The organism is Allobosea sp. FBZP-16, from assembly GCF_002831785.1.
Lineage (GTDB): Bacteria > Pseudomonadota > Alphaproteobacteria > Rhizobiales > Beijerinckiaceae > Allobosea > Allobosea lupini.
Genome location: NZ_LNCQ01000009.1, coordinates 1 through 55,376 on the forward strand (window position 1 = coordinate 1; position 55,376 = coordinate 55,376).

At 67.3% G+C, this 55,376-nt stretch carries 55 protein-coding genes and 2 riboswitches (1 of these 57 running past the window's edge); of the genes, 33 read left to right on the top strand and 22 right to left on the bottom strand.

Annotated features, from left to right (window positions below; all coding sequences use genetic code 11):
* Positions 1-311: DUF1236 domain-containing protein (locus CXY91_RS02150; protein ID WP_100959124.1), on the top strand; the 311-nt coding region annotated here is incomplete at its 5' end.
* 121 nt (positions 312-432) lie between these two features.
* On the opposite strand, the gene upp is transcribed toward CXY91_RS02150, so the two are convergent.
* From upp to CXY91_RS02175, 6 genes are all read right to left on the bottom strand, one after another.
* Entirely contained in the window at positions 433-1,074 is a 642-nt protein-coding gene (gene upp, locus CXY91_RS02155) for a uracil phosphoribosyltransferase (protein ID WP_100959125.1), read from the bottom strand.
* Between the two features lie 34 nt (positions 1,075-1,108).
* Positions 1,109-2,326 carry a URC4/urg3 family protein gene (locus CXY91_RS02160; RefSeq protein ID WP_091831749.1) on the bottom strand — a complete coding sequence of 406 codons (1,218 nt, stop codon included), beginning with the start codon at positions 2,324-2,326 and terminating at the stop codon, positions 1,109-1,111.
* An 8-nt stretch (positions 2,327-2,334) separates the two neighbouring features.
* Positions 2,335-3,597: a GTP cyclohydrolase II gene (locus tag CXY91_RS02165; protein ID WP_100959126.1), complete on the bottom strand. Its 1,263-nt coding sequence runs from the start codon at positions 3,595-3,597 to the stop codon at positions 2,335-2,337.
* 229 nt (positions 3,598-3,826) lie between these two features.
* Positions 3,827-3,988 (bottom strand): Thivi_2564 family membrane protein, encoded by a 162-nt coding sequence (locus CXY91_RS30500; RefSeq protein WP_091831753.1) that lies wholly within the window; start codon positions 3,986-3,988, stop codon positions 3,827-3,829.
* 308 nt (positions 3,989-4,296) lie between these two features.
* On the bottom strand, positions 4,297-6,435 hold the full coding sequence (glyS, locus tag CXY91_RS02170) for a glycine--tRNA ligase subunit beta (RefSeq protein ID WP_100959127.1): 2,139 nt from the start codon (positions 6,433-6,435) through the stop codon (positions 4,297-4,299).
* The gene (locus CXY91_RS02175; protein WP_100959173.1) at positions 6,435-7,436 is read right to left on the bottom strand and encodes a glycine--tRNA ligase subunit alpha; all 1,002 of its coding nucleotides are present in this window, start codon (positions 7,434-7,436) and stop codon (positions 6,435-6,437) included. The genes glyS and CXY91_RS02175 overlap by 1 nt, the downstream gene beginning before the upstream one ends.
* 305 nt (positions 7,437-7,741) lie before the next feature.
* Between CXY91_RS02175 and CXY91_RS02180 the strand changes: the two genes are divergently transcribed.
* The 3 genes from CXY91_RS02180 to CXY91_RS02190 all read left to right on the top strand — a co-directional run bounded on the left by CXY91_RS02180 (position 7,742) and on the right by CXY91_RS02190 (position 8,934).
* A complete protein-coding gene (locus CXY91_RS02180) occupies positions 7,742-8,017 on the top strand; it encodes a hypothetical protein (RefSeq protein ID WP_199777337.1) in 276 nt (91 codons plus the stop codon).
* 120 nt (positions 8,018-8,137) lie between these two features.
* Positions 8,138-8,446, top strand: a complete 309-nt coding sequence (locus CXY91_RS02185; RefSeq protein WP_091831762.1) for a hypothetical protein — start codon at positions 8,138-8,140, stop codon at positions 8,444-8,446.
* A 134-nt stretch (positions 8,447-8,580) separates the two neighbouring features.
* A complete protein-coding gene (locus CXY91_RS02190; protein WP_100959128.1) occupies positions 8,581-8,934 on the top strand; it encodes a hypothetical protein in 354 nt (117 codons plus the stop codon).
* Between the two features lie 6 nt (positions 8,935-8,940).
* Here CXY91_RS02190 and CXY91_RS02195 read toward each other — a convergent pair whose 3' ends face one another.
* A complete protein-coding gene (locus CXY91_RS02195; protein ID WP_100959129.1) occupies positions 8,941-9,708 on the bottom strand; it encodes a tRNA1(Val) (adenine(37)-N6)-methyltransferase in 768 nt (255 codons plus the stop codon).
* An 11-nt stretch (positions 9,709-9,719) separates the two neighbouring features.
* Positions 9,720-10,034, bottom strand: coding sequence for a putative signal transducing protein (locus CXY91_RS02200; RefSeq protein WP_425285415.1), 315 nt, complete (start codon positions 10,032-10,034; stop codon positions 9,720-9,722).
* Between the two features lie 101 nt (positions 10,035-10,135).
* On the opposite strand from CXY91_RS02200, the gene CXY91_RS02205 reads away from it, so the two are divergent.
* Complete coding sequence (locus CXY91_RS02205) at positions 10,136-11,152, top strand: polyprenyl synthetase family protein (RefSeq protein ID WP_465246833.1); 1,017 nt, start codon at positions 10,136-10,138, stop codon at positions 11,150-11,152.
* Positions 11,153-11,161: 9 nt separating this feature from the next.
* Here CXY91_RS02205 and CXY91_RS02210 read toward each other — a convergent pair whose 3' ends face one another.
* From CXY91_RS02210 to CXY91_RS02220, 4 genes are all read right to left on the bottom strand, one after another.
* Positions 11,162-12,040 (bottom strand): 4-(cytidine 5'-diphospho)-2-C-methyl-D-erythritol kinase, encoded by an 879-nt coding sequence (locus CXY91_RS02210; protein WP_100959130.1) that lies wholly within the window; start codon positions 12,038-12,040, stop codon positions 11,162-11,164.
* Between the two features lie 3 nt (positions 12,041-12,043).
* Positions 12,044-13,804, bottom strand: a complete 1,761-nt coding sequence (locus CXY91_RS02215; RefSeq protein ID WP_244543747.1) for a tetratricopeptide repeat protein — start codon at positions 13,802-13,804, stop codon at positions 12,044-12,046.
* A gap of 71 nt (positions 13,805-13,875) precedes the next feature.
* Positions 13,876-14,262, bottom strand: a complete 387-nt coding sequence (locus CXY91_RS29995) for a hypothetical protein (protein WP_158673234.1) — start codon at positions 14,260-14,262, stop codon at positions 13,876-13,878.
* A 4-nt stretch (positions 14,263-14,266) separates the two neighbouring features.
* The gene (locus CXY91_RS02220; RefSeq protein ID WP_248307318.1) at positions 14,267-15,946 is read right to left on the bottom strand and encodes an electron transfer flavoprotein-ubiquinone oxidoreductase; all 1,680 of its coding nucleotides are present in this window, start codon (positions 15,944-15,946) and stop codon (positions 14,267-14,269) included.
* A gap of 171 nt (positions 15,947-16,117) precedes the next feature.
* Here CXY91_RS02220 and CXY91_RS02225 point away from each other — a divergent pair, with 171 nt between their 5' ends.
* From CXY91_RS02225 to ypfJ, 3 genes are all read left to right on the top strand, one after another.
* Positions 16,118-16,918: a uracil-DNA glycosylase gene (locus CXY91_RS02225; RefSeq protein ID WP_100959131.1), complete on the top strand. Its 801-nt coding sequence runs from the start codon at positions 16,118-16,120 to the stop codon at positions 16,916-16,918.
* Positions 16,919-16,954: 36 nt separating this feature from the next.
* Positions 16,955-18,211 carry a M20/M25/M40 family metallo-hydrolase gene (locus CXY91_RS02230; RefSeq protein WP_100959176.1) on the top strand — a complete coding sequence of 419 codons (1,257 nt, stop codon included), beginning with the start codon at positions 16,955-16,957 and terminating at the stop codon, positions 18,209-18,211.
* Between the two features lie 85 nt (positions 18,212-18,296).
* Positions 18,297-19,184, top strand: coding sequence for a KPN_02809 family neutral zinc metallopeptidase (gene ypfJ / locus CXY91_RS02235; protein WP_091831779.1), 888 nt, complete (start codon positions 18,297-18,299; stop codon positions 19,182-19,184).
* Positions 19,185-19,187: 3 nt separating this feature from the next.
* Here ypfJ and CXY91_RS02240 read toward each other — a convergent pair whose 3' ends face one another.
* Positions 19,188-19,676 (bottom strand): glycosyltransferase family A protein, encoded by a 489-nt coding sequence (locus tag CXY91_RS02240; RefSeq protein ID WP_100959132.1) that lies wholly within the window; start codon positions 19,674-19,676, stop codon positions 19,188-19,190.
* Between the two features lie 117 nt (positions 19,677-19,793).
* Here CXY91_RS02240 and CXY91_RS02245 point away from each other — a divergent pair, with 117 nt between their 5' ends.
* The 4 genes from CXY91_RS02245 to CXY91_RS02260 all read left to right on the top strand — a co-directional run bounded on the left by CXY91_RS02245 (position 19,794) and on the right by CXY91_RS02260 (position 24,040).
* Entirely contained in the window at positions 19,794-20,981 is a 1,188-nt protein-coding gene (locus CXY91_RS02245) for a PA0069 family radical SAM protein (RefSeq protein WP_100959133.1), read from the top strand.
* A gap of 204 nt (positions 20,982-21,185) precedes the next feature.
* The gene (locus tag CXY91_RS02250; protein ID WP_100959134.1) at positions 21,186-21,806 is read left to right on the top strand and encodes a ribonuclease HII; all 621 of its coding nucleotides are present in this window, start codon (positions 21,186-21,188) and stop codon (positions 21,804-21,806) included.
* Positions 21,807-21,822: 16 nt separating this feature from the next.
* Entirely contained in the window at positions 21,823-22,614 is a 792-nt protein-coding gene (locus tag CXY91_RS02255; RefSeq protein WP_100959135.1) for a PhzF family phenazine biosynthesis protein, read from the top strand.
* A 220-nt stretch (positions 22,615-22,834) separates the two neighbouring features.
* Complete coding sequence (locus tag CXY91_RS02260; RefSeq protein ID WP_100959136.1) at positions 22,835-24,040, top strand: site-specific DNA-methyltransferase; 1,206 nt, start codon at positions 22,835-22,837, stop codon at positions 24,038-24,040.
* A 53-nt stretch (positions 24,041-24,093) separates the two neighbouring features.
* Here the strand turns inward: CXY91_RS02260 and mutY are convergent, their stop codons facing one another.
* The gene (mutY, locus tag CXY91_RS02265; protein WP_100959137.1) at positions 24,094-25,170 is read right to left on the bottom strand and encodes an A/G-specific adenine glycosylase; all 1,077 of its coding nucleotides are present in this window, start codon (positions 25,168-25,170) and stop codon (positions 24,094-24,096) included.
* A gap of 96 nt (positions 25,171-25,266) precedes the next feature.
* On the opposite strand from mutY, the gene CXY91_RS02270 reads away from it, so the two are divergent.
* The 8 genes from CXY91_RS02270 to CXY91_RS02305 all read left to right on the top strand — a co-directional run bounded on the left by CXY91_RS02270 (position 25,267) and on the right by CXY91_RS02305 (position 32,899).
* On the top strand, positions 25,267-25,764 hold the full coding sequence (locus tag CXY91_RS02270; protein ID WP_100959138.1) for a DUF721 domain-containing protein: 498 nt from the start codon (positions 25,267-25,269) through the stop codon (positions 25,762-25,764).
* Between the two features lie 82 nt (positions 25,765-25,846).
* Positions 25,847-26,467, top strand: coding sequence for a DsbA family protein (locus CXY91_RS02275; protein WP_091831793.1), 621 nt, complete (start codon positions 25,847-25,849; stop codon positions 26,465-26,467).
* Between the two features lie 27 nt (positions 26,468-26,494).
* Positions 26,495-29,950 (top strand): chromosome segregation protein SMC, encoded by a 3,456-nt coding sequence (smc, locus tag CXY91_RS02280; RefSeq protein WP_100959139.1) that lies wholly within the window; start codon positions 26,495-26,497, stop codon positions 29,948-29,950.
* A 181-nt stretch (positions 29,951-30,131) separates the two neighbouring features.
* A complete protein-coding gene (locus CXY91_RS02285) occupies positions 30,132-30,641 on the top strand; it encodes an AtpZ/AtpI family protein (RefSeq protein ID WP_248307320.1) in 510 nt (169 codons plus the stop codon).
* 48 nt (positions 30,642-30,689) lie between these two features.
* Positions 30,690-31,436 carry a F0F1 ATP synthase subunit A gene (locus tag CXY91_RS02290; protein WP_091831799.1) on the top strand — a complete coding sequence of 249 codons (747 nt, stop codon included), beginning with the start codon at positions 30,690-30,692 and terminating at the stop codon, positions 31,434-31,436.
* 62 nt (positions 31,437-31,498) lie between these two features.
* Positions 31,499-31,726, top strand: coding sequence for a F0F1 ATP synthase subunit C (locus tag CXY91_RS02295; protein WP_091831801.1), 228 nt, complete (start codon positions 31,499-31,501; stop codon positions 31,724-31,726).
* A gap of 127 nt (positions 31,727-31,853) precedes the next feature.
* A complete protein-coding gene (locus CXY91_RS02300; RefSeq protein ID WP_091831803.1) occupies positions 31,854-32,408 on the top strand; it encodes a F0F1 ATP synthase subunit B in 555 nt (184 codons plus the stop codon).
* Between the two features lie 8 nt (positions 32,409-32,416).
* Positions 32,417-32,899 (top strand): F0F1 ATP synthase subunit B family protein, encoded by a 483-nt coding sequence (locus tag CXY91_RS02305; protein ID WP_425285424.1) that lies wholly within the window; start codon positions 32,417-32,419, stop codon positions 32,897-32,899.
* Between the two features lie 96 nt (positions 32,900-32,995).
* Here the strand turns inward: CXY91_RS02305 and CXY91_RS02310 are convergent, their stop codons facing one another.
* The 7 genes from CXY91_RS02310 to CXY91_RS02340 form a co-directional block, all read right to left on the bottom strand.
* Positions 32,996-34,264 carry a L,D-transpeptidase family protein gene (locus CXY91_RS02310; RefSeq protein WP_100959140.1) on the bottom strand — a complete coding sequence of 423 codons (1,269 nt, stop codon included), beginning with the start codon at positions 34,262-34,264 and terminating at the stop codon, positions 32,996-32,998.
* A 130-nt stretch (positions 34,265-34,394) separates the two neighbouring features.
* On the bottom strand, positions 34,395-35,969 hold the full coding sequence (gene gcvPB, locus CXY91_RS02315) for an aminomethyl-transferring glycine dehydrogenase subunit GcvPB (protein ID WP_100959141.1): 1,575 nt from the start codon (positions 35,967-35,969) through the stop codon (positions 34,395-34,397).
* The gene (gene gcvPA, locus CXY91_RS02320) at positions 35,969-37,309 is read right to left on the bottom strand and encodes an aminomethyl-transferring glycine dehydrogenase subunit GcvPA (RefSeq protein WP_100959142.1); all 1,341 of its coding nucleotides are present in this window, start codon (positions 37,307-37,309) and stop codon (positions 35,969-35,971) included. The genes gcvPB and gcvPA overlap by 1 nt, the downstream gene beginning before the upstream one ends.
* 174 nt (positions 37,310-37,483) lie before the next feature.
* Positions 37,484-37,858: a glycine cleavage system protein GcvH gene (gene gcvH, locus CXY91_RS02325; protein WP_091831813.1), complete on the bottom strand. Its 375-nt coding sequence runs from the start codon at positions 37,856-37,858 to the stop codon at positions 37,484-37,486.
* Positions 37,859-37,884: 26 nt separating this feature from the next.
* On the bottom strand, positions 37,885-39,033 hold the full coding sequence (gene gcvT / locus CXY91_RS02330; RefSeq protein WP_091831815.1) for a glycine cleavage system aminomethyltransferase GcvT: 1,149 nt from the start codon (positions 39,031-39,033) through the stop codon (positions 37,885-37,887).
* A 57-nt stretch (positions 39,034-39,090) separates the two neighbouring features.
* Positions 39,091-39,189, bottom strand: a riboswitch (glycine riboswitch).
* Positions 39,190-39,193: 4 nt separating this feature from the next.
* Positions 39,194-39,293: riboswitch (glycine riboswitch) on the bottom strand.
* Between the two features lie 76 nt (positions 39,294-39,369).
* Positions 39,370-39,990, bottom strand: a complete 621-nt coding sequence (locus CXY91_RS02335; protein WP_091831818.1) for a hypothetical protein — start codon at positions 39,988-39,990, stop codon at positions 39,370-39,372.
* Complete coding sequence (locus CXY91_RS02340; protein ID WP_244543751.1) at positions 39,987-40,496, bottom strand: invasion associated locus B family protein; 510 nt, start codon at positions 40,494-40,496, stop codon at positions 39,987-39,989. Before CXY91_RS02340 ends, CXY91_RS02335 begins: the two co-directional genes overlap by 4 nt.
* Before the next feature lie 377 nt (positions 40,497-40,873).
* Here CXY91_RS02340 and coxB point away from each other — a divergent pair, with 377 nt between their 5' ends.
* The 12 genes from coxB to CXY91_RS02395 all read left to right on the top strand — a co-directional run bounded on the left by coxB (position 40,874) and on the right by CXY91_RS02395 (position 53,848).
* Positions 40,874-41,755 carry a cytochrome c oxidase subunit II gene (gene coxB, locus CXY91_RS02345; protein WP_091831822.1) on the top strand — a complete coding sequence of 294 codons (882 nt, stop codon included), beginning with the start codon at positions 40,874-40,876 and terminating at the stop codon, positions 41,753-41,755.
* Between the two features lie 57 nt (positions 41,756-41,812).
* Positions 41,813-43,447 carry a cytochrome c oxidase subunit I gene (gene ctaD / locus CXY91_RS02350; RefSeq protein ID WP_100959143.1) on the top strand — a complete coding sequence of 545 codons (1,635 nt, stop codon included), beginning with the start codon at positions 41,813-41,815 and terminating at the stop codon, positions 43,445-43,447.
* A gap of 135 nt (positions 43,448-43,582) precedes the next feature.
* The gene (locus tag CXY91_RS02355) at positions 43,583-44,539 is read left to right on the top strand and encodes a heme o synthase (RefSeq protein ID WP_100959144.1); all 957 of its coding nucleotides are present in this window, start codon (positions 43,583-43,585) and stop codon (positions 44,537-44,539) included.
* Positions 44,536-44,712, top strand: a complete 177-nt coding sequence (locus CXY91_RS30505; RefSeq protein ID WP_167561570.1) for a hypothetical protein — start codon at positions 44,536-44,538, stop codon at positions 44,710-44,712. The genes CXY91_RS02355 and CXY91_RS30505 overlap by 4 nt, the downstream gene beginning before the upstream one ends.
* Before the next feature lie 4 nt (positions 44,713-44,716).
* On the top strand, positions 44,717-45,295 hold the full coding sequence (locus CXY91_RS02360) for a cytochrome c oxidase assembly protein (protein WP_091831828.1): 579 nt from the start codon (positions 44,717-44,719) through the stop codon (positions 45,293-45,295).
* A gap of 49 nt (positions 45,296-45,344) precedes the next feature.
* Positions 45,345-46,202, top strand: a complete 858-nt coding sequence (locus tag CXY91_RS02365) for a cytochrome c oxidase subunit 3 (protein WP_091831830.1) — start codon at positions 45,345-45,347, stop codon at positions 46,200-46,202.
* Positions 46,203-46,279: 77 nt separating this feature from the next.
* Complete coding sequence (locus tag CXY91_RS02370; protein ID WP_100959145.1) at positions 46,280-46,654, top strand: DUF983 domain-containing protein; 375 nt, start codon at positions 46,280-46,282, stop codon at positions 46,652-46,654.
* Positions 46,651-47,415, top strand: a complete 765-nt coding sequence (locus tag CXY91_RS02375) for an SURF1 family protein (protein ID WP_100959146.1) — start codon at positions 46,651-46,653, stop codon at positions 47,413-47,415. Before CXY91_RS02370 ends, CXY91_RS02375 begins: the two co-directional genes overlap by 4 nt.
* A 70-nt stretch (positions 47,416-47,485) precedes the next feature.
* A complete protein-coding gene (gene thrC, locus CXY91_RS02380; RefSeq protein WP_100959147.1) occupies positions 47,486-48,901 on the top strand; it encodes a threonine synthase in 1,416 nt (471 codons plus the stop codon).
* A complete protein-coding gene (locus CXY91_RS02385; protein WP_091831839.1) occupies positions 48,898-50,241 on the top strand; it encodes a M16 family metallopeptidase in 1,344 nt (447 codons plus the stop codon). Before thrC ends, CXY91_RS02385 begins: the two co-directional genes overlap by 4 nt.
* 5 nt (positions 50,242-50,246) lie before the next feature.
* Entirely contained in the window at positions 50,247-50,858 is a 612-nt protein-coding gene (locus tag CXY91_RS02390) for a GNAT family N-acetyltransferase (RefSeq protein ID WP_100959148.1), read from the top strand.
* Positions 50,859-50,995: 137 nt separating this feature from the next.
* Positions 50,996-53,848 carry an EAL domain-containing protein gene (locus tag CXY91_RS02395; protein ID WP_091831843.1) on the top strand — a complete coding sequence of 951 codons (2,853 nt, stop codon included), beginning with the start codon at positions 50,996-50,998 and terminating at the stop codon, positions 53,846-53,848.
* 119 nt (positions 53,849-53,967) lie between these two features.
* On the opposite strand, the gene CXY91_RS02400 is transcribed toward CXY91_RS02395, so the two are convergent.
* Positions 53,968-54,579, bottom strand: coding sequence for a YqgE/AlgH family protein (locus tag CXY91_RS02400; RefSeq protein ID WP_091831845.1), 612 nt, complete (start codon positions 54,577-54,579; stop codon positions 53,968-53,970).
* A 218-nt stretch (positions 54,580-54,797) separates the two neighbouring features.
* On the opposite strand from CXY91_RS02400, the gene CXY91_RS02405 reads away from it, so the two are divergent.
* Positions 54,798-55,376, top strand: the 5' portion of a protein-coding gene (locus CXY91_RS02405; protein WP_100959149.1) for a protein-disulfide reductase DsbD domain-containing protein. It continues 261 nt past the right edge of the window; 579 of the gene's 840 nt are visible here — the first part of the coding sequence; the start codon lies at positions 54,798-54,800; its stop codon lies beyond the right edge, outside the window.

Here is a 55,376-nt window from a genome sequence, read left to right on the forward strand (position 1 = left end):
CGGTGGTCGCCGTCTCGTTCAAAACGGTGGTCGGCGGCGTCGGCGGCGCCGTGGTCGGTGGCTTCACCGGTGCGGTTATCGGCGACAACGCCCCGCGCTTCCGCACCTATGTGGTGGAGCAGCGCGTCCCGTCCTACACCTATGCCGAGCCGGTAACGGTCGGCACCGTTCTGCCGCAGCAGGGCGTGGTCTACCGCGAGGTGCCGGCCGAGTTCGGCGAGCGCGCCAGCGGCTATCGCTACACGGTGGTGAACAATCGCGCCGTGCTGGTCGAGCCGCAGACCCGCCGCGTTGTGCAGATCATCGAGTGATCTAGAGTGATCTAGATCGAGTGATCTAGGCAGATCCGCAGGTTGCTCGCGCCATCGCGGCCTGAGCAGCCATCCCGGATCGCGAGGCCCGCCCTGGCAACGGGGCGGGCTTTTTTTGATGTCAACGCGTGCCGAACATCCGATCGCCGGCGTCGCCAAGCCCCGGGACGATATAGCCGTGATCGTTGAGGCGCTCGTCGATCGCCGCCGTCCAGATGCGCACATCCGGATGGGAATCGCGCATGCGTGCGATGCCCTCGGGCGCCGCGAGCAGGCAGACGAAGCGCAGATCCTTGGCGCCGCGCTCCTTCAGCCGGTCGACCGCCGCCACCGCCGAGTTCGCCGTCGCCAGCATCGGGTCCATCACCACGATCATGCGGTCGGCGATATCGGAGGGCGCCTTGAAATAATACTCGACCGCCTGGAGCGTCTGCGGGTCGCGATAGAGGCCGATATGGGCGACGCGGGCGGCGGGAACGAGCTCCAGCATCCCGTCGAGGAAGCCGACGCCGGCGCGCAGGATCGGCGCGAAGACCAGCTTCTTGCCGGAGATGACAGGCTGCATCGACTTCTGCAGCGGCGTCTCGATCTCGATCATCTCGGTCGGCAGGTCGCGCGTGACCTCGTAGCAGAGCAGCATGCCGATCTCGTTGAGGAGCTGGCGGAAGCTCTTGGTCGAGCGGTCCTTCTCGCGCATCAGCGTCAGCTTGTGCTGCACCAGCGGGTGGTCGACGACGGTGACGCCGTTAGCGCTCGTGGCCATGCAGTCCTGATCCCCTTCGTCTTGTCGTTGTTCTCTAGAATACCGTGCCGTCGCTGACGATGGTCAAGGGCGGTCCGCCGCCTTCGCGCTTTTCGCGAGCAATGCGGCGGCCGGCGGCCCAGGTCCCGCCCTCCAGCACCTTGGCGAGCGGCAACTGCTCGGCGCTCAGGCCGAGTTCGGCGCGCACCAGTTCGCCAATCCGGTCGAGCAGCGCAACCGTCAGCGCCCGCCACTCCACCACGAGCTGCGAGCCGACCTCATGGCCCCGCACCGCGTCGGCAGGGTCCTTCAGTTCGAGCACGCCGAGATCAAGCAGGAGCCCGCCATTGCGGTATTCGGGCAGGCCAGTCAGATCGTCGATGCCGACGACCTGGATGCCGGCCCATTGCAATGGCTCGATCAGCGAATAGCTCAGCCATTGCGAAAGCTTGTGGAACGGCACGATGCCGGCGGTGATCTCGCCCGGCGCGATCAGCGGGTGCTTCCAGCTGTCGCCGAGAGCGATGCCGGCATAGCTCAGGCGCGAGGGCCAGATACCGCCGAGCACCTCCAGCACCTGCGAGAGGATGTAGGCGGCGCGGATCGAGCGACCTTCGGCTGCCTCGACCAGCCGGTCGAACAGATCGCCTGGACGGGCTAGCCCCTGCTTCTCCAGCTCCTCTCCGAGGCGGTTGAGCAGCGCGGCGCGACCTCCCAGCCCTATCAGCGGATTGCCGTCCGAGACCTGGAAGCCGGCCGCCAGCGCTTCGGCGTCGAGATGTTCGAGTGCAGCGACATCCACCCGCAGCGGCTGCGCCGGATCGCCGGAAAAGGCTCCGGCGGCGAACATGTCGAGCGAGGCCAAGGCCAGCCCTTCCGAGCGGCCGATGCTCTGGCCCGTCACCGCATCGCGATAACGCCAGTCGGCGCCGGCGCCGGCATCGAGCAGGACGCTGACGACAGCCAGATCATAGGCGGCGCGGCCCCTCGCCCGGGCATCGGGGAAATGCGCCTTAGCATCGAGCAGCTGCCAGCGATCCATTCCGGCGATGATGAAATGGCGCCAGCGGGCATGGAAGGGAATGTCGAGCGCCGGATAGTTCTGGCGGATCGTCTCCAGCACATAGGCGGCGCAGGCCGGCAGCCGCTCGGGATGGACGCTGAAATGCGCCAGCCGGCCTTCGAGGCCGAGCCGCAGCATCTCCTGCGCGCGCTCTCGCACGGCGGCCGGCTTGAGCAGCTGGCGGACGGCTTCGGGATTGGTGTCAGGCATAGGCGGGATCAGAACTTTTCAAGATCGCGGCCGACGGTGGCCTTGAGTGCGTTGTCGCCGGGCGCCCCATCCGGCGAATAGTAGCCCGCCGCCTTCTTGGCCTCGATCTCGACCGAGGCGTCCGGCGGGATCAAATCGGGCGGAATGGCGACGCGCTCGCCGATCTCGATGCCGCTTTCGACCATGGCGTCGTATTTCATGTTCGACATCGACATCAGCCGGTCGATCCGCTTCACGCCGAGCCAGTGCAGCACGTCCGGCATCAATTGCTGGAAGCGGGCATCCTGCACGCCGGCGACGCATTCGGTGCGCTCGAAATAGGTCGCGGCGGAATCGCCGCCCTCCTGGCGCTTGCGGGCATTGTAGACGAGGAACTTGGTGACCTCGCCGAGCGCCCTGCCCTCCTTGCGGTTGTAGACGATCAGGCCGACGCCGCCGGCTTGAGCCTCCTTCACGGCTTCCTCGATGCCATGCACCAGATAGGGCCGGCAGGTGCAGATATCGGAGCCGAAGACGTCGGAGCCGTTGCACTCGTCATGGACGCGGCAGGCCAGCGTCTTCTTCGGATCGGAAATCGCCGAGACCTCGCCGATGACATAGGCCGTGATCGAGCCGATCGGCGGCAGGAAGACCTTGAGGTCGGGCCGTGTCACCAGTTCGGGATACATCCCGCCGGTCTGCTCGAACAGCGTGCGGCGCAATTCGTTCTCAGTCGTACCGAAGCGCTCGGCGATCCCCGGCAGATGCCAGACCGGGTCGACCGCGATCTTGGTGACGCTGATGTCGCCGGAGCCGTGCAGGATGCCGCCATCGGCCTGAAGGCGGTGGCCAGCCATGGCGGCGAGAATCTCGGGCAGATTGAGCCGCGCCTTGGTGACCGCGATGGTCGGGCGGATGTCGATGCCCTCGCCGATCCACTTGCCGAAATCCTGGGCGACGCGATGGCCGAACGGGTCGAGCGAGACGATCCGGCCGGGATCGAACCATTGCGGCTGCGGCAGGATGTCGGAGGTCGGGTGGGTGTTGGTCAGGTCCGGACGCTGCGCCGGGTTCATCGCTCGGGCCGAGATGGCGAGCGCCCGATAGACCGAATAGGAGCCGCCATGGGCGCCGATGACGTTGCGATCGGCCGGATTCGTCGTCGAGGCGATGACCGGTCCTCGCTCCTGCGGCGTCGCAGCGCCCCACTGGATCGGGAAGCGGGCGGCGGCACCGCCGGGCTCGGGATGCGAGGTCAGGCGGATATGCGAAGTACGGTTCTGCGAAGTCATCGCGGCGATCGCTCGGTCTCGAACAGGAAAGGGCCCCGGGACGGCTTGCGTCCGGGGCCCTCTGGACCGCTGGGATTCTGGATCAGCGCGGCATTTTCGTCAATTGCCGGTTGAAGACGTCACCACCGCCATGGCCGGGCCTCGTCCCGACCATCCATGTCCTCGCCGGTCACGGGCGATGTTCGCATGGACACCCGCCACGGGGCGGGCATGACGGCGGCCCCTTTGGCTAGAAGACCGCGAGATAGCGCAGCAACGAGATGATGCCGATGATGATGACGATGATCTGGATGATGTTCTTGATGTTGCCGTCGACCGGCAGCATCCGCACCAGGTAAAGCACGAGAGCGATCACCAGGATGGTGATCAAAAGCGAAATCAGAATGCTCATGGCTTAAATCCTCTTATCGCGGCCGAAAGCCGGCCCCCCGAGGTTGCTGGCTGCGACACGTTCGCAGGCAGCGGCCTCGGAAAAGAGAACGTCGAGCCCGGGGAAAAAGTTCCGGAGGGGGCTGGCTGGGGACGAGCTAACCTTGCGAACGAGGGTGCGGGGAACCCTTCTCCCGTGTGGGAGAAGGGCAGGGATGAGGGCCCGCCTTATCCGTAGAAGGCGCAACGGCGCCGCATCGCCTCAACAATCAGCGGCGGTCCCTCACCCCTGCCCCTCTCCCATCCGGGAGAGGGGTTCTGCGTCGCGCCCTACCCCGCGATCCGCGAAAAGTCCGCCACGGCGCGGGTCGCCTCGCGCAGCTGGTTGAGCAGCTTGAGGCGATTGGCGCGTAGGGCCGGATCGGGATCGTTGACCGTGACCTTGTCGAAGAAGGCGTCGACCGCCGGCCGGAGCTCGGCGAGCGCCGCCATGGCGCCCTCATAGTCCTCGGCAGCAATGGCGGCTTCCGCCTTCGGCGTCGCCTGGGCGAGCGCGACCGCGAGCGCCTTCTCCTCGATCAGCCCGGCATCGGCGATGAGCTGGAGATCGGCCGCGCCGGCGAAAGCACCCTCGCCATCCTTCTTCTCCTCGGCCTTGAGGATATTGGCGGCGCGCTTGTAGCCCGCAAGCAGGCTCTTGCCGTCCTCGGTCTCGAGGAAACGACCGAGCGCAGCGACGCGGCGGGTGATCAGCAGGAGGTCGTCATTGCCCGAGGCGCCCTCGCCCAGCACCGCGTCGACGAGATCATGCCGCGCGCCTTGGTCGCGCAGCATGACCTTCAGGCGATCGTGGAAGAAGGAGAGGAGATCATATTCCTTGGCGAACTTGGAAAGGTCCAGCCGCACCCCGTTCTCGACCACCAGCCGGATCACACCCAGGGCCGCTCTGCGCAGCGCATAGGGGTCCTTGCTGCCGGTCGGCTTTTCGTCGATTGCCCAGAAACCGACCAGTGTGTCGAGCTTGTCGGCGAGCGCAACGGCGACAGAGACCGGATCGGCCGGGACGCGGTCGGAGGGGCCGAGCGGCTTGTAGTGCTCCTCGATCGCGGCGGCGACCGAGGCGTTCTCGCCCTGCAGCTCCGCGTATTTGCGGCCCATCAGCCCCTGGAGTTCCGGGAACTCGCCGACCATCTCGGTCGGCAGATCGGCCTTGGCGAGCCTGGCGGCGCGCTCGGCCAGAGCCGGATCGGCGCCGACGATCGGCGCCAATTCCTTCGCCAGCGCGGCGATGCGCTGGACCCGCTCGCCCTGCGTGCCGAGCTTGGCGTGGAAGACGACGCCGAGCCTGTCGAGCTTGGCCATGCGCTGGTCGAGCGGCTTGGCGAGATCGAGCCCGAGCTTCTCCGCGCTGTCCTTCAGCGTATCGAGATCGGGCAGCGGGCCGCGATCGGTCTGCCAGAAATAGGCGGCATCGGAGAGGCGCGCGCGGACGACGCGGCCATTGCCGGCGGTGATCGCCAGGCCGCCATCGCTGGCGATCAGGTTCGAGACCGGGATGAAGCGGTTGGCGAGTTCTCCGCTATTGGGATCGCGCAGCACGAAGCATTTCTGGTTGGCGCGGATGGTGGCGCGGATCGCCTCGCCGGGAATCTCGAGGAAGCGCTCCTCGAAATCGCCCATCAGCACCACCGGCCATTCGACGAGGCCGGCGACCTCCTCCAGCAAACCCTCATCCTCGACCAGCTCGAGACCGGCGGCGAAGGCGAGATTTTTGGCGTCGGCAAGGATGATCTCCTTGCGGCGATCGGCGTCGAGCACGACCTTGGCCCGCTCCAGGCTCGGGACGTAGTCGTCGAAGCGCTTCACGGTGATCGGGCCGGGCGCGTGGAAGCGGTGGCCATAGGTGACGTTGCCGGACTGGATGCCGTCGATCTCGAAGGGCACCACCTCCGGATCCTCGGTCTCGGCGCCGAAGGTGCAGAGGATCGAATGCAGCGGGCGGACCCAGCGCAGCGAGCCGCTTTCTGCCGAAGCCTTGCCCCAGCGCATCGATTTCGGCCAGGGGAACGACCGGATCACCGCCGGCACGATCTCGGCGATGGCCGCGACCGTCTCCTGGCCGGGCCTCTCGATCACGGCGACATAAGAGTCGCCCTTCTTGGGATCGCTGACGATCGTCGCCTCAGCGAGCGAGGTCAGCCCCGCGGCCTTGAGGAAGCCCTGCACGGCGGCCTCGGGCGCGCCGACGCGCGGCCCCTTGCGCTCCTCGCGGACATCGCGGCCGCGCACGGGCAGGCCGGCGATGGTCAGCGCGAGGCGGCGCGGCGTCGCGAAGGCCTTGGCGCCCTCATAGGTCAGGCCGCGCTCGACCAGCGCATCGGTGACGAGCTTCTTCAAGTCGTCCGCCGCCTTGCGCTGCATGCGGGCGGGGATTTCCTCGGAGAACAATTCAAGCAGGAGATCAGGCATCAGATTGCTCCCCCGCCGGCGGTCTTCAGCCAAGCGGCGCCGCAGGCCTTGGCAAGCTCGCGCACGCGCAGGATGTAGCTCTGGCGCTCGGTGACCGAGATCACGCCGCGCGCATCGAGCAGGTTGAAGACATGGCTCGCCTTGATGCACTGGTCATAGGCCGGCAGGGCCATGAGATGGCGCCTGTCGACAGCCATCCCTCCAAATGCTCCGAACGTGGAATCGGCTCGGTAGTGCTCCGGCACATCCGCTGGGAGCGAAGTCTCCTCCCAGCCCGCCTCCAAGTATTTTTGGCAAGCAGCCTCAGCCATGTTGAACTGCTTGAACAGCATTTCAGTGTCGGCATATTCGAAATTATGCCGCGAGAACTCCTGCTCGGCCTGCAGGAAGACGTCGCCATAGGAGACGCGATCCTCGCCCTCGAGGCCGTTGAAGTTGAGGTCGTAGACGTTCTCGACGCCCTGGACATACATGGCGAGTCGTTCGAGCCCATAGGTCAATTCGCCCGCGACCGGGGCGCATTCGACGCCGGCGACCTGCTGGAAATAGGTGAACTGGCTGACTTCCATGCCGTCGCACCAGCATTCCCAGCCGAGCCCCCAGGCGCCGAGCGTCGGGCTCTCCCAGTCGTCCTCGACGAAGCGGACATCGTGCAAAGCGAGGTCGACGCCGATCGCCTTGAGTGAGTCGAGATAGAGCTGCTGCAGGTCGGGCGGCGACGGCTTCAGGATCACCTGGAACTGATAATAATGCTGCAGCCGATTGGGGTTTTCGCCATAGCGGCCGTCCTTGGGCCGGCGCGAAGGCTGGACATAGGCCGCCTTCCAGGGCTTCGGCCCGAGTGCGCGCAGTGTCGTCGCCGGATGGAAGGTACCGGCACCGACCTCCATGTCATAGGGCTGGAGAATGACGCAGCCGCGCTCGGCCCAGAAGCGCTGCAAGGTCAGCAGCAGCCCCTGGAAAGAGCGGGTCGGGTTCAGCGGGTCGGAGGACGCGGCCAAGGGCATCAGCCTTTTAAACTGTCGAGAAACATGCGGCGTGATTAGGGGCTGGCGACGCTCATGGTCAAGCGCAACGGCATGTCCCGGGACAGCTGCCGGAGGTGCGTCGTCTCGTCGGTAGCCGCAATTCCAGCCGCAGAACCGCTGCACAGTTCTGCAGGAACTGCTCCTTGCCATGAATGACCCATGAACCCTTCGGCAAGGATCGCGTTCATAGAGAGGCGGCTATTGTCGCCCCATCGAACGGTCCGCGGCGCTCGGGGCGAGCGCTTGAGACGGGCCGACGCGACAAGCAGGAGTACACAATGCTGTCGAACCGTATCGCCGCCGCCCTGTTCGGTGCCGGCGCCCTTCTCTTCACCGGCCTCGCCGTCGCCCCGGCCAATGCCGCGCCGATCGCGGCCGGCAGCGTCCCGGCCGCCACCGGTCAGATCGAGCAAGTCCAGTATTACGGCCGGCCCTATTACGGCCCGCGCCGCTATTACGGCCGCCCGGTCTATCGTCCGCGCTGCTATTTCGTCGACCGCCGTGTCTGGAACGGCTGGCGCTGGGTGATCCGCCCGGTCCGCGTCTGCCGCTGACGCATTGCACATGGAAGGGCCTGGCGGCGCGATCCGCCAGGCTCCGAGGCCAGCCGGCAGCCATAATGACGCCCGATCGCCACGGCACAGGCCGGCGCGGTTCATCAAGAAGGATATGACATGCTTCGCAAGCTTTTCCTCGGCCTCTCGGCCGCCGCCGCCCTCGGCGCCGCCTCGCTCGGCGTCAGCGCCATCACGGCGGCTCCGGCCGACGCCCAGGCGCTGAGCGGCGGCTACGGCTATCCCGGCAGCGGCAGCCGGCATCCGTCGGCACCGCGCTATAGCAATCCCGGCTGGGGCGGCGGCCCGCATGTTCGCCCGCGTCCGGGCTATGGCCGTCCGCATTATGGGCAGCGCTGCCGCATCGTCGACCAGCGCGTCTGGAACGGCCGGCGCTACGTGATCCGGTCGACACGCGTCTGCCGCTGACGGCCACCTGAGCTCATGAAGAGAGGCTGAACGGCGCGGCCACGCCCCGTTCAGCCCGGCGACCGCAAGCTGGCCGCCACGATGACGCCCGATCGCCCCGGCACAGGCCGGGGCTGTCAGCGAAGGAGGTAATCATGCTTCGCAAAGTCGTTCTTGGACTGTACGCCGCTGCCGCGCTCGGCGTGGCCGGCCTCGGTATGGGTGCGGTCACCGCCACCCCGGCCGAGGCGCAGGCGCTGAGCGGCGGCTACGGCTATCCTGGCGGCGGCAGCCGCCATCCGTCGGCGCCGCGCTACAGCAATCCCGGGTGGGGCGGCGGCGGATATTATGGCCGCCCGCGCTACGGCTATGGCGGGCCACGCTATGGCTATGGCGGGCCGCGTTACGGCTGGGGCGGCGGCTATTACGGCCCGCGCTGCTATATCCGCCCGGTGCGCTATTGGGACGGCTGGGGCTGGGTGGTGCGCGAGCGCCGCATCTGCCGCTGAACCAAACTAGGCGAGCAGAGCCTCGCCGCGATGGAGCGCTTCGCTGAAGGCGGTGAAGCTCCCATCCGCGCCATTGAGAACCAGAGCCGGCAGCAACGCTGCCGGCTTCTTGCTGCCGAGGCGGGCCGAGACGATGACCCGGATCGCCGGCCGCTCGGCCTGGCCATGGACGGGACGGATTTCGATCGCGCCGAAACCCGTCTCCAGCGCTGCGAGAATTGCTCCCACCGCTTCGGCGCGGTGGATGATGCTTATGCCGCCGCCCGGCTTCAGCGCATGGCGCGCCGTTTTCAGCCAGTCGCCCAGGGATTGCCCGGCGACATGTGCCGCACGGCGATTGGCGACCGGCGAGGCGCGCACCTCACCTGCTTCGAAGAAGGGCGGGTTCATCGCGACCCAGGCCATGGATGCTGCCGCCAGCCCCTCGCGGGCAAGATCGCCATTGCGCTCGCCGATCGTTCCGACCGCGACGCGCACCCGCGCCTCCAGGTCGTTGAGCCCGGCATTGCGGGCCGCGAGTGCCGCAAGCTCCGGATCGCGCTCGATTAGGACGACCTCCAGCCCCGGCTGGCGTAGCGCCACTGCGAGCCCGACAGTGCCGACGCCGGCGCCGAAATCGGCGAGCCGTCCCTCGCCCAGTTCGGGAAGCGCCGCTGCGAGGAGAATCGCGTCGGAACCAGCCCGGTGGCCCTTGACCGGCTGCAGCAGACGCAAACGCCCGCCGAGCAGGCGGTCTTCGGCGATCTCACCGAGACCGGGAAACCGCTCGGCCATGGACGTTTCCGTCATGACGAAGGGGCGGGACGCAATTCATCCCCGTAGCCCGCCTCGATCAGCAACGCGCGGGCGCGCCTGCTGTCCTGCTCGCGCACCAGCAGGCGGCGCGGGAACGCGCCGATCATGCCTTCGAGCGAGCTGATGTGCTGGTCGGCGATCAGGCAACCCAGATCGGCCGAGGCCAGCAGCGCCTCGATGGCACCGAGCAGGACGAGATCATTGGAGCGGACGAGTTCGTGCATGCGCTCATGGAGCCCACCGGGCCAGCCCTGCGCAACAGGAAAGATCGCATCGCCCGGGTCAAAACGGCAGCGCAGCGTCAAACTGCTGCGCCGCGAAAGGATTGCCGGGGCTGGCCACGCATGCGACGTTTGTGGCAAGGGCATAGCGCGCGAATGCGCGAGATTGAGGCCGGAGTTTGCGCGTGGGCGTCGTCGTAGCTTTCGAAGACAAGGACACCAGCCAGGGCGGCATCGAGCCGCTGGTCGGGCTGACGCGCGCCGACATGGAACGCGTCAACGCGATGATCCTGTCGCGCACCGGCTCCGAGGTCACGATGATCCCGGAGGTCGCGAACCATCTGATCTCCTCCGGCGGCAAGCGCCTGCGGCCGATGCTGACGCTGGCGACGGCGGCGCTCTGCGGCTATCGCGGCGAGGGCCATGTCAAGCTCGCGGCCAGCGTCGAGTTCATGCATACGGCGACGCTGCTGCATGACGATGTCGTCGACGAGAGCGACATGCGCCGTGGCAAGGCCGCGGCCCGCATGCTCTGGGGCAATGAGGCGAGCGTGCTGGTCGGCGACTTCCTGCTCGGCCAGGCCTTCAAGATGATGGTCGAGGTCGGCTCGCTGCGCGCGCTCGACATCCTCTCGACCGCGGCGGCAGTCATCGCCGAGGGCGAGGTGATGCAGCTCGCCGCCGCCAAGAACACCGAGACGACCGAGGACGAGTACCTCGCCGTGATCCGCGGCAAGACCGCCGAGCTTTTTGCCGCCGCCTGCGAGGTCGGGCCGGTGATCGCCGGCTCGTCCAAGGGCGAGGCCGCCGCCTGCCGCAGCTATGGGCTCAATCTCGGCATCGCCTTCCAGCTCGTCGACGACGCGCTCGACTATGGCGGCTCTGCGGGCCAGCTCGGCAAGAATGTCGGCGACGACTTCCGTGAGGGCAAGATCACGCTGCCGGTGGTGCTCTCCTTCCGCCGCGGCAATGCGGAGGAGCGCGCCTTCTGGCGCCGGACCCTGCAGGAGGGCGAGGTGCGTGACGGCGACCTCGCGGAGGCGCAGGCGCTGATGCGCAAGCATGGCGCCCTGGCCGACACGATCGAGCGGGCCCGTCACTACGCCAAGATGGCGAAGGACGCGCTCGGCCTTTTCCCGTCATCGCCGATGAAGCAGGCGCTAAACGACGCCGTCGACTTCTGCGTGGCGCGGGCGCATTGAGGCCGGGCCTCACCTCAACATGGTCGGCTTTACCCACCAGCCGGGGTGCTGAAACGAAAGCTGCTTCGCCGCTGCCGCGCTAGCACGGCAGTCATCGAACAAGGCGAAGCAGGTCGCGCCCGAGCCGGACATGCGCGCCAGCCGGGATCCCGGCAAGCGCGACAGCGCCGACAGCACCTCGCCGACCACAGGAGCAACCGAGCGAGCCGGCGCTTCGAGATCGTTGCCGGCAGCGGCCAGGGCATCGATGAGGGCAGCCGATGTTGCTGGCGCAGAGACATCCGCCTTGAACGCCTCGACGCCCTCCGCATGCCCCTGCCCCGGCTGAAGCCCCAACGCCCGGAACACGGCCGCGGTCTCGACGGCCAGCCCTGGATTGACCAGCAACGCGAACAGCCGCGGCAACCTCAGCGCCGGGCCGAGCCGCTCGCCGATGCCGCGCATGACGCGGGCACGCGCCTCCAGACAGACCGGGACATCGGCGCCGATGCGACCGGCAGCGGCGAGCAGCGCCGGGTGCGACAGTGGCAGATCATTGAGCCGCGCCAGCAGACGCAGGGCCGCGGCGGCATCGGCCGAGCCGCCGCCGATGCCGGAAGCGACCGGCAGGCGCTTGACGAGATGGAAGCGGCCGGAGCGCAGCCCGGCGATCTCCTCGCGAAGCACACGCTCGGCCTTGAGGACGAGATTGTCCGGGCCGGTCGAGAGGCCCGAGGCAAAGGGGCCGAAGATGCTCATGTCGCCAGGTTCACCCGGCGACAGACTCAGTTCGTCGCCGACGCCGGCAAAGGCGACGAGGCTGTCGAGCTCATGATAGCCGTCGGCGCGGCGACCGAGGACGCTCAGGGAAAGGTTGACCTTAGCCGGGGCGCGGGTCGCCAGGCGCAAGGATCAGCCGCCATCCTTCTTAGGCTCGGCCGCATTGGCCGAGGGCGCCGGGTCTTCCAGGCCCTTGTCGATCTTGCGCAGGATCCGGGTCAGGTCCTCGGGCTCTGGCCCGAGATCGCGGGCGTAATTCCACTGGTAGCGCGCTTCGAGATAGCGCCCAGTCTTCCAGTAGACGTCGCCGAGATGGTCGTTGATCACCGGGTCGGACGGGCGCAGCTCCATCGCCTTCTCCAGCTCCGTCACCGCCTCGTCATAGCGGCCGAGCCGGTAGTGGGCCCAGCCGAGCGAGTCGATGATGTAGCCGTCGCGCGGCCGGAGCTCCACGGCCCGGCGCAACATGCCGAGCGCCTCTTCGAGCTTGAGGTTCTGGTCGACCAGCGAATAGCCGAGATAATTGAGCACCAGGGCGCGCTCGCGGCCGAGCGCCTCCGGCATCAGCTCCAGCGACTTGCGCAGGTCGGCCTCGGCCTGCGGCCATTTCTTGATGCGCTCATAGGCGATGCCGCGCGAGTAGAAGATGTCCCAATTGGCGCGGCTCGGCGTGCCGAGCTTGGCGACCGCCTTGTCATAGGTCGCAGCCGCCTCCTCGAAGCGCTTGCGCGAGCGATAGATGTTGCCGAGCGCGGAAATCGCCTCGATGTCGTCGGGACGCGCGGCGATGATGCCCTCGAGATGCTTGGTCGCCTCCTCGGTCTTGCCGAGCTGTTCGAGGCCGAGCCCGATCTGGATGTCGGCGACCGGGCGCAGCGGCGAGTTTTCCGGCATGCGCCTGTAGACCTGGACGGCGTCCTCGGTCTGCTTGGCGCGCTCGAGGATATCGGCCAGCGTCAGCACCGCGAGGTCGTGACCGGGATCGAGATAGACGGCGAAGCGCAGATAGAGCAGCGCGGTCGCCTCGTCGCCCTGGAGAATGCCTGCGCTGGCGAGCCCGTAGAGCACTTCGGCGGCGCCCTGCTGGGTGTTGCCGACGATGCGCTGCAGCGGCTCCTTGCTGCTGATCTTGGCGATGGCGTCGCGGACCACCGGATGGTTCGGGCGGACGCTCCGCTCGAAATCGTTCAAGGTCGCCAGGGCCGCCTCGCTGTCGCCGGCGCGCGCCTGCTGGCGCGCCCAGAGATCGACGAGGCGCAGATTGGTCTTCTCGGCATCGTAGGCTGCCTTGAGCCGGCGATTCGCCTCGTTGCGGCGCCCCGCGATGTCGAGGATCAGTCCGGCATGGAAATCGCGGAAGCGGTCGAAGGTCGATTCGCCCTTGAGACGCTCCAGCGTGTCGATAGCGCGATTCGTCTCGCCCGAGCCCGAGTAGGCCCAGGCGGCGAGCAGGGTCGCGGTGATGTCGGCCGAACGGCCGCGGCCGCCACGCTGCAGCTGGGTGCGGGCGGCGCCATAGTTCTTCTGCTTCAGCGCACGCACACCGAGCGCGAGCTGGGCGAGGCCGTTGGTGGCGTCGCGCTGGATCAGCTTCTCGGCGGCCCGGAAGGTCTCGTTCATCGCGCCGTCGGCAAGGAAGGCGACGAAGCCGCGCTCGAGCAGTTCGCTGTTCTGCGGATCGTTCCGGATCGCCTCGCGCAGATAGATCGAGGCCGCGCCAAGATCCCGCGCCGAGCCGGCCACCACGGCCGCCAGGTAATTGCCTTCAAGGCTCTCGGCTGGCTCGAATTTCTCGACCGGACGGGCCTGCGCGAGCGCCGGCATGCCGACATGCAAGCCTGCGACAAACGCCAGCACAAGAGCGGCGCTACGGCCGTTGATCTGAAACGTCACGTTCGACATTCTCCCTCGGTCCGCCCCGGCCGCCGGGGACTGGTCCGTGGACGGGACCGTGACCTGAACGATTAGGCAGTCAACATGGCCGTTTCCGGGCCTGCCGACAAGAGTTGCGCGCCGCGCTGCGTCATCGTTGTAGCGCTGACGTGAAAAAGACACAGCGCCCATGCTCGGCCGGTTGCATCGATGGATTTCGTCAATTTTTCGGGCGTGATGTTGGCTTCGTGGCGATTCGTCAAAGGTGCTTCCAGAGGAAGAAGGTCTCGCTCGCGACCGTCCTCACGCTCGCCGGCATTGCCGGCGGCTGCGCCACCAAGGAACCCGAGAAGCCAGGTCCGATCGTCCGAAAGGGCTGATTCGTCGCCCTTGTCAGGGTGAAAAATGGAAAAACGCCGCGCGATCCGAGGCCACGCGGCCTTTCGCGTTTCAAGCGCCCGCCGCGACCGACGGCCCACGTGATCACATGTTCGAGTAGTTCGGCCCGCCCGCGCCTTCCGGCACCGTCCAGGTGATGTTCTGGGCAGGGTCCTTGATGTCGCAGGTCTTGCAGTGCACGCAGTTCTGCGCGTTGATCACGAAGCGCGGCAGCGACTGCTTCTCCGGATCGGCATAGACCACCTCGTAGACGCCTGCCGGGCAATAGAGCCGCGCCGGCTCGCCATAGATCGGCAGGTTCTGCAGCACCGGCACGTTCGGGTCGGTCAGCTTCAGATGCGCCGGCTGGTCCTCCTCATGATTGGTCGCCGAGAGGAAGACAGAGGAGAGCTTGTCGAAGGAGATCTTGCCGTCAGGCTTAGGGTAGACGATCGGAGTGACCATGCCGATCGGCTTCAGCGTGGCATGATCGGGCTTGCCGTGCTTCAGCGTGCCGAAGGGCGACCAGCCGAAGAGCTGGTTCAGCCACATGTCGATGCCGCCAAGCGCGACGCCGCCGAGCGTGCCGAGCTTCGACCAGAGCGGCTTGACGTTGCGCACCGGCTTGAGGTCGCGGCCGATCTCGGAGGCGCGCCAGCTGTCCTCGATGCCGTCGACCATGTCATGCGAGCGACCCGCCGCCAGCGCCGGCACGAGATGCTCGGCCGCCAGCATGCCCGACAGGATGGCGTTGTGGCTGCCCTTGATGCGCGGCACGTTGACGAAGCCTGCCGCGCAGCCGATCAGCGCCCCGCCCGGGAAGGTCAGCTTCGGCACCGACTGCCAGCCGCCTTCGGTGATGGCGCGCGAGCCGTAGGAGAGGCGCTTGGCGCCCTCGAAGACGTCGCGGATCATCGGATGGGTCTTGAAGCGCTGGAACTCGTCGAAGGGCGAGAGCGTCGGGTTCGAGTAGTTGAGGTGGACGACGAAGCCGACCGAAACCAGGTTGTCGTCGAAATGATAGAGGAAGGAGCCACCGCCGGTCGACATGTCGAGCGGCCAGCCGAAGGAGTGCTGGACCAGCCCCTTCCTGAACTTCTCCGGCTTGACCTGCCAGATCTCCTTGAGGCCGATGCCGTATTTCTGCGGCTCGCGGCCTTCATCCAGAGCAAAGCGCCTGATCGCGATCTTCGAGAGCGAGCCACGGGCGCCCTCTCCCAGAAGCGTGTAGCGGCCACGCAGTTCCATGCCGCGGGTGAAGCGGTCGGAGACCGTGCCGTCCTTGGCGATGCCCATGTCGCCGGTGGCGATGCCGGCGACCGAGCCGTCGTCGTTATAAAGCAACTCGGCGGCGGCGAAGCCCGGATAGATCTCGACGCCGAGCGCCTCGGCACGCGCGGCGAGATAGCGGGCGACAAGGCCGAGCGAGCCGACGAAGTTGCCGTGATTGTTCATCAGCTTCGGCATGGCGAAGTTCGGCAGGCGCGCGCCACCGGCCGGGCCGAGGAAATAGAAGACGTCCTCGGTCACCTGCGTATGCAGCGGGCGGGCATCGTCCTGCCGCCAGTCGGGCAGGAGCTTGTCGAGGCCGATCGGATCGATGACCGCGCCGGAGAGGATATGCGCGCCGACATCGGAGCCCTTCTCGACCACGACGACCGAGATAGCTTCGTCGAGCTGCTTCAGCCGGATCGCGGCGGCGAGCCCGGCAGGACCAGCACCGACGATGACGACGTCATAGTCCATGCTCTCGCGCGGCGTGCTCTGCGCTTCCTTCAGATCCATCCTGCCCTCCACCCGCGCCTTCATCGTTAGATAGTTTATATATGAACTATCTTGATCAACCCGCCAAGCACTGCCGCAAGGCTGATTGGAATTCCTCTATCCGGGGCTCCCGTTCATTTTGCAACAGCGAAGGGGCTCGCTTCGTTCCGAACGCCGCTCTATTCTGCCGCCATGTCGCTCGACGCCGTCTCCGCAGCCGAATTGATCGCCTGGTACGCCGAAATGGGCGTGACCGAAGCGCTCGACGAGACGCCGCACGACCATTTCGCAGCCGCACCCGAGCCGGCGCGACAGCCTGTCGCACGCCCCGTCGCCGCTGCGCAGCCGGCGGCGCGACGCCCTGCCGCCGTGGCCGCAGCCACTCCGCCGGACGAAGCCGCGCTGTCAGCCCGGGCGCTGGCGCGCGAGGCGACCACGCTGGATGAGCTCAAGACGGCGCTCGCCAGCTTCGAAGGCTGCCCGCTCAAGGCGACAGCCAAGAACCTCGTCTTCGCCGACGGCAATCCGGCCGGCAAGGTCATGATCGTCGGCGAGGCACCCGGCGCGGACGAGGATCGCGCGGGCGTGCCCTTCGTCGGCCGCTCCGGCCAGTTGCTCGACCGGATGCTGGCGGCGATCGGGCTCACCCGACAGGAGCATGTCTATATCGCCAATCTCCTGCCCTGGCGCCCGCCCGGCAACCGCACGCCGACCCCGCAGGAGGTCGCGATCTGCCTGCCCTTCATCCAGCGCCAGATCGAACTGGTCGACCCCGACATCCTGGTCTGCGTCGGCGGCCCGTCGGCGCAGGGGCTGCTCGGCGTCTCCGGCATCCTGGCCTCGCGCGGGCGCTGGATGGAGTATGACACCGGCACGCGCATGATCCGGGCGATCGCAACGCTGCACCCGGCCTATCTCCTTCGCCAGCCCTTGCAGAAGCGCCTGGCCTGGCGCGACCTGCGTACGCTCAAGGCCGCGCTCGCGGCGCCCTGAGCAGATTCTGCGATTCCGCTTCGAAGGGAGTCGATGATGTTCGCGACCGGGATGGCCCGCAGCGCCTTGATCGCAACCCTGATGCTTGCCACGCCTGCTCTGGCAGCGCCGCAAAAGCCCGTCCTCGACGCGGCCGAGGCCGAGAAGCCGGCCTATCTCGCAACGCTGGAAAAGCTGGTCTCGATCGAATCGGGCTCGCGGGACGTGCAGGGTCTGGCGACGATCGCCGCACTCATCGCCGAGCGCCTCAAGGCCCTGGGCGGCGAGACCGAGCTGATCGACTCGGCCGAACCGGCGCGATCGCCGGGCAAGATCGCGCTGGCGCGCTTCAAGGGCAGCGGCACCAGGAAGATCATGCTGCTGGCCCATATGGACACGGTCTACGCCAAGGGCATGCTGGCCCAGCAGCCCTTCCGGATCGAAGGCGACAGGGCCTATGGCCTCGGCATCGCCGACGACAAGCACGGCGTCGCCCTGATCCTCCATACCATCGCGCTGCTCAACAGGATCGCGGCCCGGGACTACGGCACGCTCACCGTCCTCATCAACGGCGACGAGGAGATCGGCTCGGCCGGCTCAAGGGCGCTGATCACCAGGCTCGCGGCCGAGCAGGACGCAGTGTTTTCATGCGAAGGGTCCGGCATCGGCCAGGACACGCTGCGCCTCGCCACCAGCGGCGTCGGCTCCGTGCAGCTCAAGGTCACCGGCCGGGCCTCGCATGCCGGTGGCTCGCCGGAGCAAGGCCGCAACGCCCTCTACGAACTCGCTCATCAGATCCTGCAGATGCGCGATCTCTCCAAGCCGGAGATGGGCCTCAAGCTGAACTGGACGCTCGCCTCAGCCGGCTCGGTCAGCAATACGATTCCTGCCGAGGCGAAGGCGCAGGGCGACATGCGGGCGCTGCGCATGGCCGATTTCGACCTGATCGAGGCCGCGGTGAGGGAGCGCATCCAGAACAAGCTCATTCCCGACACCTTGGTGGAAGCGACATTCACGCGCGGGCGCCCGCCTCTGGCGCCGACCGAGGCCAGCAGGGCGCTCGGCGCGCATGCCAAGCGCGTCTTCGGCGAGATCGGCCGCTCGCTGACCATCGCCGAACGAGCGAGCGGCGGCGGAACCGATGCAGCCTATGCCGCGCTCCAGGCCAGGGGCCCGGTGATCGAGGGCTTCGGCCTCAGGGGCTTCGGCGCCCATTCGAACCAGAACGAATATGTCGCGTTGGAGTCGGTCGTGCCCCGGCTCTATCTGCTGGCGCGCATGATCACAGACGTCTCACGCGGCGATGCCAAGTAACCGACTGCATAACCAAGCTGACGGCTACGCTTGAGTTCCGCCGCATCCTCGCCGACATTGGCGGCGCTGCAACAAGGGTCCGCGCATGCGTTGGGAAGATTACCGCCAGTCCGATAACGTCGAGGACCGGCGCGGCGGCGGTGGCGAATATGCCGGGCTTCCCGGCGGGCGCGGCGGCATCGGCATCGGCACCATGGTCGTGCTCGGCCTGCTCGGCTGGGCGCTCGGCATCGATCCGCGCATCCTGATCGGCGGCGCCGAGATGATCGGCGGCATCGGCGGGCGCAGCGCGCCGACACAGGAGCAGCGCAAATCGGCCGGCCCGCCGCAGGACGAGATGGGCAAGTTCATCTCGGCCGTGCTGGCGCAGAACGAGGATATCTGGACGAAGGTGCTGCCGCAGCAGGCCAACCGGAAATACGTACCGCCCAAGCTGGTGCTGTTCAGCGGCGTCGATCGCTCCGGCTGCGGCACGGCCCAGTCGGCGATGGGGCCGTTCTATTGCCCCAACGACCAGCGGGTCTATCTCGACCTCTCCTTCTTCCAGGAGATGCAGCGCAAGCTCGGCGGCGGCGGCGACTTCGCCTATGCCTATGTCATCGGCCACGAGATCGGCCATCATATCCAGAACCTGCTCGGCATCCTGCCCAAGGTGAACGAGCTGCGCCAGCGGCTCTCGGAGCGCGAATCGAACCTGCTCTCGGTGCGCGTCGAATTGCAGGCGGACTGCTTCGCCGGCGTCTGGGCCTACAACCTCCAGGCGATGGACCGGATCGAGGCCGGCGACATCGACGAGGCGATGCGAACAGCTTCGGCGATCGGCGACGACAAGCTGCAGCAGCAAGGCCGCGGCGTGGTCGTGCCGGATTCCTTCACGCACGGCTCGTCGGCGCAGCGCACTCGGTGGTTCAACACCGGCTTCAAGTCGGGCTCCATGCAGAGCTGCGACACCTTCCGCACCAACCAGCTCTGAGCCTCAGAGTTCGGCGCGATCGCGGCGGACAGTAAGCCGGCGTGGCGCCCGCGCCAGCTTGCCGGAGAGGATCTGCGTCTTCGGCGCGAGCAGCCCCGCCCTGACGCCGCGCGAGCGCAGCGAGACCGCGCCCCATTCGCGCAGCGCCGCCGCCATGCCGCGCAGCGGCATCAGCGCCGGCCGGGCCGCTGCGGTCAACAGATGCCGCTCGATGCTTGGCGTCCATTGCGGCTCGGGCAGGTCGCCCGCCTCGAGCAGGATCACCCAGTCGCCGCGCGCCTGCGCGACACCCGAGGACCAGGCCTCGCCAGCCGTGGCCCTGACATAGCTCGCCCCGGTCTCGTCCGCGAGTCGCGCGATCGCGGCGTCATCGCCATCGTCGACCACCACGGCATGGCCGATCACACCTTTCGCAACCGCGGGGATCAGCACCGACAAGGTTGCGGCAAGCGCCCTTGCGTCACGATTGGCCCGGATGACGGCAGTGATCATAGGCTATCAGCTTATGCCGCACTGCAACATGTCGCAATCCTGTCACTTGCCTTTTGTTCCTGATATGTTCACATTCCTTGGTCTCGGAACCACCGATTCCGCCGAGGAGACGAAGCCATGCTGCAGGCCAGACCCTCAGCCAGGACGCAACCACTCAAGCGCCGCGATGTCGAACCGGACACGGTCTCGGCACCACTTCGGCTCACGCCGGTCGACCCGCTGATCCATATCGGCAGCCAGATCGACCCTGACAGGCGGCGCGGGCGCGGCGCGACGATCAACCCCGGCGGGCGCTACGAGGCCGAGCAGCGCATCAGCGAGGATGACGGCTGGGGGACGCTCGGCGAGCTGCCGGCTTTCAAGACCGAGGTCTCGGTCGAGAAGCCTCGGACCATCATTACCAGGAACGACTCCCCCGATATCTCCTTCGATCGCTCGATCAACCCTTATCGCGGCTGCGAGCATGGCTGCGTCTATTGCTTCGCGCGGCCGAGCCATGCCTATCTCGGCCTCTCGCCCGGGCTCGACTTCGAGAGCAAGCTGACCGCAAAGCCCGATGCGGCGCTGCTGCTTGAGAATGAGCTGTCCTCGCCAAGCTACCAGCCGCGCACCATCGCAATCGGCACCAATACCGACGCCTACCAGCCGATCGAGAAGAAACTCAGGATCATGCGCGCGATCCTGGAGGTGCTCGCGAAGTTCAACCACCCGGTCGGCATCGTCACCAAATCGGCGCTGGTGCAGCGCGACATCGATATCCTCGCGCCGATGGCGGCGAAGGGGCTGGTCAAGGTCGCGCTCTCGGTGACGACGCTCGATCCCAAGCTCGCCCGCAACATGGAGCCGCGTGCCGCCGCCCCTGCCAAGCGCATCGAGACGATCCGAAAGCTCTCGGAGGCCGGCATTCCGGTGACGGTGCTGGTCGCGCCGATCGTGCCGGCGATCAACGAGCACGAGATCGAGCGCATCCTCGATGCAGCGAAAGCAGCCGGCGCGCGCGAGGCCGGCTATGTATTGCTGCGCCTGCCGCTCGAGGTGAAGGACATCGTGCAGGACTGGCTGGTGACGCATCATCCCGACAAGATGCGCCATGTCGTCTCGCTGATCCGCTCGACCCGGGGCGGCAAGGATTACGACGCCGCCTGGGGTCAACGCCAGGTCGGCTCCGGCCCCTATGCCTGGATGATCGGCCGGCGCTTCGAAATGGCGGCCGAGCGGCTCGGCTTCAACAGCACCCGGCTCAGGCTCCGCACCGACCTCTTCGTCAAGCCGGAGAAGGAGAAGGCACAGCTCAGCTTGTTTTGATCCGACATGCCTCATGGCTGTCATCCTGGACGCAGCACAGCGGAGACCAGGGATTCAGTCCTGAGCCTTTCCGATGGAGGTTCCGGCCTGGGTCCCGGGTCTGCCTCCGGTCGCCCGGGACGACCGCGCTGAGTGTGGCTGTTACCAAGTGGACAGGATGCAATTCCGGCAGACGTTCGCATCGAGATCTGGCATAGCGTCGCCATGACCGCCGATTTCAGCCGCGAGCAGGCCGCGATGATTGCCGGGCGCGCCCGTGTCGCCGGCGTGGACGAGGTCGGGCGCGGCCCCCTCGCCGGCCCGGTCGTCGCCGCCGCCGTGATCCTCGATCCCACGGCGATTCCCGACGGCCTCGCCGATTCGAAGGAGCTCAGCGCCCAGCGCCGCGAGGAGCTCTGCGTGCTGATCCTCGCCAGCGCTTTGGCAGTCGGTGTCGGCAGCGCCTCGGCGACCGAGATCGACAGGATCAACATCCGGCAGGCGACGCTGCTTTCCATGCGGCGCGCGGTCGGAGCGCTGCCGCTCTCGCCCGATCTCGTGCTGGTCGATGGCAACGATCCGCCGGCGCTGGCCTGCGGTTGCGAGTCGATCATCGGCGGCGACGGGCTGATCGCCTCGATCGCCGCAGCCTCGATCGTCGCCAAGGTGATGCGCGACAGGATGATGGCGCGGCTTTCGCTGACCTACCCGGCCTATGGCTTCGCCCACCATGCCGGCTACGGGACCGCGGCACATCGCGCCGCGCTGAAGACGCATGGCCCCTGCCCCGCGCATCGCTATTCCTTCGCCCCGATCAAAGGTGTCTGGTCGCGCTCGGTCGCTTGAGCCAGCCGGAGACGTCATGCCCACCTTGACGATGCATCAGGTCGACGCGTTCACCGACAAGGTGTTCGCCGGCAACCCCGCAGCCGTCCTCATCCTGGACGACTGGCTCGCCGAGCCGACGATGCAGGCGATCGCCAATGAGAACAATCTGGCCGAGACCGCCTTCGCCCGGCCGCACGGCAGCGCTTGGGACCTGCGCTGGTTCACGCCCGTGCACGAGGTCAATTTCTGCGGCCATGCCACGCTCGCGACAGCCCATGTCCTCGCCAGTGCGCACGGCGTCTCCGGCGATATGGAATTTCTGACCCGCGTCGGCCCGATCCGGGTCTCGCGACAGGATGAAGGCTACCGGCTCGACCTGCCGGCCTTCGCGCCGGAGCCGATCGAGGCGCTGCCTTCGGTCATCGCCGCGCTTTTCCCGGTCCCACCTCGTGCGCTGTTCCGCAATTTCGAGAATGTCTTCGCCGTTCTGGCTGACGAGCAGGCCGTGCGCGCCTTCGTGCCCGACGCCGCTGCGATCGCGACTCTCGCCCCGCTCTGCTTCGGCATCACCGCGCCCGGCGAGACCTATGATTTCGTCTCGCGCTATTTCGCGCCCAGCGCCGGCATCCCGGAAGACCCCGTCACCGGCTCGATCCACGCCACCCTAGTCCCGTACTGGGCCGAAGAGCTTGGCAAAAGCCGCTTTGAGGCCTTCCAGGCTTCCGCGCGTGGCGGACACTTGAGTTGCGAGCTGGCGGGAGAGCGTGTGCTCATTACCGGCCACGCGGTGACGTTCATGAAGGCCGAAATCTACCTGCCTGACTGACCGCTGGGAGACCTGCAGAGCAGCCACCGAACTGCCGCAACGGCAGGCGGGAGCCGGTTACCCTTCCTTAATCTCCGTTACGATTTTCCAAACGTATTCAATGGGCTAGGCAAAATCTGCAGCCCCAGAATGGGACGCATTTTTTTCAACCCGGAAACCCGTCCTTTACCGTGACCAGCCAGGATCGCGAGCGTTGAAGTTGCGTAACGGTCTTGGCGTCATGAGTACCTCGCGTACCGGGACCGCCAGCGCTCCCGTCCGGATTCAGGTTTCGCGTACCGGACGGCCCGCGCTGGGGGCCCGGATGAAGGCCAAGAGCCTTCTTCCCTCTCAGATCCTCCCGCCTCGCGAGCTGCCGCTCGACCAGGTGATCGTTGGCGATTGCGTCGCCGCGATCGAGGCCCTTCCCCCCGGGAGCGTCGACCTCGTCTTTGCAGACCCGCCCTATAATCTCCAGCTCGGCGGCGATCTGCGCCGACCTGACGACAGCCTCGTCGACGCCGTCGACGACGACTGGGACAAGTTCGCCTCCTTCGCCGACTACGACGCCTTCACCCGTGCCTGGCTCACGGCCTGCCGCCGGGCGCTGAAGCCGGACGGCGCGCTCTGGGTGATCGGCTCCTATCACAACATCTTCCGCGTCGGCTCGATCCTGCAGGATCTCGGCTTCTGGATGCTGAATGACATCGTCTGGCGCAAAGCCAACCCGATGCCGAACTTCCGTGGCCGGCGCTTCACCAATGCGCATGAGACGCTGATCTGGGCGGCGCGCGGCGAAGCGTCCAAATACACCTTCCATTACGAGGCGCTGAAGGGCGGGAATGACGACCTGCAGATGCGCTCGGACTGGTATCTGCCGCTCTGCACCGGCGATGAGCGCCTGAAGGACGAGAAGGGCGCCAAGGTCCACCCGACCCAGAAGCCCGAATCGCTGCTCGCCCGCGTGCTGCTCGCGGCCAGCAATCCCGGCGACGTCGTGCTCGATCCCTTCTTCGGTACCGGCACGACCGGTGCCGTCGCCAAGGCGCTCGGCCGCCATTTCATCGGCGTCGAACGCGAAGAGGTCTATGCCAAGGCGGCCCGCGAGCGCATCGCAGCGGTTCAGCCGCTGCCGCCGGAAGCCTTCGCCACGGCGCCGTCGAAGCGCAGCGAGCCGCGCGTACCCTTCCTCAGCCTGGTCGAGGCCGGGCTGGTCAAGGCGGGCGAGACCGTCTTCGACGAGAAGCGGCGTCACAGCGCCACCATCCGCGCCGATGGCACTCTTGTACTCGGCCCGGCCGTCGGCTCGATCCACAAGGTCGGTGCGCTGGCGCAGGGGCTGCCGGCCTGCAATGGCTGGACCTTCTGGCATGTCGAGCGCGAGGGCAAAGCCATGCTGCTCGATGTCCTGCGCGGTGAGATCAGGACGCAGATGGCGGCGGCCTAGAGCCGGATTCGATCAGGTCGAGACAACCTGATCGGTGAATCCGTCTCTCACTTCTAGTCTAGAGGCCGCTGCAACTCTTCCAGTCCCGCTTCGAGCGCCTTCAGGAAGACGTTCGGAAACGCCTCGTGCTTCAATTGGTTGAACGGCGTGAAGCGCATGCCCTGCGGTGCCTGCGTCTCCAGCGGAACGCGCCCGGCGAACACCGTCAGCTCCAGCGGGAAATGCGTGAAGACGTGGCGGACCGGCAGCATCAGCCGGCGCCATGTCGCCCCCACTGGTGCGTCGCGCAGGGCGTCGTCCACCTCGTAATCCGTCCGCCAGTCGCCACCGGGCACCTCGACCATGCCGCCGAGCAAGCCCTTGGCCGGGCGGGTGCGGACCAGCACGGCACCATCGTCCCGCATCGCGACGAAGGCGGCGCCATAGCGGGTCTTGCCGGTCTTCTTCGCCGCCTTGTGCGGAAAGCTCTCCTGCGTCCCGGCGATGCGCGCCTGGCAGGGCTCACGCCAGGGGCAGAGCCCGCAGGCCGGCGAGCGCGGCGTGCAGATCGTCGCGCCCAGATCCATCAGCGCCTGCGCAAAGTCTCCAGGCCGGGCATGCGGCAGCAGCGTCAAAACCCGCTCGCGGATCAGCGGCTTGGCGGCGGGCATCTCGTCCTCGATCGCGAAGAGGCGCGTGATCACCCGCTCGACATTGCCATCGACCGCGACCGCCGGCCGGTCGAAGGCGATCGCAGCGACGGCTCCCGACGTGTAGGCGCCGATACCCGGCAAGGCGCGCAGGCCCTCCTCGGTATCGGGAAAGCGGCCGCCATGCTCATGCGCAACCGCCTTGGCGCAGGCGTGGAGATTGCGGGCGCGCGAGTAGTAACCGAGCCCGGCCCAGGCTTGCATGACGATCTCCGATGGCGCGGCGGCTAGCGCCTCGACCGTCGGAAAGCGCGCCATGAAGCGCTCGAAATAGGGCTTCACCGCCGCGATCGTGGTCTGCTGCAGCATGATCTCGGAGACCCAGACGCGGTAAGGGTCGGCCCGCTCGCCGGGCAGCGCCCGCCAGGGCAGGACGCGGCGATGGCGGTCATACCAGGCGAGGAGATCGGCGGCGCGAGGCTGGGGAGCGGAAGCGTCCATCGGACTTTGTGTAGCGCGACCGCCCGGTCAAGCAAGCATCCCGCTGTCCTGCAAACAGCTGTTTGTCGCAGGCACCCGCAGCTATAGGGTGCCTGCATGGTCGCAAAACCCCTCGCCGAACTGATCGACGACTGCCTCGCGCCCGCGCTCGCCGCCCAAGGCTTCGCCGGGCGCTCAGTCGTGGCCTTCTGGCCGGAGATCGTCGGCGAGCGGCTGGCGCAGCGCACGCGGCCGCTCAAGATCGACTGGCCGCGGCGTCGCGGTGCACCTGGTGAGCTCTCGGACCCGGCGACGCTGGTCGTGCGTGTCGAGGGCGCCTTCGCCCTGGAGATGCAGCAGCTCGGGCCACTGGTGCTGGAGCGGGTCAACAGCCATCTCGGCTGGCGCGCTGTCGGCAAGCTGGTGCTGAAGCAGGGGCCGGTCGCGCCGCTTCCCGCGCCGAGGCCCGCCCCGCCGCCGGATCCGGCAGCGCTGGCGCGGATCGAAGCACAGGTCGCCGGAGTCGAAAGCGCCGAATTGCGCGAGGCGCTGGCGCGGCTCGGGCGCGGCATCGCGCAACGGCGCCAGGTCGCAGGCGACGACACGGCTTCGTGAGCGGGAAGCAGCGAACCGATCTTGCCACAATCCTGCTGGTGACTATGGTCCGCGCAACTACTTCGTCATCAGGGATTGTCTCATGACCAGCCGCCGCCAGGTGTTGATCGGCTCAGCCGCCTTGGCCTTCTCGCCGCTTCTCGCCAGCCAGGGCGCTTCGGCCCAGACGCTTCCCGGGGTCGCCAACCCGCTCGGCGATGTCTGGCTCGGCAATGCCGACGCCAAGGTCTCGATCATCGAGTACGCCTCGCTGACCTGCAGCCACTGCGCCAATTTCCACAAGGACACCTGGCCGGCGCTGAAGGCGAAGTACATCGACACCGGCAAGGTGCGCTTCGTGCTGCGCGAGTTCCCGCTCGATCCGCTCGCCACCGCCGGCTTCATGCTGGCGCGCTGCAACGGCACCGACAAGTACTATCCGCTGACCGACCTGCTGTTCGCGCAGCAGCGCAACTGGGCCTTCACCGAAAAGCCGGTCGATGCGCTTTCGAGCCTGGTCAAGCAGGCCGGTTTCACACAGGAATCTTTCGAGGCCTGCCTGAAACGTCAGGACATTTACGACGCTGTCACGCAGGTTAAGGAAGGTGGGGCCAAGGCTGGCGTGGACTCCACCCCGACCTTCTTCATCAACGGGCAGAAGCGCTCCGGTGCACTCAGCCTCGCCGAATTCGACAAGATCCTCGAGCCGCTGCTCGGCAGCTGAGCGGTCCGGCAGCCTGATGGCGCGTCGATGCAGCTGACGCGCCTCAAGCTCGCCGGCTTCAAGACCTTCGTCGAACCGGCCGAATTCCAGATCGAGCCGGGGCTGACCGGCATTGTCGGCCCCAATGGCTGCGGCAAGTCCAATCTCGTCGAAGCCCTGCGCTGGGTGATGGGCGAAAGCTCGTTCAAGAACATGCGCGGCTCGGGCATGGACGACGTCATCTTCGGCGGTTCGTCCGAGCGCCCGGCCCGCAACATGGCCGAAGTCGCGCTCACCCTCGACAACAGCGACCGCAAGGCGCCTGCCGCCTTCAACGAGGCTGAAGTGCTCGAGGTGACGCGCCGGATCGAGCGCGAGGAGGGATCGACCTACCGGATCAACGGCAAGGAGGTGCGTGCCCGCGACGTGCAGCTCCTCTTCGCCGACGCCGCGACCGGCGCGCGCTCGCCGGCATTGGTGCGCCAGGGCCAGATCAGCGAGATCATCTCCGCCAAGCCGCAATCACGCCGGCGCATCCTCGAGGACGCCGCCGGTATCGCCGGGCTGCACAGCCGCCGGCACGAGGCGGAGCTGCGCCTCAAGGGCGCCGAGGACAATCTCAACCGGCTGGAAGACGTGCTCGCCGAGATCGACGGACAGGTCGAGGCTTTGCAACGGCAAGCGCGCCAGGCGACGCGCTATCGCAACCTCGCCTCGGACATCCGCAAGGCCGAGGCGGTGCTGGCGCTCATCGCCCATCACGAGGCGCGGACGCAGGAGGCTGTCGCCGAGCGCGCCCTCGAAGCGGCCGTGCGCGAGGTCGCCGACAGGACGGGCGTGCAGGCGCAAGCAGCCCGCTTGCAGGCAATCGCGGCGCATGAGCTGCCGGCGCTGCGCGAAGGCGAGGCCGCCGCCGCGGCGGCGCTCGTGCGCCTGAAGCGTGGTCTCGACGAGATCGAGGCCGAGAACCGCCGCGCCAAACAGCGCACCGAGGAACTGGCCAAGCGGCTCGCCGAACTGCAGAGCGATCTCGCCCGGCAGGACAGCCTCGGCAAGGATGCGAGCGATAGCCTGTCGCGCCTGACGGCCGAGGATGAGAGCCTGCGACTGGAGGGCGAGGCTGCGGCAGGTGGCAGCGTGGCCGCAGCAGCCGAACTCGCCGAGGCGGAAAAAGCACTTGCGGCGGCGGAAGCGGAGCACGCCGCGGTGCAGGCGCGCCTCTCCGAGCTCGCCGCCCGGCGCGGTGCGCTCGAACGGACCGTGCGCGAGGCGACGGAACGCGAGGCCCGACACACCGCAGAGCGCGAACGGCTGCAGCGCGACCAGGCAGCGCTCGATGCCGATGGCACCGCCGCCTCGCTCGACGGCTTGCGCGCGACGGTCGCGACCGCGGACTCCGCGATGCAAAGCGCGGATGCCGCCGCGGGCATCGCGCGCAGCGCCCTTGCGGCAGCTCGCGAGGAGGAATCGCGGCTACGCGGGCCGGTCGCAGAGGCCGATCGCAAGGCGCAGCGCCTCGAAACCGAAGTCCGGACCTTGCAGAAGCTGCTCGCTCCGGCGGCGGGTGGACGCTGGCCGGCGATCCTCGATTCGATTGTGGCGGCCAAAGGCTATGAAACGGCGCTCGGCGCGGCGCTGGGCGACGATCTCGACGCGTCGGCCGATCCGGCAGCGCCAGCGCATTGGTCCGAAAGCGGCAGCGGCGAAAGCGATCCGTCGCTTCCCGATGGCGTCGAGTCGCTCGCCAAACAAGTTCGCGGCCCGGCGGCGCTCGGCCGGCGGCTGCGCCAGATCGGCGTCGTCGCCCGGGCAGACGGCGCCGCGCTGCGGCCGAAACTGTTGCCCGGGCAGCGACTGGTCTCGCGCGAGGGCGACATCTGGCGTTGGGACGGCTTCACCAGCGCCGCCGATGCGCCCTCGCCTGCCGCCCGCCGGCTCGCCGAGAAGAACCGCCTCGGTGATCTCGAACGCGAGGCCCAGGCAGCGCGCGAAGCCTCCGAAGCGGCGCGCGACGGGCTCGACCAGGCGAGCGAGCGCACCAAGGCTGCGGCACAGGCCGAGGCGAAGGCGCTGGAGGCGATCCGCGAGGCCAGGCGCAACCTCGATCAGGCTCGCGAGCGGCTGGCCCAGGCCGAACGCAAGGCCGGCGAAACGGCGGCGCGCCGCTCGGCCCTGACCGAGGCGATCGGCCGGCTCGGCCAGAACATCGCCGATGCGCAGGCGCAGGCAGAGGCCGCGAATCAAGATATCGCCGGCCTCGCCCCGGCGCCGGAACTGGAAAGCGCCCTGCTCGCTGCGCGAGCGGAGCTAGGCGAGCGGCGCGCTGCAGCCTCCGAAGCGCGGGCGCGGGTGCAGACGCAAGGGCGCGAGGCCGAGCTGCGCAGCCGCCGGCGCGAGGCGATCGCAGGGGATCTGCGCGCCTGGCGCGAACGCGCTGCCACCAGCGAGCAGAGCGCCGCCGATACCCGCCGGCGCATCGAGACGACGGCGGCCGAGCACAAGGCGCTGCTCGAGGCACCCGACACTTTCCTGGTCGAGCGCCGCCGGCTCCTCGCCGAGATCGAGACGGCCGAGGCCAACCGGCGCACCGCTGCCGATAAGCTCGCCGCCGGTGAAGTCGCGCAGGCGGAGGCCGACCGGCAGGCGCGCTCGGCGCTGGAAGCGTTGTCGGCGGCTCGCGAGGCTCGGGCGAGCGCCGAGGCCAGGCTGGAGGCTGCGCGCCAGCGCCTCGCAGACGTGGTGCGCCAGATCGTCGATGGGCTGGAGACCGAAGTCGCCACCCTGCATCAACTCGCCGGGCTGAAGATCGGCGACACGCCACCGGATGCAGAGGATGTCGAGCGGCGGCTGGGCGGGCTCAAGGCCGAGCGCGAACGGCTGGGGGCGGTCAACCTGCGCGCCGACGACGAACTGAGCGAAGTCCAGGGCAAGCGCAGCGGCCTCGCGACCGAGCGTGACGACCTGACCGAGGCGATCCGGCGCCTGCGCCAGGCGATCGGAGCGCTCAACCGCGAAGGAAGGGAGCGGCTTCTTGCCGCATTCGAGATCGTTAACGGCCATTTCCAGCATCTGTTTGGGGTGCTGTTCGGCGGCGGCACCGCCGATCTCACGCTGGTCGATTCGGAAGACCCGCTCGAAGCCGGGCTCGAGATCATCGCGCGCCCCCCGGGCAAAAAGCCGCAGGTGATGACGCTGCTCTCCGGCGGCGAGCAGGCGCTGACCGCGACGGCGCTGATCTTCGCGGTGTTCCTGACCAACCCCTCGCCGATCTGCGTGCTCGACGAGGTCGACGCCCCGCTCGATGACGCCAATGTCGAGCGCTATTGCGACCTGCTCGAGGAGATGGCGCGCAACACCGCGACGCGCTTCATCCTGATCACCCACAACCCGATCACCATGGCCCGCATGGACCGGCTGTTCGGCGTCACCATGGCCGAGCGCGGGGTCAGCCAGATGGTCTCGGTCGACCTCGCCACGGCCGAGCGCATCCGCGAGGCGGTCTGACATTATTGCCGCGGCGCACAAGAATCGTCTCCAGGACCTGCGCCAGTCTAAAATCATTTTATTTTTCAAGGCATTAATAGCCTCCCCCTCAGCTTGACACCATATGACCCCGTCAATATGGTGCGCCCGATTTTTCCGGGTGGCGGGGCTTGTTTCATCGCACGGAACGATCGGCAATCCGATGAGCGTGCGCCACGACGATCCGGTTCCCGGATCGACTGATCAGGCAGCGCAAATCAGCGACAATTCCGGTATTGTCCGGTTCTCCAGGGGACCGAGCACGGAGGGGTCGTGTCATGACGGCGGTCGAGCGGCAATGACGGGCCAGGACGGAAAGAGTTCGGGCCCGGGGCGGCCTGCTGATGAGGATGCGAGCCTGGAAGTCCGGCTCAAATCCCTCGATGCAGGCTTGAAGCGTGCGACCAACCAGACGGAAGCCGAAATCCGGCGCGAGAGCACATCCGCCGATTCCAGCGGAATCGGGCAGGCGATGCGGCTTTCCACGGAATTCGTTGCCGGCATCATTGTCGGCGGCGGGCTCGGCTGGGCCGTCGATAAATGGCTGGGGACGGCGCCCTTCGGGATGATCGTCCTGCTTATGCTCGGTTTCGGCGCTGGCGTGATGAACGTCGTGCGCGCAGCGGGCTTGATGAAATCGCGCACTGACGATAAGTCGAGCGCGCAGAACTGAGGCTCGGTCCCGAAAGGGGCCGTCTTATGGCAGGAACAAGGGCGACAGATGGCTGGTCCGATCGAACAATTCGAGATCAAACCGATCGTGTCTCTTGGCAAGATCGGCGGAAGCGAAATCGCTTTCACCAATTCCGCCCTGTTCATGGTCGCCGCCGTCGCCATCATCGTGCTGCTGTTCGTCTATGGCACGCGCAACCGCTCGCTGGTCCCGGGCCGGCTGCAATCGCTGGCGGAGATGGGCTACGAGTTCGTAGCCAACACCGTGAAAGACTCGGCCGGCCATGACGGCATGAAGTTCATGCCGCTGGTGTTCTCGCTCTTCATGTTCGTGCTGGTCTGCAACATGCTCGGCATGATCCCGGGCGCGTTCACCGTCACCAGCCACCTGATCGTCACTGCCGCGCTCGCCGCGCTCGTGATCTTCACGGTCATCATCTACGGCATCGCCAAGCACGGCGCGCATTTCTTCGGGCTGTTCGTGCCCAAGGGCGTGCATCCGCTGATGCTGATCATCCTGGTGCCGATCGAGGTGATCTCCTTCGTTTCGCGCCCGATCAGCCTGTCGGTCCGCCTCTTCGCCAACATGCTGGCCGGCCACATCGCGCTGAAGATCTTCGCCGGCTTCGTGGCGACGCTGCTCTTCGCCGGCGGCTGGGCCATCCTCTCGCCGTTGCCGCTCGTGCTGACCGTCGCGCTGATCGCGCTGGAATTCCTGGTCGCCGGACTGCAGGCCTATGTCTTCGCCGTGCTGACCTGCATCTACCTGCACGACGCCCTGCATCCGGGCCACTGAGCGGCCCTGATCCTCAAGTTCACCCCTCGACTGTCACAACCATCCCCCTAAGGAGCATTTCCATGGATCCCGTCGCAGCCAAGTACATCGGCGCTGGTCTCGCTTGCCTCGGCATGGCCGGCGCGGGCATCGGCCTCGGCAACCTCTTCGGCCAGTTCCTCTCGGGCGCCCTGCGCAACCCGTCGGCGGCCGACGGCCAGCGCGGCACCCTGCTGCTCGGCTTCGCGCTGACCGAAGCGCTCGGCATCTTCTCGCTGCTGATCGCGCTGCTGCTGCTCTTCGCGGTCTGATCGCGAAAACGACCAGAGCCTGCCGCAGGCGACGGCCCTCATAGGGCGTCACGCGGCAGGCTCCCGCCTCCCTTCCCATATCGCCGTGCGAACCGTCCGGGCTCGTGCGGCCGGATGAGGTTCAGTGATGGCAGCGCCAGCCACGACCACCGGAACGACCGCCCATGGCGGCGCGGCTCCCGCCCATGGCGGCGGCTTCCCGCCGTTCCAGGGTGAAACCTTCGCCTCGCAGCTGCTCTGGCTGGCGATTACCTTCGGCTTCCTCTACTGGCTCGCCGCCAAGGTCATCGTGCCGCGCCTCGGCGGCATCCTCGAGGACCGCGCCAACAAGATCGGCAACGATCTCGACGAGGCGGCCGCGATGAAAGCCAAGGCCGAAGAGGCCGGCCAGGCCTATGAGAAGTCCCTTGCCGAAGCCCGCGCCAAGTCGCAGGCCATCGCGCAGGAGACGCGCGAGAAGGTCAACGCCGACAGCGCTGCGCGGCGCAAGACGGTCGAGGCCGATCTTTCCGCCAAGCTCGCCGATGCGGAGGCCAAGATCGTCGCCACCAAGACCGAGGCGATGAGCCATGTCGATGCGATCGCCGCAGACGCGGCCGGCGCCATCGTCAGCCATCTGACCGGAACGGCTCCGGCCCCGGCCGACGCCGCCAAGGCGGTCAAGACCGCGCTGGGAGGCTGAGCACCATGTTGAGCAATCCGACCTTCTGGGTTCTCGTCTCGACCGTCATCTTCCTTGCCATGGCGGTGAAGATGGGTGCTCTCAAGGGCCTCACCGGCGCGCTCGACGCTCGCGGCGAGCTCGTCGCCCGTGAGCTCGCCGAGGCCCGCCGCCTGCGCCACGAGGCCGAGCTGCTGCTCGCCGAGTTCGAAGGCAAGCGCAAGGCGGCCGAGGCCGAGGCCGAGGCGATCGTCGCCAACGCCAAGGACGAGGCCCAGCGCCTCGCCAAGGACGCCGAGGAGAAGCTGGCTGAGTTCGTCACGCGCCGGACCAAGTCGGCGCAGGACAAGATCGCCCAGGCCGAGACGCAGGCCACCGCCGAGGTCCGTGCTGCTGCAGCCGAGGCTGCGACGCGCGCCGCCGAGGTCATCCTGCGTGGCCAGGTCGCCGGCAAGGCCGGTGCCGACCTGATCGCCGCCGGTCTCAAGGATGTCCGCGCCAAGCTCAACTGAGCCGCTGCGACATCACGAGAAACGAAAACGCCGCGGTCTTCGGACCGCGGCGTTTTTCATGTGAGCTCCAGGAAACGGAAAGAGCAGCGCCCTGTCCTACTGGATGGCGACGGCCGCCGGGACAGCTGGCCGGACGACCGGCTGGGGCAGCTTGGCCGTGGCGGGCGCTGCCTCTGTCGGAGCGACGACCGGCTTTGGCTTGGGCCGGCGCGGCTGGATCGTCGAGGTGACGATGCCCTGCGGCGTGTCGAGCCCATAGATGTCGTCGCGGAACTGCACCAGCCCCTCGGCATCCTGCCAGCCGGTCATGTAGACCCAGGCGACCGGCACCGCCTTCTTCAGCGCGATATTCTTGCGCTCGCCCTTGGCGATCTCGGCCTCGATCGCCGGCTGGTTCCACTCGGTGCCTTCGAGCAACCAGGCCGCCAGATCACGCACGCCTTCGATGCGGGCACAGCCGGATGAGTTGAAGCGGACATCGTTGCGGAACAGCGACTTCTTCGGCGTGTCATGCATGTAGACCGCCTCGCTGTTCGGCATGTCGATCTTGAGCTGGCCGAGCGAGTTGGTCGGGCCCGGCTCCTGCCGGACATAGAAATAGGGGTTGCTCAGGCTAGCCCAGTTGACGCTCGCCGGGTCGATCTCGCGGTTCTCCGCGCCGAGCAGCTTCATGTTGGATTTGGCGATGAAGCCGGGATCCTTGCGCATATGCGGGATGATGTCGGCCTTCACGATCGACATCGGCACCGTCCAGTAGGGATTGAGGTTGACCGAGGTGATGCTGGCCTGGAGCACTGGCGAGGGCCGGTCGGGCCGGCCGACGATGGCGAGGTGGCGGCGCTGGACGACACCGCCATCCACCGCCTCGGCACTGGCGCCGGGGATGTTCACCACGACATAGCGACCGGTGAAGCTGAAGCCGTTGCCCTTGAGCCGCTCCAGCGTGGCCGTGAGCTGGTTGAGACGCACTTCCACCGGTACGTTCAGCGCCTTCAGGGTGAGGCGGCCGACGGTACCGAGATCGGACAAGCCATGGCGGCGCTGGAAGCGCTTCACCGCAGCGACGACGGCCGCGTCATAGACATCGCCAGGCAAGGCGTCGGGCGGCAGATCGCCGCTCAGCATCAGGCGCTGCTTGAGCAGCGCGACATCTGGCCCCTGCGAATCGGGTTTCAGCGCGCTCGCCGAACCGGGAACCTTCGGCCAGCCGCCGCGGCCGGCGATATCCTCATGCGTGATCAGCGCCTCGAGCGTGCGGTCATAGGTCTTGGGGCCATAGCCCGGCTCCTCGGCGCGGGAGGCCGAGAGCATCGCCGCGAAAGAGACCGCGGCGGCGAGCATATGGCGAAGGCGAACGCGATACATGGGCGAGCTTCCAAGGCGCGAGGATACACGCCGTCGGAAGCTTCCCTCGCATATGGTCAAGGAAGACTTAAGGCAGCCGGCTCGGGTGACGAAAGGGCAGGAGCAACCGGCCCTGCCCTCTCGACAGGTGTTACTCCGCCGCTTCCTTCACGGGCGCGGGCTTTTCCCATTTCAGCACCGGCTGGCGCGCGGCCCTGGTCTCGTCGAGACGGCGCATCGGGGCGTGATGGGGAGCCGCGGTGAAGCGGCTCTTGTCGTTGCCCTTGGCGGCGATGGCGAGGTCGCGCAGCGTCGCGATGAACAGGTCGAGCGAGGCCTTCGATTCGGACTCGGTCGGCTCGATCAGCATGGCGCCGTGGACGACGAGCGGGAAATACACCGTCATCGGGTGGTAGCCCTCGTCGATCATCGCCTTGGCGAAGTCGAGCGTGGTAACGCCGGTGCCCTTCAGCCAGTCGTCGTCGAACAACGCCTCATGCATCGAGGGGTGATCCGGGAAGGGCAGCGACATCAGGTCGGCGAGGCCGGCGCGGATGTAGTTGGCATTGAGCACGGCATCTTCCGACGCCTGCTTCATGCCGTCGGCGCCATGGCTCAGCATGTAGGCCAGTGCCCGGACATACATGCCCATCTGGCCGTGGAAGGCGGTCATGCGACCGAACGGGTCGCTGCCCTCGGGCGCATCGGCCTTGTGCTCGACGAGACGCGACTTGCCGCCCTCGACATGGATGAACGGCACCGGCGCGTACGGCGCCAGCCGCTCCGACAGCACGACCGGCCCTGCGCCCGGGCCGCCGCCGCCATGCGGGGTCGAGAAGGTCTTGTGCAGGTTGATATGCATGGCATCGACGCCGAGATCGCCCGGTCGCGCCTTGCCGACGATCGCGTTGAAGTTGGCGCCGTCGCAGTAGAAATAGGCACCTGCCTCATGCATCGCCGCGGCGATCTCGACGATCTGCGGCTCGAAGATGCCGCAGGTGTTGGGGTTGGTCAGCATGATCGCGGCAACGTCGGGGCCGAGCAGGGCCTTGACGTCCTCGACCGCGACGGTGCCGTCCGGACGGGCCGGAACGGCCTTCACCGAAAAGCCGATCAGCGCGGCGGTCGCCGGGTTGGTGCCGTGAGCCGATTCAGGGACCAGCACGACAGTGCGGGTCGCACCCTCGCCCTTGGCGGCGATCGCAGCCTTGATCGCCATCATGCCGCAGGCTTCGCCATGAGCACCGGCCTTGGGCGACAGCGCCACGGCCGGCATGCCGGTCAGCGTCATCAGGTAGCGGGCGAGCTCGAGCATGACGTCTAGGGCGCCCGGCACGGTCGATGTGGGCTGCAGCGGATGCACGTCGGAGAAACCCGGCAGCCGCGCCACCTTCTCGTTGAGGCGGGCATTGTGCTTCATCGTGCAGGAGCCGAGCGGGAAGAGCCCGGTGTCGATGCCGTAGTTCTTCTGGCTGAGGCGCACATAATGGCGCATCGTCTCCGGCTCGGAGAGGCCGGGCAGGCCGATCTCACCCTGGCGGGCATGCTTGCCGAGGCGGCTCTTGAACGGCGCAGGCTTGTCGATGTCGACGCCGGTCGTCTCGTGATGGCCGATCTCGAAGATCAGCGGCTCGATCTGCTGGAGCGCGCGGTTGCCGGTGAAGGTCTCATGGACCTCGGCGGAAGCTTCACCAGCCTGGCTGGGACGTCCCTGACGGTTCAGCATCACAGCACCTCCGCGAGCGCCGCCACGAAGGCCGCCCGATCCTCATCCGTGTTCACTTCGGTATTGGCGACGATCAGGAGATCGTCGAGCCCGGCGCCCGGCAGAAGCCGAGAGACAGGCACGCCAGCCAGGATGCCCCTGGCGGCGAGCGCTTCGGCCACCTCTGCCGCCGGCTTGGCGAGCTTCACGGTAAACTCGTTGAAGAAGCTCTCGTTGAGGATTTCGGCACCTTTCACGCCGGACAGCGCGTCGGCGAGCTTCACCGCATTGGCGTGGTTGACCTCGGCGAGCCGGGTCAGGCCGGCCTGGCCGAGCAGCGTCATGTGAATGGTGAAGGCCAGCACGCAGAGGCCGGAATTGGTGCAGATGTTCGAGGTCGCCTTGTCGCGGCGGATGTGCTGCTCGCGGGTCGAGAGCGTCAGCACGAAACCGCGGCGGCCATCGGCATCGACCGTCTCGCCGCAGAGCCGGCCCGGCATCTGGCGGATGTATTTCGACTTGGCGGCGAAAAGGCCGACATAGGGGCCACCGAAGTTCAGCGCGTTGCCGATCGACTGGCCCTCGCCGACGACGATGTCCGCATCCTGCGCACCCGGCGGCGTCACCGCGCCCAGCGAGACGACCTCGGTGAAGACCGCGATCAGGAGCGCGCCATGGGCGTGCGCCTTGTCGGCGATCGGCTTGAGATCGCGCAGATTGCCGAAGACGTCGGGCGACTGCACCACGACGCAGGAGACGCTGTCGTCGATCGCAGCGAGAATGTCCTCGGTGGCGCGGATGTCGGGCTTCAGCGCCACGACCTCGTCGTTCGCCATCTCCGACAGCGTCTCGACGACCTGGGTGTAGTGCGGGTGCAGTCCGCCGGAGAGCACGGCCTTGCGCCGCCTGGTGACGCGATGCGCCATCAGCACCGCTTCGGCCGTGCCGGTCGAGCCGTCATACATCGAGGCGTTTGCGACCTCCATGCCGGTCAGGGCCGCGACCTGGGTCTGGAACTCGAACAGATATTGCAGCGTGCCCTGCGCGATCTCCGGCTGGTAGGGGGTATAGCTGGTCAGGAACTCCGAGCGCTGGATCAGGTGATCGACCGTCGCGGGGACATGGTGCTTGTACGCACCGGCCCCGACGAAGAACGGCACCGAGCCGGCCGCCGTGTTCTTCGACGACATCTTGCCGAGGATGCGCTCGACCTCGAGCTCGCCCTTGGCGCGCGGCAGGTCGAGCGGTTCTGTCAGCAGCTTGCCGCTCGGCACGTCGGAGAAGAGCGCATCGACATCGGTTACGCCGATGCGCGCGAGCATGTCCTCGCGGTCGGTCTCGGTCAGGGGGAGATAGCGCATGGAGGTTCCGTTCTCTGATACGGTCGCGACCGTTCAAAACTGCGAGGTCGTCCCGGGCGACCGGAGGGCGACCCGGGCGACCGGAGGGCGACCCGGGACCCATGCCGGAGCGGTTCAGGCATGGGTCCCGGATCAGCGCCGCTACGCGGCTTGTCCGGGACGACTCGGTGAGGGTCAGAGCGTCTTGACGTAGTCCTGGTACTCGGCCTCGCTCAGCAGGCCGTCGAGCTCTCCCGTGTTGGTGAGCTTGATCTTGACGAACCAGCCCTTGCCGGCCGGATCCTCGTTGACGGTGCCCGGCGCGGCCTCGAGCTCGCTGTTGACGGCGACGACTTCGCCGGAGACCGGCGCATAGACCTCGGACGCCGCCTTGACGCTCTCGACGACGGCGGCTTCCCCGCCCTTGCTCAGCGCCTTGCCGACGCTCGGCAGCTCGACGAAGACGACGTCGCCGAGCTGGCCTTGGGCGTAGTCGGTGATGCCGACCGTGCCGGTGTCGCCCTCGACGCGGATGTATTCGTGGTCCTTGGTGTAGCGGGTCTCGGCCATGGTTTCCTCCGACGGAAAAGGTGGGTTCAGCGCTTGTAGCGGTTGGGGACGAAAGGCATCGCGGCGATGGTCGCCGGCAGCGGCTTGCCGCGCACGATCAGGTCGAGCTTCGTGCCGGGAGCGGAATGCTCCTTGGCGACATAGCCCATGGCGCAGGGACCGTTCAGGGTCGGGCCGAATCCGCCCGAAGTGACCTTGCCGACGATGGTGCCGTCGGCGGTCGCGATATCGGCGCCCTCGCGGGCCGGAGCCCGGCCTTCCGGCAGCAGGCCGACGCGGACGCGCGAGACCCCCTCGGCGAATTCGCGCTGGATGCGGGCCGCGCCCGGGAAGCCGCCCTCCTCGCGCCGGCGCTTCTGGATCGACCAGTTGAGCGCCGCCTCGACGGGCGAGGTCGTGGCGTCGATGTCATGGCCATAAAGACACAAGCCGGCTTCCAGCCGCAGCGAATCGCGCGCGCCGAGGCCGATCGGCTTCACGCGTGCATCGAGCAGGAGCGCATCCCAGATCTCGCCGATCCGGTCGGCCGCGGCGGAGATCTCGTAGCCGTCCTCGCCGGTATAGCCGGAGCGGCTGACATTGGCCTTGACGCCGCCGAGCTTCAGCGTGCGCAAGGTCATGAAGCCCATCTCGGCGGCCTCGGGATTGAGCGCCGCCAGCGCTTCCTCCGCCTTCGGCCCCTGCAGGGCGATCAGGCCACGATGCTCCGCCTTGACCAGCTTCACATTGGCCGGCAGCCGCGCCTCGATATGGGCATAGTCCTGCGTCTTGCAGGCGGCGTTGACGACGAGCAGCAGCGCGCCGTCCTCGTCCGGATCGGCCGAGCGCGTCACCATCAGATCGTCGAGGATGCCGCCCTCCTCGTTCAGCAGCTGCGAATAGCGCTGCTTGCCCGGCGGCAGGTTGACGATGTCGGCCGGGATCAGCGCTTCCAGCGCGCGGGCCGTGGTCTCGTGGTCGGGACCGACGAGGAAGGCCTGGCCCATATGCGAGACATCGAACAGGCCGGCGCTCTCGCGCGTCCAGTTGTGCTCGGCCATGATCCCGGCAGGGTACTGGACCGGCATGTCGTAGCCGGCGAACGGCACCATGCGCGCGCCCAGCGTGACATGGCGGGCGTGGAACGGCGTCTTGAGCAGCGGCTCGGTGCTTGCAGTCTCGGCTTCGGCAGCCATGGCATCCCTTCCAGAGTCGAGCGCGAGCCCCGGACGGATTCGTCCGGAGCGCGCCCCCTCTGTCTCGGGACCTGAGAGATTTCCCCGCCCGGCCGAAGCCTTGGGCGAGTTACCCCCGTCGGTGGGCGGGCTTCAAAAGCCAGCCTCTTTCCAGAGCGCCAATTCCCACGCGGTCCGTTTGCCTGAGCGTTTCCGGGGCGGTTGCGCCTTCGGCGCCGGGTCCGGACAAGTCCGGTCCCGGTCTCTCCCGCGGGGATGATGCGGCTGAGCCAGCAATAGACGAGCGAGGAGCCGAGTCAATCGGCCCGCCCGCGTGAATTTAGGGCAGCGTGCCGCCTATCTGCGCCGGCGCCGGGCCGGCTCGCCTCCGCCGCCCGGATTCAGGCCGACGATGATCTCGACCTCGCCGGACCCTGCGGGAACCGAGATGTTGCTCTCGACATGCGAGAAATCGGCACCGGTCTGGCCACTGGGGATGGCGCCGCCGACGCGGGAACTGCGGCGCGCGATCACCTGGTTGTTGCGCATCACCTGCGTGTACAGCGTCGCGCCATAATTGCCGGGACTGCCGGCTGGTCCGATCAGGATACGCCCTTCGACGCCGACCTTGAGAGTGAAGGCGCCATCCTTGCCGATCGGCGTGCATTCACGCGCGACCGTGTTGATCGAGACCTGGCTGCGCAGGCTGCTGCTGTCCTGGCCCGACTGGGCGCGGATCGCCGCGCCACCATCGGAAATGATCACCTGCGGGCAGATGAAGTTCGCCTCGTCGTCCTGCGGCAGCTGGTCGACCGGCGGCGGGGTGGTCGACTGGAACATCAGGATATTGCCGAGCTTCTGCGTGGCGCTGGGCTCGCCGGTGCTCGACGATCCGGAAGAGCCGCAGCCGGCAAGCGCGAACGCAAGGCCGGCGGGCAGAATGAACCGGCCGAAACGGCCAGCAAAGCGATCAATCACGGCAAAGCCTCCACACCAGGGCCGAATCCGTTGAGCGAAACCGGGATTCCAACCCCTTCCTCCGGCGTCTGAAACACGATGAATGTGGCGCTCTTACCAGTCTTGAGCTGGCCGAGCAGCGTATCGTCCATCACCACCTCGGCGACGCAGCCGGTGGTCAGGCAGCGCACGAAGCCGGCGCGGCCAATATCCTTGTCGTCGATCTTGAGACCGAGGCCGGAGGGGAGCAGGACGCCAAGCGGGGCGACCACGCGCAGCAGACGGCTCTTCTGGTCGGCCGTCTTCAGCACGATGACGAGCAGCGTCAGATTCGGGCGGTCCTCGGCGGCGACGTTCTGAACGAGCGCGCATTGCTCGGCCTTGGCGCCGGGGGGCGTCTCGCAGCGCATCTGCCAATCGCCATGGGTGGAACGTACCGCGCCTTGCGCCTGGGCCGGCGTGGCCGAGAGCCAGCCGCAGCCGATGACGGCGAGCGCCGCGGCCACGGGACCGATCAATGAGCGCATCCCTGTCATCCTCTCCTTACAGGTGTGGGAATGTGCGCACACCCACACCGAAACGGCGCCCCCGCCACGCGAGAATGCGTTCCGACCATGCGTCCCGATTCCTGTCAAGGCGAAGGATCACGTGCGTCCGCGCGGCAGACTCGTGGCGGACTCCCTGCAAACAGCGCAGATCGACCGCCCGACACCCATGCGCTCGTCGCGTACTTATGCCGCACGGGCTGCGTCACAGCCTTTCATTGCCCCACTGGCGCAAGCGTGATCTTTGATTTATCGCAATGCCGAAGAACCGGGCCGGTCAGACGTGGCCGCCCCGGCGCGCGCCTGTCTTAAGCTGACGAAGGCGGATCGCGCGGCATCAAAGGAGCTATGTCGGACCGATGCGATTTGTGACCACTCCTCTCAGGAACGCGCTGGCGGCCCTTGCTGCTGCCCTGGTAGCGTTTTCGCCGGCCGTCGCATCGGCCCAGAACGGCATGCCGCAGCCTTGGGAGATCAATCTCCAGCCGGCCAATTCCGAGGTGATGACGTTCATCCACTGGTTCCATGACTGGGTGAACGTCCTCATCTTCATCATCACGCTCTTCGTGCTTGGTTTGCTGATCTACGTCGCCTGGCGCTTCAACGAGAAGCGCAACCCGGTCGCCTCGAAGACGACGCACCACGCGCTGCTCGAGGTCGCCTGGACGATCGTCCCGGTCCTGATCCTGGTCGTGATCGCCATTCCCTCGTTCCGCCTGCTCAAGCTGCAGCTGGAGATTCCGCAGGCCGACATGACCGTGAAGGTCACCGGCAAGCAGTGGTACTGGTCCTATGAGTATCCGCAGGACGGCGGCAGCTTCGGCTTCGATTCGCTGATGCTCGACGAGAAGCAGCGCGCCGAGGCAATCTCGTCGAAGAAGATTGCCGAGGCCGAGGCGCCGCGCCTGCTCGCCGTCGACAACGAAGCGGTGGTGCCGGTCGGCAAGATCGTGCGCGTGCAGGTCACCGGCGCCGACGTCATCCACAAGTTCGCGCTGCCCGCCTTCGGCGTGAAGATCGACGCCATCCCCGGCCGCCTGAACGAAACCTGGTTCAAGGCCGATCGCGAAGGCATCTTCTACGGCCAGTGCTCGTTCATCTGCGGCCAGAACCACGCCTTCATGCCGATCGCCATCCGCGTCGTCAGCCAGGAGCGCTACACGGCCTGGCTCGCGGAAGCGAAGCAGAAGTTCGCCAATGCGGCCGACGCCACCAGCAAGGTCGCCGAAGCGACCCGCTGAACCCGACATTCTTGAACGAACTCACGCGAAGCGCATTCGCAGGAGGAGACGAAATTCATGGCTACCGCGGCTCCCCACGCCCACGGGCACGACGACGCCCACGCCCACGAGCACCACACCCCGACGGGCTGGCGCCGCTGGCTGCTCTCGACCAACCATAAAGACATCGGCACGCTCTACCTGATCTTCTCGATCATCGCGGGCCTGATCGGCGGCTTCCTGTCGATCATGATGCGCATCGAGCTGCAGCAGCCGGGCCTGCAGATCTTCGCCAACGGCCAGAGCTACAACGTCTTCGTGACCGGCCACGGCCTGATCATGATCTTCTTCATGGTCATGCCCGCCGTGATCGGCGGCTTCGGCAACTGGTTCGTGCCGCTGATGATCGGCGCGCCGGACATGGCCTTCCCGCGCATGAACAACATCTCGTTCTGGCTGACGGTCGCGGGCCTGATCCTGCTGCTGATCTCGATGTTCGTCGAGGGCGCCCCCGGCGCCAAGGGCGTCGGCACGGGCTGGACGATCTATCCGCCGTTCTCGTCGGCAGGCCACCCCGGCCCGTCGGTCGATTTCGGCATCCTGTCGCTCCACGTCGCCGGTGCGGCGTCGATCCTGGGCGCGATCAACTTCATCACCACCATCCTGAACATGCGCGCGCCTGGCATGACCATGCACAAGATGCCGCTGTTCGCCTGGGGCGTGCTGGTCACCGCCTTCCTGCTGCTGCTGGCGCTCCCGGTCCTTGCCGGCGCGATCACCATGCTGCTGACCGACCGCAACTTCGGCACGACCTTCTACGATCCGGCCGGCGGCGGCGATCCGGTGCTCTACCAGCACCTGTTCTGGTTCTTCGGTCACCCCGAAGTGTACATCATGATCCTGCCGGCTTTCGGCATCGTCAGCCACATCATCTCGACCTTCTCGAAGAAGCCGATCTTCGGCTATCTCGGCATGGCCTACGCCATGGTCGCGATCGGCGTTGTCGGGTTCATCGTCTGGGCCCACCACATGTACACGGTAGGCCTGTCGCTCAACACGCAGCGCTACTTCGTCTTCGCGACGATGGTGATCGCGGTGCCGACGGGCGTAAAGATCTTCTCCTGGATCGCGACGATGTGGGGCGGCTCGCTCCGCTTCACCGCGCCGATGGTCTGGGCGATCGGCTTCATCTTCCTGTTCACCGTCGGCGGCGTCACCGGCGTGGTGCTGGCCAATGCCGGCCTCGACCGCTCGCTGCACGCGACCTACTATGTGGTGGCGCACTTCCACTACGTGCTGTCGCTCGGCGCGGTGTTCGGCATCTTCGCGGGCTTCTACTACTGGTTCCCGAAGATGAGCGGCTACATCATCCCGGACTGGATCGGCCGGCTGCACTTCTGGGTCGCCTTCATCGGCGCGAACCTGCTGTTCTTCCCGCAGCACTTCCTCGGGCTCTCGGGCATGCCGCGGCACTATGTCGACTATCCCGACGCCTTCGCCGGCTGGCACTTCTGGTCGTCGATCGGCTCCTACATCTTCGCGGCCGGCCTGCTGGTCTGGCTCTACGGCATCGTCGTCGCCTTCACCAAGAAGGAGCTCGCCGGCAACAATCCGTGGGGCGAAGGCGCCACCACGCTGGAGTGGACCCTGTCCTCGCCGCCGCCCTTCCACCAGTTCGAGACGCTGCCGCGCATCACCGGCTCGGACCACTGAACACACCGGCGGCGGGCCAAAAGCCCGCCGCCGCCCCTCCCCCGAGCGCCTGATCCAGGGCGTTCCGGAGACGGGCGGATCCCGCAAGCGACACCCGATTGAGGTGTCTTCGAACGTTGAAGTGAACGAGTTTCGATGTCTGCTGCCTTCGATCAGATCACCCAGGCTGACGACGGCGTCTCGCTGAGTTCCCCCGGCGAGGCGCAGGACTTCTTCGCGCTGCTCAAGCCGCGGGTGATGTTCCTCGTGATCGTGACGGCGCTCGGCGGCATGATCGCGGCGCCGGGCACAGTCAATCCGGTCATCGGCCTTGCCGCGCTGCTGGCGATCTCGGTCGGCGCCGGCGCCTCGGGCTGCCTCAACATGTGGTGGGACGCCGATATCGACGCGGTGATGGCGCGTACCGCCAACCGGCCGATCCCCGCCGGCCGCATCCTGCCGTCCGAGGCGCTTGCCTTCGGGCTGACGCTTTCGATCGGCTCCGTGCTGGTGCTCGGCCTCGTCGCCAACCTGCTCTCTGCGGCGATGCTGGCCTTCACGATCTTCTTCTACGCCGTCGTCTATTCGATGTGGCTGAAGCGGGCGACGCCGCAGAACATCGTCATCGGCGGCGCCGCCGGCGCCTTCCCGCCGATGATCGGCGAGGCCGTCGTCACCGGCGATTTCGGCCTGACCTCGATCGTCCTGTTCGCCATCATCTTCCTCTGGACGCCGCCGCATTTCTGGGCTCTGGCGCTGGTCAAGTCTGGCGACTACGCCCGCGCCGGCATCCCGATGCTGCCGAACGTCGCCGGCCCGGCCGCGACGCGCCGCCAGATCGTCGCCTATACGCTGGTTCTGGCCCCGGTCGCTGTGCTGCCGGCGCTGATGGGCTTCGGCGGGCTGATCTACCTGATCGTCTCGGTCGTCACCGGCCTTGCCATGATCGGCCTGTCGCTGCGCGTGCTGCACGTCACCGAGGGCGAGCCGGCCAACAAGGCGGCCTATGCGCTGTTCGGCTTCTCGATCCTCTATCTCTTCCTGCTCTTCGCCGTGCTGCTGGCCGAGAACGGCCTCGGCCTGATGTGGGCCCTGCCCAAGGTGCTGGGATGAGCCAGGGCCCGCAGGACAGGAAGCAGCCGCCGGCGGCGTTCTCGCCGGAGGACATGGCCAGGCGCAATCGCCGCTCGATTGCGCTCGCGCTCGTGCTCGGCGGCCTCGTGGTCTTCTTCTTCATCGTGACGCTGGCCAAGACCGGGCCGGCGATCCTCAACCGGCCGCTGTGACGCGATGAGCACCGCCTCCCGCAACCGCCGCACCGTCCTGGCCTGCAGCGCCGCCGTCATCGCCATGACCGGGCTCTCCTTCGCCGCGGTGCCGCTCTACAACCTGTTCTGCAAGGTCACGGGCTTCGCCGGTACGCCGATGGTCGGCACCGCCGCCACCGGCAAGACCAGCGAGCGGATCGTCTCGGTCGCCTTCGACGCCAATGTCGCGCCCGCGCTGGGCTGGCGCTTCGAGGCGGAGAAGACCGAAATCAGGGCACAGGTCGGCGTGACGCAGACGGTGTTCTACAAGATCACCAACACGTCCTCGCGGCCGATGACCGGGATCGCGACCTACAATGTCCAGCCGAACCAGTCGGGCGCCTATTTCGTCAAGATCCAGTGCTTCTGCTTCACCGAGACGACGCTGCAGCCCGGAGAGACTCTGGAAGCCCCGGTTGTGTTCTACATCGATCCTGAGATCGAGTTGAACCGCGAGCTCGCCAGCCTGAAATCGATCACCCTGTCCTACACCTACTTCCCGTCGAAGAACGGGCAGCCGGTGGCGGAAACCAAGGGTGACGGCAACCAATCGAAACTATAAAGCTGCGCGACAAGCGCTGCACTTCTACGGACGCGGAGACTTAAGCACGATGGCCGGGGCTCATACCAAGAACCACGACTACCACCTCGTCGATCCGAGCCCGTGGCCGATCGTCGGCGCCGCCAGCGCGACCATCATGGCGATCGGCGCGGTGATGTGGATGAAGGCGCTGCCGCTGCTCGGCATGAACATCGGCCCGCTCGTGTTCGGCGTCGGCCTGCTCGGCGTGCTCTACACCATGCTCGCCTGGTGGATGGACGTGACCCGCGAGGCCGAGCGCGAGGGGCATCACACCCGCGTGGTGCAGCTGCACCATCGCTACGGCATGATGATGTTCATCGCCTCCGAGGTGATGTTCTTCGTCGCCTGGTTCTGGGCCTATTTCGACGCGAGCCTGTTCACCGGCGAGCACATCCAGTTCGCCCGCGCCGAGTTCACCGGCGGGCACTGGCCGCCGAAGGGCATCGAGACCTTCGACCCCTGGCATCTGCCGCTGCTCAACACGCTGATCCTGCTGACCTCCGGCACGACCGTGACCTGGGCGCACTACGCCCTGATCCAGGGCGATCGCAAGAGCCTGAAGCAGGCCCTCTGGCTGACCGTGATCCTCGGCATCCTGTTCACGCTGTGCCAGGCCTACGAGTACTCGCACGCCGCCTTCGCCTTCAAAGGCAACATCTACGGCGCGACCTTCTTCATGGCGACCGGCTTCCACGGTTTCCACGTCATCATCGGCACGATCTTCCTGGCGATCTGCCTGTGGCGCGTCTATCTCGGCCACTTCAAGCCGGATCAGCATCTCGGCTTCGAGTTCGCCGCCTGGTACTGGCACTTCGTCGACGTGGTCTGGCTGTTCCTGTTCGCCTCGATCTATGTCTGGGGCGCCGGGGCGCCTGCGGCACACTAGCACTCGGGCCGGAAGCGGCCGCGAACCTTCAAAAAGGGGCGGCCGCGAGGCCGCCCTTTCCATTTGAGGAGACCGCCATGGCGCAGCCCCAGATCACTCCGCCCTCGCCCTATGCGACGGGCCTGACCGGTCGCTGCCCGCGCTGCGGCGAGGGCAAGCTATTCGACGGCTACCTCAAGCTGAAGCCGCGCTGCGCCGCCTGTGGGCTGGACTTCGCCTTCGCCGATTCGGCCGACGGGCCGGCGGTGTTCATCATGCTGATCGCGGGCTTCTTCGTGCTCGGCCTCGCGCTCTATGTCGAGATCGCCTACACCCCGCCGATCTGGCTGCATCTCCTGCTCTGGCTGCCGCTGGCGCTCATCACCTGCCTGGGACTGCTCAGGCCGATGAAGGGGCTCGCAGTCGCCCTGCAATATGCCCACAAGGCCGAGGAAGGCAGGTTGAAGAAGTGAGCGAGTCCGCGTCTTCCACGCCCCGGCCGAAGCTGCTGCTGCCGGCGCTCCTGACCGTCGTCGGCGTCGGCGTGCTCTTCTATCTCGGTGCCTGGCAATGGCAGCGTATGGACGAGAAGCGCGCCTTCATCACCCGTCTGGAGACGCAAGCCGCAGGCTCCGCTGCCCCGCTGCCGCCGGCGAGCGACTGGCCGCGGCTCGACCTCGCAGCCGTCGATCTCACAAGGGCTGTTGCCAAGGGCAGCTATCTCGACGGCATTGCCGGCGTGCGCACGACGATCGCCGCCGGTCCGCCCGGCTCACGCCAGCTCTCCGGCTTCGGCCGCTGGGTCTTCCAGGGTTTTCGGCTGGAGGACGGCGCGACCATCCTGATCAATCGCGGCTTCGTGCCGGAGGCGCGTTTTGGCGCCATCACGCCGGCAAGCGGCCAGGCGACCGTCACCGGCTTCCTGCGCATCCCGGAGGCTCGCAACAGCTTCACCCCCGCCGATCTGCCACAGCAGCGCGAATTCTACACGCGAGACCCCGCAGCGATTGCCGCATCTCTCGGCCTGCCCGCAGCGGCGCCGTTCTATCTGGAGGCCGAGCGCCAGGGCGACGGGCTGACCCCGCCGGCCGGGGTCGATGCCAAGGAGCTGATCGCCCGCATCCCGGACAACCATCTGCAATATGCGCTGACCTGGTGGGGGCTGGCGCTGACGCTGATCGGGGTGTTCGGCGCTTATGCCTGGCAGGCGCGGAGGCCGACGCAGAGCGGCTAATCAGCCTTTGCTTTTGCCCTCCCTCGCCAACGGGCCTATAGGATCAGCACGCCATCCGAGATCAAGAACCGTGCTGCATATTTCGACCCGCGGCGAAGCGCCGTCTCTCTCCTTCGCCGACGCGCTGCTCGCCGGACTTGCCCGTGACGGCGGCCTCTATCTGCCGCAAGCCCTGCCGCGTTTCAGCGCGCAGGAGATCGCCGGCTTCGCCGGCAAGCCCTACGCCGAGGTCGCGGAGCGCGTCCTCGGCGCGCTCGCCGATGGCGACATCGCCGCCGATGCGCTGAAGGCCATGATCAGCGAGGCCTATGGCACGTTCCGCCATCCGGCTGTCTGCCCGCTGGTCCAGCTCGGCGACAACCTGTTTTCGCTCGAGCTCTTCCATGGCCCGACGCTCGCCTTCAAGGATGTGGCGATGCAGCTGCTCGGGCGGCTGATGGATCATGTGCTGGCCCAGCGCGGCGAACGCGCCACCATCGTCGGAGCGACTTCGGGCGACACCGGCGGCGCCGCGATCGACGCCTTCAAGGGGCTGGAACGCGTCGACGTCTTCATCCTCTATCCGGAAGGCCGCGTCTCCGACGTGCAGCGCCGGCAGATGACCACGGTCGAGGCGGACAATGTCCACGCCATCGCGGTCGAGGGCACCTTCGACGACTGCCAGAATCTGGTGAAGGCGCTGTTCAACCACCACGCCTTCCGTGACGAGATCCGGCTCTCCGGCGTCAACTCGATCAACTGGGCAAGGATCGCGGCGCAGGTCGTCTACTACTTCACCGCGGCCGTTGCGCTCGGCGCGCCGCACCGGCCCATCTCGTTCGCGGTGCCGACCGGCAATTTCGGCGACATCCTCGCCGGCTGGATCGCCAAGCAGATGGGGCTGCCGATCGGCCGGCTGATGGTCGGCACCAACAGCAACGACATCCTGGCACGCACGCTCGAAACCGGCATTTACGAGATGCGCGGCGTCGCGGCGACGAGCTCACCCTCGATGGACATCCAGATCTCCTCGAATTTCGAGCGGCTGCTGTTCGAGGCGCATGGCCGAGACGGCGTCGCCGTGCGCAGGCTGATGCAGTCGCTGGCGCAGTCCGGACGCTTCGAGATCGCTCCTGAGCCACTCGCCCGTATCCGCGCCGATTTCGATGCGCTCTCGCAGGACGAGGCCGCGATCGCGGCCGAGATCGGCACCACCTGGCGCGAAGCCGGCTATCTGCTCGACCCGCACAGCGCGATCGGCGTCGCTGCCGCCCGCAAGCTGCTTGCGGCCGATCCGGCCACGCCGGTCGTCGCGCTCGGCACCGCCCACCCGGCCAAGTTCCCGGCCGCCGTCGCGGCGGCGAGCGGCGTGACGCCCGCTCTCCCGGAGCATCTCGCCGACCTGATGGAGCGCAAGGAGCGCTTCAGCCTGCTGCCGAACGACCAAAGCAAGCTCGAACGCTTCATCGTCGAGCGGGCACGGGCCGTCAGGAGTGCCGCAGCATGACGGCAGCCAAGACGCTCAAGGCCAAGATCGAGAAGCCCGTGAAACCAGGCGAAGCCGGCCACGACCCGGCCGTCAGCCTGACGACGCTGCCGTCGGGCCTGCGCATCGTCTCCGAGCACATGGCCCATGCCTCGACCGTGTCGCTCGGCATCTGGATCGGGGCCGGCGCACGGGACGAGCTGCCGCATGAGCACGGCCTTGCCCATCTGCTCGAGCACATGGCCTTCAAGGGCACGGCCCGGCGCACCGCCTTGCAGATCGCCGAGGAGATCGAGAGCGTCGGCGGCGACCTCAACGCCGCGACCTCGGTGGAATATACCTGCTACACCGCCCGCGTGCTCGGCCAGGATCTGCCGTTGGCGGTCGACATCCTCGCGGATATCCTGACCCAACCCTCGCTCACCGAGGAGGAGCTGGCGCGCGAGAAGGGCGTGATCCTGCAGGAAATCGGCGCCGTCCAGGATACGCCGGACGACCTCGTGTATGACCGCTTCCTGCAGGCCGCCTTCCCGGAGCAGCCGCTCGGCCGGCCGATCCTCGGCACGGCGGAGACCGTGAAGAGCTTCACGCCCGAGGCGATCCGCGCCTATCTCGACCGACACTACCATGCCGGCAACATGGTGCTGGCCGCAGCCGGTGCGGTCGACCATGACGAGTTGGTCGCGCTGGCGGAACAGGCGCTCGCAGCGCTGCCGGCACGGCCCGCAAACGCTCCCGCGGCGCGCACGCCGGCGGCCTATCATGGTGGCGAAGCCCGCATCGACGGCGACGAGGAACAGGTACACATCGTGCTGGGTTTCCCCGGCAAGCCGTTCACCAACGGCGTCCACTATCCGCTGCAGATCTTCTCGGCCGTGCTCGGTGGCGGCCTGTCATCGCGCCTCTTCCAGGAGGTGCGCGAGCGCCGCGGCCTCGCCTATGCGGTCGATGCCTTCCACTGGCCCTTCTCCGATTGCGGCGTCTTCGGCATCAGCGCGGGCACCGCGCCGGAGGATGTCGGCGAGCTGGTCGAGGTCGCGCTCGACTGCCTGAGCCAGGCTGCTCGCGACGTCAGCGAAGCCGAGGTCGCCCGGGCCCGGGCGCAGATGAAGGTCGGCCTGCTGGCCTCGCTCGAAAGCCCTGGCGGCAAGCTCGAGCAGATGGCGCGACAAGTGCTGGTCTTCGGCCGGGCGATCCCGCGCGAGGAGCTGGCGCGCCGGCTCGACGCGGTCAGCCTCGCCGATGTGCGGGCGGCCGGTCAGGGCCTGCTCGACGGCGTGGTCACGGTCGCGGCCGTCGGCCCGCTCGACGGTCTTGCCCCCGTGACGGCCTTGCGCGCGCTGCTGGCGCGAGCCGCCTGACTCCAATGGCTCTCTTCCGCTTCGCCACCGACCCGCCGGCGCGGCCGCTGATCAGGACGCAGAACCTGATCCTGCGTGCTCCGCTCGCCGGCGACTATTCGGCCTGGGCGAATCTGCGGATGGAGAGCCGCGACTTTCTCACCCCCTGGGAGCCGGTCTGGACCGAAGACGATCTGTCCCGAGCCTCGTTCCGCTTGCGGGTGAAGCGCGCGGCCCGCGAGATCGCGACCGACGAAGCCTATTCCCTGTTCGTCCTCGACGCCCGCTCGGAGGCGCTGCTCGGCGGGCTGACGCTGGGTCTCGTCAGGCGCGGTGTCGCCCAGGCCTGCACGCTCGGCTACTGGATGGGCCAGCGCCATGCCGGCAAAGGCCACATGACCGAAGCAGTGCGCGGCGCACTCGACTTCGCCTTTTCCGAACTCGCTTTGCACCGCGTCGAAGCCGCCTGCCTGCCGCATAACGAGCCCTCGCGCCGGTTGCTGGAGCGCGTCGGCTTCACCCGTGAGGGCGAGGCGCGCGGCTACCTGCGCATCAACGGCGCCTGGGCCGACCACCTGCTCTACGGCATGCTTGCCGCGGAGCTGCGCCGCCCTGCCGAAACCGATCGCAAGCTGTGAACAGGCCGGCACTGCCTTGCCCTCGCCACGTCGCGCCGATACCACTGACCGTCACGCCTGAAGACTGTCCCGCAGAGCCCATCTTGTCAGCGACACCACGTTTCCTCCGGTCCGGCATTGCCGTCCTCGGCCTCCTGATGCTGGCACTGCTTTCGCTGCTGCGGCCGGCACTGGCGGTCGAGGCCCAGCGCGTGCCGCTCGACGTGCCCGTACTCGACCTCACCGACGTGGTCGAGCGCAACAAGGCCGATGGCGACGTCATCCAGATCTCGACCGCGCCGGGGGCCGACGGCATCGTCCGGCGCATCGCCGTGCGGGCGCGCGAATCCGGAGCGCGGCCGGACTGGATCGTGTTCGCGCTGACCAATGATTCCGACGAGCAGATCGACCGGCTGCTGGTGGCGCCCTTCCATCGCCTGATCGGCTCGGGCGTGGTCTGGCCCGATCTCGGCGACCGCCGCATCGAGGCGATCACCGCGAGCCAGGGTCTGCGGCCCGAGCGCGAGGAAGCGCCCGACGCCGACATCTTCCAGATCACGCTCGACCCTGGCACCACCGTGACCTTCGTCGCCGAGCTGAAGTCGCCGAACCTGCCCCAGCTCTATCTGTTCGAGCCGGAGGCCTATCGCCAGAAAACCAACGGGCTGACGCTCTACAAGGGCATCATCATCGGTATCGCCGGCCTGCTCGCGCTCTTCCTGACCATCATCTTCGTGGTCAAGGGTGCGGTGATCTTCCCCGCCGCAGCGGCGCTGGCCTGGGCGGTGCTGGCCTATGCAGGGCTCGACTTCGGCTTCTTCCAGCGCATCTTCCCGCTGACGCCGGCGATCGAGCGAATCTACCGCGCCGGCGCCGAGGTGGTCCTGGCGGCGACGCTGGTCGTCTTCCTCTTCGCCTATCTCAACCTGTCGCGCTGGCATGTGCGCTACAGCCATATCACCATCGTCTGGATCCTCGGCCTCGCCGGGCTGGTCGGACTTGCGGTGTTCGATGCGCCGATGGCGGCCGGTATCGCCCGCATCTCGATCGCGGCGGTGGCGACGATCGGCTTCGTGCTGATCCTGCACCTCGCCACCCATGGCTATGAGCGGGCGGTGATGCTGATCCCGACCTGGTTCCTGCTGCTGGTCTGGGTGACCGCGGCCAGCTTCACCGTGATCGGACAGGTCACGCGCGACCTCGTGCCGCCCGCCCTGATCGGCGGCCTCGTGCTGATCGTGCTGCTGATCGGCTTCACCGTGGTGCAGCATGCCTTCGCCGGCGGCGCGCTGGCGCAGGGGCTGGTCTCCGACACCGAGCGACGCGCGCTCGCGCTCTCCGGCTCGGGCGACCTCGTCTTCGACTGGGATGTTTCTGCCGACAAGATCTTCGTCTCGCCGCAGGCCGAGATCCTGCTCGGCCTGTCCAAGGGCGCGCTCGAAGGCTCGGCCGCGCGCTGGCTCGAGCACATGCATGTCGCCGACCGCGACCGCTACCGCGTCTCGCTCGACGCTGTGATCGAGCAGCGCCGCGGCAAACTGCAGCTCGATTTCCGCCTGCGCGCCGCCAATGGCGCCTATCACTGGTTCAGCCTGAAGGCCCGGCCGGTGATCGGCTCGGATGGCGAGGTCATCCGCGTCATCGGCACGCTCGCCGACGTCACCGAGCAGCGCACCGCCCAGGAACGCATGCTGCACGATGCCGTGCACGACAACCTGACCGGCCTGCCCAATCGCGAGCTGTTCCAGGACCGGCTCACCGCCGTGTTCGGCTTCAGCCGCGCCGACGACGCCATCCGCCCGACGGTGATCGTCATCGACATCGACCGCTTCAAGCAGGTCAACGAATCCGTCGGCTTCTCGGCCGGCGATTCGATCCTGCTGACGCTGGCGCGCCGCCTCGGCCGGCTGCTGCGGACGCAGGACACGCTCGCACGCATCGGCGGCGACATCTTCGCGATGATCATCGTCTCGGAGAGCGATCCCGAGCGTATCCTCGCCCTGGCCGAGCTGATCCGCCGCGCCGTCTCGACGCCGATCACCTTCGCCGAGCGCGAGATCGTATTGACGCCCTCGATCGGCCTCACCCTCTTCGACGGCACCCCGACCGCACGCAAGGACGACGCGCTGAAGAATGCCGAACTCGCCATGGCGCATGCCAAGAACCAGGGCGGCAACCTCGTCGAGGTCTTCGTTCCGGCGATGCGTAGCGACCGCAACGACCGGCTCGCGCTCGAAAGCGACTTGCGCCGGGCGATCGAGCGCGGCGAGATCCAGGTGATGTACCAGCCGATCGTCAGGCTGGAGGACCGGACCATCGCCGGCTTCGAGGCGCTGATGCGCTGGGACCATCCGCGCGAGGGCCGCCTCTTGCCGCAGGACTTCCTGGCGATCGCCGAGGAGAGCGGGCTGATCGTCGATCTCGGCGTCTATGTGATGGACCGCACCGCGCGCGAGCTCGCCGCCTGGCAGGCCGCGCTCGAGGTTGAGCCGCCGATCTTCGCCAGCGTGAATGTCTCAAGCCGGCAATTGCTGCGCCACGATCTGCTGAAGGACGTCAAGGCAGTGCTGGCGCGCAGGCGGGTGCTGCCCGGCACGCTGAAGCTCGAGATCACCGAGAGCCTGGTGATGGAAAACCCGGAATATGCCGCGCAGATGCTCAGCCGCATCCGCGATCTCGGCGCCGGCCTGTCGCTCGACGATTTCGGAACGGGGTATTCCTCGCTGTCCTATCTGCAGCGCTTCCCCTTCGATACCATCAAGATCGACCAGAGCTTCGTGCGCCAGATGGGGAACGGCAAGCCGCCGGTGATCCTGCGCTCGATCGTGCAGCTCGCCGCCGATCTGCAGATGGACGTGGTCGCCGAGGGCGCCGAGACCGAATCAGACGCGATCGAGCTCTACCAGCTCGGCTGCCAGTACGCGCAGGGCTATACCTTCGGCCAGCCGATGACGGCGGCGGAGGCGCGGCGATTGGTGGGGGCGTCGAGCTCGTCCTTCGAGGCGGCGTGAGCTGCGACGTCATTCTCGGGCGAAGCGAAGCGCAGAGCCGAGAATCTCGTGACGAGAAAGCGGTGGTTTGAGCCTCGTCCGGCCTGAGATGCTCGGGTCACGCCCGAGCATGACGCATGTTACGCGTGCCCGGCATCCTTGGACAGGAAAGCCGGGTCGATGCCGAGCTTGCCGAGCGCGCGGGCATATTTGGTGTCGAGCGCGTCATCGAAGAGCAGCGCCTGGTCGGCGGCGCAATGCAGCCAGCCGTTGGACTGGATCTCGGATTCGAGCTGCCCCGCCCCCCAGCCGGCATAGCCGAGGGCCAGCACCGCATTCTCCGGCCCGGTCCCGACGGCGATGGCGCGCAAGATGTCGAGCGTCGCGGTCAGGCAAATGCCGTCGTCGATCGGCAGCGTCGCCGATTCGAGGAAGAAATCGGCGCTATGCAGGACGAAGCCGCGCTTGGTCTCGACCGGCCCGCCGCGCAGCACCTTCATCCTCTCAGCCTGGCTCGGCAGGAGGATCGCCTGGTCAGGCGGAATCACGTCGAGCTGGACGAGCAGTTCCGGAAAGCGGGTGTCGGCGGCCGGCTTGTTGACGATGATGCCCATCGCACCGTCCTCGGAATGGGCGCAGAGATAGACGACGCTGCGGGCGAAGCGCTGGTCGCTCATGCCCGGCATGGCGATCAGGCACTGCCCGTCGAGATAGCTGCGGCCGCTGATGCGCTGGTTCGATCCGATATTCATTGCGCCATGCTAAGACATGTTCGGCTGGTGTGGGAACATTTTTGGCGCGCAGGCAAGCGGAGGATATTCAGGCTGATCCGGACGGCTCTGCGGGATGCCGGTCCGCCCCGCCGCAATGCTGGCGCAAAGCTGGCCATGCTTGGCTGCACTATCGATCCCGGATCACAGCGCCGGTATCGGCCTCGCAAAACGCGTCCGGATCGCCTAAATCAAACCACGTGAAAACGGTCACGACCCTCTCCTTCCTCGCCGCGCTGACGCTCGGCGCTCCGGCTTCCGCCCAGGACGCCGCGGTTTCGCCGTGGTCGAAGGCCGCATACTCGTCGATGCGCCTGATCGCGGGCGCGACCGCGCCTTCTGGCAAGCAGCGCGTCGGCGTCGAGATCACGATGTCGCCAGGTTTCAAGACCTATTGGCGCAGCCCCGGCGATGCCGGCGTACCGCCGGTCTTCGACTGGAGCGGCTCGGAGAATGTCGGCGGGCTCGACGTGCGCTGGCCGACCCCGGAGCGCTTCGACGACGGCGCCGGCTCCGGCATCGGCTATGTCGGCGATGTGGTTGTGCCGGTCTCGGTCCAGCCGATCGATCCGACGCGGCCGGTCACCGTGGTGCTGAAGCTCGACTACGCGGTCTGCGACAAGATCTGCGTTCCCGCCAAGGGCGAGGCACGGCTTTGGCTGGAACCCGGCGTCACCTCGGTGACCTCGCCGCGGCTGGAGCAGTTCGAGGCGCGGATTCCGCACGCGGTCAAGCTGGGCGCGGCCGATGACCGCCTGTCGATCCTCGAAGTCACGCAC

What these genes read in the sequence shown, in the direction of transcription:
- upp (WP_100959125.1), bottom strand. Translation starts at nt 1,074, where the DNA reads ATGGCCACGAGCGCTAACGGCGTCACCGTCGTCGACCACCCGCTGGTG.
- CXY91_RS02160 (WP_091831749.1), bottom strand. Translation starts at nt 2,326, where the DNA reads ATGCCTGACACCAATCCCGAAGCCGTCCGCCAGCTGCTCAAGCCGGCC.
- CXY91_RS02165 (WP_100959126.1), bottom strand. Translation starts at nt 3,597, where the DNA reads ATGACTTCGCAGAACCGTACTTCGCATATCCGCCTGACCTCGCATCCC.
- CXY91_RS30500 (WP_091831753.1), bottom strand. Translation starts at nt 3,988, where the DNA reads ATGAGCATTCTGATTTCGCTTTTGATCACCATCCTGGTGATCGCTCTC.
- glyS (WP_100959127.1), bottom strand. Translation starts at nt 6,435, where the DNA reads ATGCCTGATCTCCTGCTTGAATTGTTCTCCGAGGAAATCCCCGCCCGC.
- CXY91_RS02180 (WP_199777337.1), top strand. Translation starts at nt 7,742, where the DNA reads ATGCTGTCGAACCGTATCGCCGCCGCCCTGTTCGGTGCCGGCGCCCTT.
- CXY91_RS02185 (WP_091831762.1), top strand. Translation starts at nt 8,138, where the DNA reads ATGCTTCGCAAGCTTTTCCTCGGCCTCTCGGCCGCCGCCGCCCTCGGC.
- CXY91_RS02190 (WP_100959128.1), top strand. Translation starts at nt 8,581, where the DNA reads ATGCTTCGCAAAGTCGTTCTTGGACTGTACGCCGCTGCCGCGCTCGGC.
- CXY91_RS02195 (WP_100959129.1), bottom strand. Translation starts at nt 9,708, where the DNA reads ATGGCCGAGCGGTTTCCCGGTCTCGGTGAGATCGCCGAAGACCGCCTG.
- CXY91_RS02220 (WP_248307318.1), bottom strand. Translation starts at nt 15,946, where the DNA reads ATGGATCTGAAGGAAGCGCAGAGCACGCCGCGCGAGAGCATGGACTAT.
- CXY91_RS02225 (WP_100959131.1), top strand. Translation starts at nt 16,118, where the DNA reads ATGTCGCTCGACGCCGTCTCCGCAGCCGAATTGATCGCCTGGTACGCC.
- CXY91_RS02230 (WP_100959176.1), top strand. Translation starts at nt 16,955, where the DNA reads ATGTTCGCGACCGGGATGGCCCGCAGCGCCTTGATCGCAACCCTGATG.
- ypfJ (WP_091831779.1), top strand. Translation starts at nt 18,297, where the DNA reads ATGCGTTGGGAAGATTACCGCCAGTCCGATAACGTCGAGGACCGGCGC.
- CXY91_RS02240 (WP_100959132.1), bottom strand. Translation starts at nt 19,676, where the DNA reads ATGATCACTGCCGTCATCCGGGCCAATCGTGACGCAAGGGCGCTTGCC.
- CXY91_RS02245 (WP_100959133.1), top strand. Translation starts at nt 19,794, where the DNA reads ATGCTGCAGGCCAGACCCTCAGCCAGGACGCAACCACTCAAGCGCCGC.
- CXY91_RS02250 (WP_100959134.1), top strand. Translation starts at nt 21,186, where the DNA reads ATGACCGCCGATTTCAGCCGCGAGCAGGCCGCGATGATTGCCGGGCGC.
- CXY91_RS02255 (WP_100959135.1), top strand. Translation starts at nt 21,823, where the DNA reads ATGCCCACCTTGACGATGCATCAGGTCGACGCGTTCACCGACAAGGTG.
- CXY91_RS02260 (WP_100959136.1), top strand. Translation starts at nt 22,835, where the DNA reads ATGAGTACCTCGCGTACCGGGACCGCCAGCGCTCCCGTCCGGATTCAG.
- mutY (WP_100959137.1), bottom strand. Translation starts at nt 25,170, where the DNA reads ATGGACGCTTCCGCTCCCCAGCCTCGCGCCGCCGATCTCCTCGCCTGG.
- CXY91_RS02270 (WP_100959138.1), top strand. Translation starts at nt 25,267, where the DNA reads ATGGTCGCAAAACCCCTCGCCGAACTGATCGACGACTGCCTCGCGCCC.
- CXY91_RS02275 (WP_091831793.1), top strand. Translation starts at nt 25,847, where the DNA reads ATGACCAGCCGCCGCCAGGTGTTGATCGGCTCAGCCGCCTTGGCCTTC.
- smc (WP_100959139.1), top strand. Translation starts at nt 26,495, where the DNA reads ATGCAGCTGACGCGCCTCAAGCTCGCCGGCTTCAAGACCTTCGTCGAA.
- CXY91_RS02285 (WP_248307320.1), top strand. Translation starts at nt 30,132, where the DNA reads ATGAGCGTGCGCCACGACGATCCGGTTCCCGGATCGACTGATCAGGCA.
- CXY91_RS02290 (WP_091831799.1), top strand. Translation starts at nt 30,690, where the DNA reads ATGGCTGGTCCGATCGAACAATTCGAGATCAAACCGATCGTGTCTCTT.
- CXY91_RS02295 (WP_091831801.1), top strand. Translation starts at nt 31,499, where the DNA reads ATGGATCCCGTCGCAGCCAAGTACATCGGCGCTGGTCTCGCTTGCCTC.
- CXY91_RS02300 (WP_091831803.1), top strand. Translation starts at nt 31,854, where the DNA reads ATGGCAGCGCCAGCCACGACCACCGGAACGACCGCCCATGGCGGCGCG.
- CXY91_RS02310 (WP_100959140.1), bottom strand. Translation starts at nt 34,264, where the DNA reads ATGTATCGCGTTCGCCTTCGCCATATGCTCGCCGCCGCGGTCTCTTTC.
- gcvPB (WP_100959141.1), bottom strand. Translation starts at nt 35,969, where the DNA reads ATGCTGAACCGTCAGGGACGTCCCAGCCAGGCTGGTGAAGCTTCCGCC.
- gcvPA (WP_100959142.1), bottom strand. Translation starts at nt 37,309, where the DNA reads ATGCGCTATCTCCCCCTGACCGAGACCGACCGCGAGGACATGCTCGCG.
- gcvH (WP_091831813.1), bottom strand. Translation starts at nt 37,858, where the DNA reads ATGGCCGAGACCCGCTACACCAAGGACCACGAATACATCCGCGTCGAG.
- gcvT (WP_091831815.1), bottom strand. Translation starts at nt 39,033, where the DNA reads ATGGCTGCCGAAGCCGAGACTGCAAGCACCGAGCCGCTGCTCAAGACG.
- CXY91_RS02340 (WP_244543751.1), bottom strand. Translation starts at nt 40,496, where the DNA reads ATGCGCTCATTGATCGGTCCCGTGGCCGCGGCGCTCGCCGTCATCGGC.
- coxB (WP_091831822.1), top strand. Translation starts at nt 40,874, where the DNA reads ATGCGATTTGTGACCACTCCTCTCAGGAACGCGCTGGCGGCCCTTGCT.
- ctaD (WP_100959143.1), top strand. Translation starts at nt 41,813, where the DNA reads ATGGCTACCGCGGCTCCCCACGCCCACGGGCACGACGACGCCCACGCC.
- CXY91_RS02355 (WP_100959144.1), top strand. Translation starts at nt 43,583, where the DNA reads ATGTCTGCTGCCTTCGATCAGATCACCCAGGCTGACGACGGCGTCTCG.
- CXY91_RS30505 (WP_167561570.1), top strand. Translation starts at nt 44,536, where the DNA reads ATGAGCCAGGGCCCGCAGGACAGGAAGCAGCCGCCGGCGGCGTTCTCG.
- CXY91_RS02360 (WP_091831828.1), top strand. Translation starts at nt 44,717, where the DNA reads ATGAGCACCGCCTCCCGCAACCGCCGCACCGTCCTGGCCTGCAGCGCC.
- CXY91_RS02365 (WP_091831830.1), top strand. Translation starts at nt 45,345, where the DNA reads ATGGCCGGGGCTCATACCAAGAACCACGACTACCACCTCGTCGATCCG.
- CXY91_RS02370 (WP_100959145.1), top strand. Translation starts at nt 46,280, where the DNA reads ATGGCGCAGCCCCAGATCACTCCGCCCTCGCCCTATGCGACGGGCCTG.
- CXY91_RS02385 (WP_091831839.1), top strand. Translation starts at nt 48,898, where the DNA reads ATGACGGCAGCCAAGACGCTCAAGGCCAAGATCGAGAAGCCCGTGAAA.
- CXY91_RS02390 (WP_100959148.1), top strand. Translation starts at nt 50,247, where the DNA reads ATGGCTCTCTTCCGCTTCGCCACCGACCCGCCGGCGCGGCCGCTGATC.
- CXY91_RS02395 (WP_091831843.1), top strand. Translation starts at nt 50,996, where the DNA reads ATGCTGGCACTGCTTTCGCTGCTGCGGCCGGCACTGGCGGTCGAGGCC.
- CXY91_RS02400 (WP_091831845.1), bottom strand. Translation starts at nt 54,579, where the DNA reads ATGAATATCGGATCGAACCAGCGCATCAGCGGCCGCAGCTATCTCGAC.